Below are 55,615 nucleotides of genomic sequence, written 5' to 3'. Positions count from 1 at the left end.
GACGCCCGACCTGACGATGTGGTCGATTTCATCCTGGCTTGGCGCCTTGGTGCGATAGGCGAATATGCACTGACGGAAAAGACCTGCCAGGCACAGTTCGGTGAACTGATAGGCGGCAAGATCGACATCGTCGATCCGCAGCAGGCCGCGTTCGATGGCGGCATTGAGAAAAGCAACGACCTTGTCGTGGCCGCGTTTCGGGCCGCGCTCGTAAAAACGCGCGCCAAGTTCGGGAATCCTGTCGGACGCGCCGATTACCGTGCGCTGCGCCTGGATGACCTTGGCCGACGTGATCTTGAGGGACAGCACCTTGCCGAACTTCACCAGCGTCTCGCGAAGGTCGTCGGCGCGGTCGAGCATATCGTACATGTTCTTGAAGATCGTGCCGCGCTCTTCCTCGATCAGCGCCTCGAACAGCTCTTCCTTGTTGGCGAAGTAGACATAGATCGTGCCCTTGGAAACGCCGGCCTCGCGAGTGATGTCGTTCATCGACGCCGCTTCGAAGCCCTTGTCGATGAAGACACGACGCGCGCCGTCGATGATCTGGCTGCGCTTGACCGGATCCTGTCCCGCTGCCGGGCGGCCGCGACGCAGGCTGTCCAGCAAATCGCACGGGTCCTTGCCAGCGTCAGGCAGGGGGCCAGTGTCGGGTGATGGTTCGGTCATAAGGTCACACCTCGAAAAGTATTCGAACCGATCGGTTCGATCACTCTTGATATGGGCCTCTCTTCGCGCTAAGTCAATATTCGCATCGAACCGAACGGTTCAGTCTGACTGATTTTCCCAGAGAGATGCCAGAGAGATCCCCAATGTCCTCGAACGCGCCCGTCACTGCCGAAGTCCGTCCATTCCCCAACGCCAAGGTCGCGCCAGCGACCGAGGCGCCGAACGGACCGACCGTGCCCGCAATCAGCCCCCCGGCCGAGGCGCCGGCGAAAAAGAAACGTTCGGCGCGCTCCTTACTACTACCCATCATCGCGCTCGGATTGCTGGGCGCAGGCGCCTGGTATGGCTACCACTACTGGACCGATGGGCGCTTCATGATCTCAACCGACGACGCCTATGTCCAGGCCGACATGGCGTTCATTTCGCCGAAAATCTCCGGCTATGTCGATCAGGTCAAGGTGACCGAGAACCAGCAAGTGAAAGCCGGCGATCCGCTCCTGATCGTCGACAATGGCGACTACAAGATCGCCGTCGCCCAGGCCGAGGCGCAGATCGCCACCTTGAGCAAGACGCTCGACCGCATCGACGCCCAGACCGAGGCGGCGCGCGCAACGCTCGAGCAGGCGCAGGCGCAGAAGACCGCCGATCAGGCCGCCGCCGACAATGCGGCGCGTGTTCAAGCGCGCGCCGCCCAATTGCTGAAGACGCATGTCGGCACCCAGGCCCAGCTGGATGATGCCCAGACCGCGGTCGAGCAGGCCAATGCCGCCCTTGTCGGTGCCGATGCCCAGATCGCGGCGGCGCAGGCCAACATCGGCGTGCTTCAGGCGCAGCGCGCGGAGACGGCAAGCACGCTGGCGTCGCTGCAGCTTGCCCAGGACAAGGCCGCGCGGGACCTGTCCTTCACCGTGCTGCGCGCGCCCTATGACGGTGTGGTCGGCAACCGCTCCGTCGAGCAGGGCGACCTGATCAGCCCCGGACAGAAGCTCGCCGTCATCGTGCCGATGGACAAGCTCTACATCGTCGCCAATTTCAAGGAAACCCAGCTTGCCCAGCTGGTGCCAGGTGAAAAGGTCAGGATCTCGGTCGACGCGATCGACGGCGAGGATTTCGAAGGCACCGTCTCGTCGCTGGCGCCGGCTTCCGGCGCGGTGTTCTCGCTGCTGCCGCCTGAAAACGCCACAGGTAATTTCACCAAGGTCGTGCAGCGCGTCCCGGTTCGCATCGACGTGCCGGCGGACGTGCTGAAGACAGGCAGACTGCGCGCGGGCTTGAGCGTCGTCGTCGCCGTCGACAGCCGCACCGCACCCTCGGCGTCGAAGTAGGCGGCCCCGGAGCAGCGTCATGGCGACCGCAACCCTGACCGCAGGATCGGCGCCGGCCAAGCCGGTCGACCACATCGAGCCACGTCGCATCATCGCGTTCCTGGCTATGGTGTTCGGCATGTTCATGGCGATCCTGGACATCCAGATCGTTTCGGCCTCGCTGTCCGAGATCCAGGCGGGTTTGAGCGCCAGTTCCGACGAAATCCCCTGGGTGCAGACTGCTTATCTGATCGCCGAAGTCATCATGATCCCGCTGTCCGGTTTTCTTAGCCGGATGCTGTCGACGCGTGTGCTGTTCACCGTCTCCGCGGCTGGCTTCACCGCCGCGAGCGCGCTGGCGGCGACTGCCACCAATATCGACCAGATGATCGTCTACCGCGCCATCCAGGGCTTCATCGGCGGCGGCATGATTCCGAGCGTGTTCGCTGCCGCGTTCACCATCTTTCCGCCGTCGCGCCGCGCCATGGTGTCGCCGATGATCGGTCTGGTGGCGACGCTGGCGCCGACCATCGGCCCGACCGTCGGCGGCTATATCAGCCATGCCATGTCCTGGCACTGGCTGTTCCTGATCAATGTGGTGCCCGGCATCCTGGTCACCGCCGCGGCGTGGTCGCTGATCGATTTCGACAAACCCGATCTCAGCCTGTTCCGCAAGTTCGACTGGTGGGGCCTTGCCGGCATGGCGGCCTTCCTCGGTTCGCTGGAGTATGTGCTCGAGGAAGGTCCGAACAACGACTGGCTTCAGGACCATGCGGTTTTCATCTGCGCCATCCTTATGACGGCCGGAGCGGTGCTATTCTTCTGGCGCGCCTTCACCGCCGAGGAGCCGATCGTCGATCTCAAGGCTTTCACCAACGTCAACTTCGCCTTCGGCTCGCTGTTTTCTTTCGTCATCGGCGTCGGTCTCTACGGCCTGACCTATCTCTATCCGGTATATCTCGGGCGTATCCGCGGCTACGATTCCCTGATGATCGGCGAGGCACTGTTCGTCAGCGGCCTGGCCATGTTCGCCACCGCACCCATTTCAGGCATCCTGTCGCGCAAGATGGATCCGCGGCTGATGATGATGATCGGCTTTTTCGGCTTCGCTGCCGGCACCTGGCGCATGACCTATCTGACCGCCGACTGGGATTTCTGGGAGCTTTTTGTGCCGCAGATCCTGCGTGGCGCCTCGATGATGCTGTGCATGGTGCCGATCAACAACATCGCGCTGGGAACGCTGCCGCCCGAGCGGCTGAAGAACGCATCAGGCCTGTTCAACCTCACCCGCAATCTCGGTGGCGCCGTCGGCCTTGCCGTCATCAACACTGTGCTGATCGATCGCAACGCCTTCCACTACGCAAGGCTGGCCGAGCATGTGCAATGGGGTAGTGCCGAGGCGCAGGCCAAGCTGCAGAACATGACGCTCGACTTCCAGCAGAATGCCGGCCTGGACGCCTCCAAGGCGGCGATCTCCAAACTCTCGGGCATGGTCCGGCAGCAGGCGTCGCTGCTGTCCTTCATGGACGTGTTCTACCTCTTGACGGCGCTGTTCGCCACGCTGGCGATCTTCGTCCTGTTCATCCGCAAGCCGGCCGAACCGGGCGGCGGCGGCGGACACTGATTGGTGGATTGAATCATCGCTCGGTGCCTACGTCCGCTACATGACGTTGCCGGAAGCCGATAGGAACCATTCTACCTGGTTTCGGCTAAAGTTCCGGCATGAACATTCTGATTCTCGGCGCGACCGGCTTCATCGGTTCCGCCGTTACGAGAAAACTCGTGGACGAAGGCCATCAGGTCACGGGGCTTGGGCGTGATCCCGCGCGTGCCGCGCTGAAGATGCCGCATGTTCGCTGGCTGGCTGCTGATCTTGCCGGCATGACGCAGAGCAACAATTGGGAGCAAGTGTTGGATGGCCAGCACGTAGTCGTCAATTGCGCCGGCGCACTGCAGGATGGGCTTTCCGACGACCTGAATGCCACCCAGGAAAGGGCGATGCTGGCGCTCTACGAGTCAGCGCGGGATCGGGAACTGCTGATCGTCCAGATATCGGCGGAAACAGAAACCCTTGGCCGCGACATTGCCTTTCTTAGCACCAAACGGCGGGCAGACGCGGCTCTCGCCGCAAGCGGCATACCTTATGTCATCCTTCGTCCGGCGCTTGTCCTCGGCCGCAATGCGCATGGTGGCTCCGCGTTGCTGAGGGCTCTCGCAGCCTTTCCATTGGCAATCCCGCTGGCTTACGCCAACAGCCCCGTCACGACAGTTGCTCTTGACGATGTTGCGAGCGCCGTCAGCGCGTCCATCCAGGGCACCCTGCCAACCGGATCCGATGTTGCCCTCGGCAGCGATGAAAGGCTCACGCTGAAGGAACTTGTTTTATTGCACCGTAGCTGGCTCGGCCTCCCCTCAGTTCCAGTAATTGCCGTGCCGTCCGTAGCCGCGCGACCGGTGACATGGCTCGCCGATATGGCCGGCAGGCTCGGTTGGCGTTCGCCGCTCCGCTCGACCGCGATGGCGGTTATGTCAGGTGGTGTCGAAATCCGACGGCCGCGAAACAGCGGTCCGCGCCTGTCGTCGGCGGCCGAGACGCTCGCCGCCGCCCCTGCAGGGGTCCAGGACCTCTGGTTCGCCCGGCTCTATCTGCTAAAGTCGCCAACCATCATCGTCCTGTCGCTGTTCTGGCTGATCTCCGGCCTGGTGCCTTTCTTTGCGTTCGAGGCGGCGCGAAGCCATTTCGCTGCCTTGCTGCCTGACCGTCTTGCAAGCATCATGGTGGTCGCGACATGCCTCGCTGACATCGTGCTCGGGCTTACCGTCCTATACCGACCCTGGGCAAGGCGCGCGCTTATCGGCATGCTTTTGCTGGCGCCCGCCTATCTTGTTGCCGCAACGCTCACCGAACCCGCAATTTGGCTCGATCCGCTAGGGGCTCTCGTCAAGGTAGTGCCGTCGATTCTGCTGACACTCACGGCCCTTGCCATTCTGGATGAACGCTGATGGCGATCGAGGACTTTCTTCGGCTTGTCCACGTACTCGGCGCCACAGTGCTGTTCGGCACCGGCGTCGGCATAGCCTTCTTCATGATGATGGCCGTGCGAACCCGAGACCCTCGCATCATCGCCCATGTCGCCGGCATCGTTGTCATCGCCGACATCGTCTTCACGACGACGGCTGTCGTGCTGCAGCCGCTGACGGGATACGGGTTGGCGCGTGTCATCGGCTGGCCGCTCAAGGAAGGCTGGATCATCCTGTCGCTGGTGCTTTACGTCTTCATTGGCCTTTTCTGGTTACCGGTGGTCTGGATCCAGATCCGCTTGCGCGACTTGGCAAGGTATGCAACCGCCGAGGCGGCCACCCTGCCGCCCGGCTTCTATAGGCTCTATCGCATCTGGTTTGCTTTCGGCTTTCCAGCCTTTTTCGCCGTGATCGCGATCTTTTGGCTGATGTTGACCAAACCCACCATCACCCTGTTCGACCTCAACTAGGACCGGGGTCACGAGGCAGCTTGCTAGCCGTCAGGCCGTGGCCGGCTTGAAGGTCAAGGCGACGCCGTTGATGCAATGGCGCAGGCCGGTCGGCGGCGGCCCGTCGTCGAAGACGTGGCCAAGATGGCCGCCGCAACGGCGGCAGTGGACCTCGGTTCGGGTCATCCCGAGAGACCTGTCTATAGTCTCGCCGACAGCATTGGGAATCTCCTGCCAGAAGCTCGGCCAGCCGGTGCCGGAATCGAACTTGGTCTCGGAGGAGTAGAGCGGCAGGTCGCAGCCGGCGCAAGCGAAGATGCCCTTGCGGTGTTCGTTGAGCAGCGGGCTGGTGCCCGGATATTCCGTGCCTTCCTTGCGCAGCACATTGAAAGCCGCGTCGGACAGGATGGCGCGCCACTCGGCCTCGGTCTTGGTGACCTCGAAGGTTTCGGCCGCGCGTGCATCCCGCAGTCCGCCCATGCGCCATAGCGCGGTGGCGCCTGCAACAGCGCCAATGGCGGCCGCGCCGCATAAAAGAAGATCGCGACGGTTCATGACCATTCCTCCTGTTATTTCTTTGCCAGTTTCGACCGCCATACGGAAATCAAAAGCCGGTGACGATCCGGATCGCCGAAACACTCCGCGCCGGTCCACATTTGGGGGGAACGGCGCGAAGTGCGCGGAGAGCCTCAGCCATATCTTCGCTGGCGGCGGGCCTTTCGTTACATCTTCGGCAGGAGAACCTTGTCGATGACGTGGATGACGCCGTTCGACTGCTCGACATCGGCGACCGTCACATTGGCGACATTGCCGTTCTCGTCGGTCGCGGTGACTTTGCCCCCATCGGCCTTGAGCGTCAGCTCGCAGCCGCCAACCGTCTTGACCTTGTGTGCACCACCATCGTCCATGGCCATCTTGGCGACATCGGCGGCCATCGCCTTGGCACCGATGACGTGGCAGGTCAGGATCTTGACCAGCTTGTCCTTGTTTTCGGGCTTGAGCAGCGTGTCCACCGTGCCGGCCGGAAGCGCGGCAAAGGCGTCGTTGGTCGGCGCGAATACGGTAAAGGGACCGGCACTCTGCAGCGTCTCGACCAGACTGCCGGCCTTGACGGCTGCAACCAGCGTCGTGTGATCCTTCGAGTTGACGGCGTTCTCGACGATGGTCTTGGTGGCATACATGGCGGCGCCGCCGACCATCGGATTTTCGGCATAGGCCGCGGTGGCGAGCGCGGAGACGGCGACCGTGCCGGCAAGCAAAAGGGTGGCGAATTTACGCATTATCTCAATCTCCTCAGTTTATCTTTCCCCTCTTTGGGGGCGCAGGAGATACGCGAGATAAATGCGTGAGTTTCGTCGTTCAGCAAAAAATATTTTTTTCGCAGCGTCGAACAGTGCTCTCCATAGCATTCAGGCACGTAACCTGAACGCCTCCTGGGTTCGCACCACTGCGGGAGATCGATTATAAATCTTCTTGAAAATGATGGGGATCAGCGGTCAGATACCCTTCAGATCGCCCGCAGCGACCACAGGGCCGGTCGGCTGGCCGGTCGGCGAACCACCGGCCGGCTCGAGGCTGATCGCAAGCACGGCGCCCCGCGCAAGTTTCTCCTGCACGGCCGGCGCAATCGTCATGTGCGCGGTCTGACCGACCGGGATGACGCCCATCGAGACCGGCGCATTCTTGCCTTCGATCATCCACAGTTCGAAATCCTTGCCGGCGGCACGTTCGCCGGAAACATGCGACAAGCCGACCTCGCGATCGGCGGCGTCGTAGACGACAAGGTATCTGACGTCGCTGCCGTCGGCAGCCAGCGAGGCGACGAGCCGCGGCTGCTCGACCGGCGGGTTGAGGTAAGGCACGGCGATATAGATCGCCAGCGCCGCAACAGAAGCAGCGGCAACACCGCGCCAGAAGGCAAGGCTCGACCAGATGCCGGCGCGAGGCTCTGCCACGAACAGCCGGCTATCTATTGCCTCCTTGACCCTGATCGGAGGCTCTGTCTCCGGATAGGCGGCGATCATCGGCGAAAGACGCACCTCCCATGCATCGACAAGGCGCGCGAAAGCGGCGTCCGCGTCGATGCGGTGTGACGCGATCTGGCGTTCATCCTCGGCCAGCACGCCGAGAACGTATTCGGCGGCGAACAGATCGTCGCCCCCAGGTTCCAGTCCGTTATCGTCTGCCAGCGTCATCTTTCCAGACATTCTCTGAGCTTCAACAGGCTGCGCCGCAGCCAGGTCCGCATCGTGTTCAGCGGCACGCCATGGCGTGCGGCCAGGTCGGCATAGCTTTCGCCGTCCAGATAGGCGCCCCGGACGGCCGCCGCCCGGTCCTTTTCCAATTCGTCGAGACAACGGTAGACGCGTTCGGATTCGCCGCCCGCCGCCACCGTAGCCTCGGGTCCCGGCGCCGGATCGGCCACGTCGAGCGCAGCATCGATATAGGCAGCAGGCTCTCGCCGCGCCCTTATCCGATCGATCGCATGATTGCGCGCAATGGCCACGAGCCAGGAAATCGGGCTTAGCTCCGAGACGGCGAAACGGTCCGCCTTCGTCCATATCTTGACGAAGACCTCTTGAAGAGCCTCTTCCGCATCCCCCCGATCCTTCAATACACGAAGGCAGACGCCGAAAAGTTTCGCGCTGGTCTGCCGGTAGAGCAGATCGAACGCTGCCCGGTCCTTCATCGAAGTCCGAACGATCAGGTTGCTGATGTCCTGCGGCGTCATCGGCCGTCAAATTAGGCAATCGCGATATATTTGCAACGGCGGGGATCGTTGTCCCCCCAAACATTCCGCTTTTTCAGCAGACGAACAAGCATGCGTTTGGCAGCCTGGTATTGCGACGGTTCTGAACGATTTCGTCGAGCACGTAGCCATCCCTGGGCGGAAACCGGAAATACAACCAAACCAGTATGGGCGATAAGTGCCGGTGGAAAGCGGTGGCGTTTATAGCTGACGGGTCATCGGGTAACCTGAAAATCACCGAAGTCGCAGTCGACGTGCCGGAATGCTTCCCGAACCTCCGAAATCCGCCATTCCGCTTGATTTTCCACCGATCATTACACATTATCGCGCTGCTCAGTCACGACTTACGACTGGAAATAGTGGCCGGCACGGACACCGTGCTCGCGAAAAATGTCCGGCTTCAGCCGGTTGAGAATTGATCGCGTTTTGACGTCGGATCGACCAGGTCCGATGTTACGATTCAGCAAGGATCGCATATGTTTCGCGACATGTCCGTCTACAAGAAATTCTTGATGCTCGGCATTGTCGGGCTGGTATTCGTAGGCGTCTTCGATGCCGTCAGCAACCTGCCCGTCATTTCGGGCTGCGCGTTCTACGGCAATTGTGCGATCGATGGCCCGGCCGACCCGCCGACCGAGCTCGGTCTGGACCCGGTAGAGCAATGAAGCCATCCGGGAAAACGGCGCTCATCGTCTATGATGGCGATTGCATCTTCTGCCAGAGTTATGTCCGCTTTGCCCGGCTGCGCGCCGCCGTCGGTCCCGTCGAGTTGCTCGACGCGCGCTCGGACGACCCGCGCGTCGCCGGGTTCCAGCGCCAGGGCTTTGACTTGAACGAGGGCATGCTCTTCGTCTTCGAGGATCGCGTCTACCATGGCGAGGAAGCTATCAATCTCCTGGCGATCCTCAGCTCTTCTTCTTCGCTCTTTGGCTGGCTCAACCGCAAGATCCTCTCAAACAGGACGGCCGCGCGGCTGATCTATCCGGCGCTCAAGCTCGGGCGTCGGGCCACCCTGCGGCTTCGCGGCCGCTCCCTCATCCCTGCCGACCTTGACCGCTAGCATTTTGCGTCCAGGGAATACCGGTTCGCAGTCCGGAAATGCTCGAGGACAAAGGCATGGACTGACCCGGTGGGTGAAGCATTTGAGCGAGTAAACAAAAGCGAAAAGAGGCTTAGCCAGCACGTACGCCGGCCTTCCTCCAAAAATATCGAGCTGGATTGACCGGCGGCCTGGAATCGGCTGTCGGGCGACGTGGATCAATCCGTCGAACATTCGGGGCGGCCCGCGGGGCAGTTCTCAGTGCGTGCAGACCTTCGGCCGCGAGAAATCCACAAGCTTGAAAACCAGAAACTTGCGTTCGAGGACGTTGGGCATGTCGTCCGCAAAGGTCGCCGCCTTCGCGCGGGTGACCGTCTCGCCGTCCTTCACGTAGGTTACCCAGGCCTCGGGATTCCAGCGGAGATGTTTCTTCAGATCGAGCAAGACGTGGTAATTGCCCGCCCGCGACTGACGGACGAGATAGGGCTCCGAGGAATCGACGATCTTCACCACCTCGTTCTGATAGTTGAACAGGTATGGCGGTTTGGTAAAGAGCAGATGGTTGGTCTGGCCGCCTTCCGTGTGCAGATTGCTGAACATGTTGATCGAGCTCTCTGTCTTTAGCCCGACATAGGGCGATAGACAGGAGAGAAAGAACAAGCCCGGCACCAAATAGACCCACAGTGGCTGGCGCGGAGCGGAAACGTTCTGGCAAGGCAGGTTCTGCAGAGCCACATAGGCCAGCACGATCATCGCCACGCCGCCCATTACCGACCAAATGAGAATCCAGACGGAGTGGACCATCATGTCGAAAGAGCCCCTGGGATAAGCGTAATGGAGGAGCATGACGACAATGACCGTGAACAGCATAACCGCTCCGCCCGGCACCAAAATCCCGATCCGCCCGAACGTTACGCGTAGCGGATTGGCCGCTGCCAGCGAGATGCGATAGAGCGCCTGGCGGGCGGGCGCGGGAATGCTCAGTACATACAGCGCGAACACCAGGCTGGAGAAGTCCATGTACCAGGAATAGGCCGAGATCGGGATCACGTAGTGGAAGACGAGCGCGAGGATGAATCCCACGGCGAAATAGCGCTTCCAGTACAGCGAGACGATGGCAATTGCCTCGATGACGAAGGTGGCGTAGATCGCCAGATACCGGCCAAAGAGATTGTCCTCGAGGGCGAACGGACGCGCGAGTGGAATGTAGAGGCCAACGGCGCAGCTCACGGAAGGGTCGAGGAAGTCCGTGTTGATCTTGTGGAAGATGCCGTAGAAATACATGATGGCGAGCAGCGATCGGGCGACGACGCGGATCTGTTCATAAAGCGCCATGCGGTCTATGGAGCCGCCGCGGCCCGCCCGCAGATAGAGAACCGCTACGCTGAGCAGGATAGCCCCGTCCATTACCGCAGCGATCGTCTTGTTGTTGGAGGCGACCGGCATTCGCAGGGCATACAGCGCAAGCGAAACCAACACGAGCCCGATCAGAAGGTCGGTCCGTCGCGGATAGAGCAGGAGAAGCAGGCTGAACAGAACCACGCCCCAGCTCAGAACGGCATAGAGAAGTCCTTTGTAGCCTATCAGGCCATAGGTATCGCCGGCGATGCTGAAGATGGCCGCCCCTGCCCAGAAGGGAGTGAAGGCAGTCAGGCCGTCATATGCGTATGCGTAGTCGAGATCTTTGACTTTCGCGATCTTTCCGCGACCAAAATTCCATAAGGATATCGCGCTTGTCGTCATCCCGAATTCCCCCGCCATGCCAGAAATGTTGGTCCATGCCCCACGGCAAACATTTCTGAGTTCTAAATAACAGTCAACTCGAAGCTAATTGCTGTCAGTCTCAGCAGTTCGGGTAACCGAAATGGCGCGACATAACCGCCTTTTAGCGACGCGACTAGGATGTATACCTCATCCCAATACTCGAATGGGCGATGTCAGGTTCAATCTGTGAGGACAAAGCTTGGTGGATGCTGGACTTCAGGCAGCAACACCGGTGACGGATTTCTGATGTGCAAGTGCACCTATGCTATGGATGTGGATTGCAAGGGCGGCGCCTCTTGTCCGAGGCGGCACGAAGAGATTGCGGACCGCGCAAATGGAAAGGATTTTGGGCTGGTTGGCGCGGCGGGCGCCGCTACGGATGCCGGCATAAAATCCGACCGATTTCACCTGATGTGACGGCAATCTCGTTTGCGGCCCGCCGCAATTCCCGCTAAGACGCCGCCGTTCATGCCTAGCTGGGAACCATGCCGATGACGGACCTCGCCGCCACCGCCGAAATGCAGGCCGCGCTGCTTTCGAGGGCGCTGCCCTATATGCAGCGTTACGAGAACAAGACGGTCGTGGTGAAATATGGCGGCCACGCCATGGGCGACATTGCGCTTGGCAAGGCTTTCGCCCGTGACATCGCGCTGCTGAAACAATCCGGCGTCAATCCGATCGTTGTGCATGGCGGTGGGCCGCAGATCGGCGCCATGCTGACCAAGATGGGCATCGAATCGAAGTTCGAGGGCGGCCTGCGCGTCACCGACCAGAAGACGGTGGAGATCGTCGAGATGGTCCTGGCCGGCTCGATCAACAAGGAGATCGTCGCGCTGATCAATGCCGAGGGCGAATGGGCGATCGGCCTGTGCGGCAAGGACGGCAACATGGTTTTCGCCGAAAAGGCGCGCAAGACCATGATCGACCCGGACTCCAACATCGAGCGCGTGCTCGATCTCGGTTTCGTCGGCGAGCCGATCGAGGTCGACCGCACGCTGCTCGACCTTCTGGCTCGCTCCGAAATGATCCCGGTGCTGGCGCCGGTGGCGCCGGGCCGCGACGGCCACACCTACAACATCAATGCCGACACCTTCGCTGGCGCCATTGCCGGCGCCTGCCAGGCGACACGCCTGTTGTTCCTGACCGACGTGCCCGGCGTGCTCGACAAGGACAAGAAGCTGATCGACGAGCTGACCGTGGCCGAGGCAAAGGCCTTGATCAAGGACGGCACAGTGTCGGGCGGCATGATCCCCAAGGTCGAGACCTGCATCGAGGCGATCGAGCGTGGCGTCGAAGGCGTTGTCATCCTCAACGGCAAGACGCCGCATTCGGTGCTGCTCGAACTGTTTACCGAACACGGCGCCGGTACGCTGATCGTACCGTGAGCGCAGCCTGACGGGTTCGTTCGTCAGCCAGAATCCAAGGTGCAGGGGTCCGGCAGGTTTATCGCCTGAGATGCCCGAGCGGGACGTGGCCCGGCCCCTTTATGTTCTGCAGCACAAGCTGCGTGTGGACGTCGCGCACGCCGTCGAGCCGCATCAGCCGGTGCATGACGAAAGCATTGAGATCGTCGACCGACGGCACCATCACATGCAGCAAGAAATCGTGGTCGCCGGTCATCGTCCAGCATGACGAGACCTCGTCCATGCGCTGCACGGCGGCGATAAAGGTTTCGGGCGAGCCGTCGCTGTGGCTCACCAGTCGCACCTGGATGAACACCTCGACCATCAGGCCGACCGCGCGGCGACTGAGCACGGCGGCAAAACCCTTGATGATGCCGGCGCCCTGAAGGGCCTCGAAGCGGCGCGCGCACGGCGTCGTCGACAGGCCGATCTCCTGCGCCAGTTCGGACACCGGCTTGCGTCCGTCGCGCTGCAGGATATCGAGCATCTTGATCTCGAAATCGTCGAACTGAGGCATTTTCACCTCTCCAATAGCGTTACTGTGATGACTTTTACCTCCAATCCTGCATTCGGACCATCATCAAAGCTGATTTGCCTCGCCGGATTCGGCTATCTCTTAGAGAAATTCGCTGGTCACGATTTGCGAGGAGAAAAGCCATGACGGTGAGCGTTGCCGACTACGCAAGGGAATGCGCGGCGCAAGGCCTTCGCGGCGACTATTCGGTCTGCCGCGCCGACTTCACCGTGGCGCAGAGTTACAACTATAGCGCAGACGAGCAGGCCGTGTGGCGCACGCTATGCGACCGCCAGACAAAGCTGACGCAGAAGCTGGCGCATCAGTCCTATCTCGACGGCGTCGCCGCACTTGGTCTTCTCGACAGGATCCCGGATTTCGGCGAGGTCAGTGAAAAGCTGCGCAAACTCACCGGCTGGGAAATTGTCGCCGTGCCGGGCCTCATCCCCGCCGCGCCGTTCTTCGTCCATCTCGCCAGTCGCCGCTTCCCGGTCACCAACTGGCTGCGGACGCGGCAGGAACTCGACTACATCGTCGAGCCGGACATGTTCCACGACTTCTTCGGCCATGTGCCGGCGCTGACCCAGCCGGTCTTTGCCGATTTCATGCAGATGTATGGCGAGAAGGCCGAGCATCTGATCGCGCTCGGCGGCGACGAGATGATCAGCCGCCTCTACTGGTACACTGTCGAATACGGGCTGATCCAGGAAGCAGGCCAGCCGTTGAAGGCTTTCGGCGCCGGACTGATGTCATCGTTTGCGGAACTTCAGTTCGCAACCGAAGGCAGGGACGCGCACCATGTCCCCTTCGATCTGGAAACGGTGATGCGCACCAGCTACGAGATCGACAAGTTCCAGCGCGCCTATTTTGTACTGCCGTCCTTCGACGTCTTGCGCGATGCCTTCCAGAACGTCGCCGGCCTGGCAGCGATCGTCGGACGCCACAAGGGCAAGCCGGCGCTCGACCCTGCGAAACTTTAGAACGACCGACGCTCTATTTTTTGCTTGAGCATCGGATTGCTCGTTGCCGCCGGCGGCTATGCGCCGATGACCTTACCGAGGTGGTCGCCCAGCCGGCAGGCCAATGCGGTAATCGTCGTTGTCGGATTGCATTCGCCGGACGTGCAAAACACCGAGGAACCTCCGACATAGAGATTGTCCATGCCGTGTACCTTTGAGTTGGCGTCCACCACGCTCTTGGTCACGTCCGTGCCCATGCGCGTGCCGCCCATGTGGTGGTGGCCGGCCAATTCCTCGTTCGTCGGATAGTCCCCGCCATTGGTGAGCCAGTCGGCGATGCGCACCCGGCCGAGATCCTTCTGGACAAGCGTCGTGCCGAACAGCCTCAGGCCCTCGAGGAGCGTGCGGCGCTCCAGTTCCGACTTTTTCCAGTGCAGCTCGATGCGCGGCACGCCAGCGTGGTCGACATCGGTTTTCGACAATAGGATCTGGTTCGAGGCCAGCGGCGCCTGTTCCCAGGTGACATAGAGCTGGGCGGCGCAGCGCAGGTTCTGGCTGAGCTGATAGGACATCCATTCGGCCATCTCAGGCGCCGTGCAGGCGAGGTCGGCGATGATGCTTTTGATGCCGGGATACGGCGTTTCGATCAGCCTGATGCCAAAATTCATGATCTCAAGGCGCTCCATGGCCGCCAGCGTCGGCGAGAAGAAGGCCTCGTTGGTGGCGTCGACCTCAAACTCGCTATAATCGGCGAGGATGGCATTGCCGCCCTCGAAGGTCGGATGTTCCATCCAGTAGCGGCCGAGTGCCGTTGAATTCGGCACCACACCGCCGTTAGAGCGCCGGTTCGACCACAGAAGCAACCGTGAGTTTTCCAAGCCACCGGTGCAGACGACGAAATAATCGGCGGTGAAGGAACCGGCATCGTTGCCGTTCGACCACAGTCTGGCGCCAGTCACTCTCTTGCCGTCACCAGCGAGTTCGGTGGCATAAGTGTTGAGCACCACGGCGACGTTCCTGCTCTTGTCGAGTTCGTCGGCAAATTTTTCACTGAAGCGCACGGCCGGGCTCTTGATCAGTTGCACCCAGCGAATGTCGTCCGAGATCGGCACATCTGGCCGGAAATCGGGAAGTTCGAGGATTTCGTGGACTTCAGGCAGATAGGGCTCGATGTCGGCGCGGCCGATTGGCCAGCCGGTATCCGGTGCCCAGGCCTTCGGTTCGAAATCTTGGCTGTCGAGCACGCGGCACCAGCCGGCCCAGTGATTGGAACTACCGCCCATGAAGCGCAGCCGGGTGATATCGAGATCGAAATAGGGGTCGCCGACCGTAACGCCTCGGTAGAAATCCTGTGAGTCATCGCTGAACTCGCGGGAGCCGGCCTCCAGCACCACAACCGGAATGCCGGCCGCGCCAAGCTTCCTGGCGATCGTGGTGCCGGCCGGCCCGGAGCCGAGGACGCAGACCTTGGCGGTGAAATTCACCGCCCGAAATGCCTCGTAGCTGTCGAAGATCACGTGAGGTCGCTCCGCTTGAGGATCCAACCGTTGACCTCGACGATCGCGTCCGGATCGGCAGCCGGCGGCTTGCGGAACAGCGACAGGGCCGGCAACGCGATCAGCGCCTGCATGATCGTGCGGCGTGATATCTTCCTGGTGAAGAAACTCATGACACGTCTCTCGATGAGGGCTTCGATCCACGCATAGCGTTCCCTGAACGGCACATGCTCGCCAAGACAAGCCAATTCCGTGCCAAGCCTAGCGGCACACCTGCTTAAGCAGTGTAAACGGCCCGGATGGGTGCAAACAACGTTAGGATTTTCCTAGCGAGCGAGACCGCTCAGGCCGCTTCGGAAACGTCCCTGTCGAGGATGGTCCGATTGCGGCCGCTGTGCTTGGCCTGGTAAAGGCGTCGGTCGGCGGTACGCATCAGCTCCGATACGGCGGCATCTTCGCCGCAGGTGACGCCGCCGATGCTGACGGTGAGCGGGATGGTCCGCTCATCGACGGGGCGGAAGCGGATCAGCTCGACTTCACGGCGGATGCGCTCAGCGACGCGTTTGGCTTCCTGTTCGGTGGCGCCGACCAGAAACGCGCCGAATTCCTCGCCGCCGATGCGGCCGATCACGTCGCCGCTGCGCACGCCGCGCTCGATCGCGTTTGCAATGAGAAGCAGCGCGTCGTCGCCGGTCAGATGGCCGTAGCTGTCGTTGATGATCTTGAAATGGTCGGCATCGATGATCAGCAACGCACCGCGATCGGATTTACGCCGGGAGGCATCGAGCGCCGCAAAGAAGCTCTCGCGGTTGAGCATGCCGGTCATGTCGTCGCGGCTCGCCTTTTCCGACAGGCGCCGATGCGCGGCGGCGAGTTGCGCATGAGCGCGGGCGAGGTCGCGATGGGCGCTTTTCAGCCTTTCGCCCTGCCAGAACGTATGGCCGCTAGCGATCCAGGCAAGCGCGAGCGGGCAGACTGTGGATGTCAGCCACATCGTGCGGTTGAACGGAAAGCCCATCGCCGGGACGACGATCAGCGTCAACAGAAGCGAGACCGCGAGGGAGGCGAAAGCGACGGCGGCGGACTTCAGAAATATGCGGCTCATCGCTTGCTCCCCACTGGACTGCCTCTGTGCCAGCAAGCCCTGAATGCCACCTTTCGGCGATGCCTAAAATTTGAATCGTAGCGCTATTTTGGCCCGTCGCAACGCGCATAAGTTGTGGATAAAGCCTCTGCCAAAAGCACCGTTTCGTGCCATAAGGGCTGCATGACCACGTTCCCGGACCCCGCCCGCTTTGCCCATGTCACCGACTGGGTGTTCGACCTCGACAACACGCTCTATCCGCATCATTCGAACCTGTTCTCGCAGATCGACGTGAAGATGACCGCCTATATCGGAGAACTGCTGACGCTGCCGCGCGACGATGCCCGCAAGCTGCAGAAGGAACTTTACCGGGAATACGGCACGACGCTGAACGGTTTGATGACGCGCCACGGCATCGATCCCGACGACTTTCTCGAGAAGGTCCATGACATCGACTATTCCTGGCTGGTGCCCGATCCCGTTCTCGGCACCGCCATCCGCCAGCTTCCCGGCCGCAAGTTCATCTTCACCAATGGCGACCGCAGGCATGCCGAACGCACCGCGCGCCAACTCGGCATCCTCGAGCATTTCGACGACATCTTCGACATCGTCGCCGCCGGATTGAACCCCAAGCCGGCGCGCCAGACCTACGAGAAGTTTGCGGAACTCCACGCCGTCACCGGCCACAATGCGGTGATGTTCGAGGATCTGGCCCGCAACCTGTCCGTGCCGAAATCGCTGGGCATGACCACGGTGCTGGTCGTGCCGCGCAACTTCGAGCCTACCTTCTCGGAAATCTGGGAACGTGACCCGGCCAACGAGGACGACGTGGATTTCGTCACCGACGATCTTGCCGAATTCCTCACCGCGATCGTCGAGGTTCCAGCCTGAAGCCGCCTCCCGCCTGATCGGCGCTTTGTTTCATTCAGGCTTGACCACGCCAGGGCAATCGGAAAAAGATAGCCCGGTCGGCCACGCGACCGGCAGCCCTTATAGCTCGTAGAAGCGGCTGATAATCCCCCAGGCTTCGTCGGCGGTATCGACCAAATCGATGATGTCCTGGTCCCCGGGGGTGATCGTGCCTTGCTCGGCGAGGAAGTCGAGGTCGATCGCCTTTTTCCAGAAAGCCTTGCCGAACAGGATTACCGGCACGCGTTCCATGCGGCCGGTCTGTATCAGGGTCAGCGTCTCGAAGAATTCGTCCATCGTGCCGAAGCCGCCCGGAAACACCGCGACAGCCTTGGCGCGCATGACGAAATGCATCTTTCGGACCGCGAAATAGTGGAAATTGAAACAGAGCTCCGGCGTCACATAGGCATTCGGCGCCTGCTCGTGCGGCAACACGATGTTGAGGCCGATCGACGGTGCGCCGACGTCGTCGGCGCCGCGGTTGCCTGCCTCCATGACGCCGGGTCCGCCGCCTGTCACCACGACGAATTCGCGATAATAGGAGACGGCCGACTGCTGCGAGCAGAGGCGGGCGAACCTGCGCGCCTCCTCGTAATATTTGCTGTTTTCCTCGAGGTTCTTCTTCTGCGTCTCGTTCTTGGCCGCCCAGGCTTCACCGCCCGGCTCGGGGATACGCGCCCCGCCGAACAGGATGACGGTCGAATGGATGCCGCGTTCGGCCAGGATCATCTCCGGCTTCAGGAGTTCGAGCTGCAGCCGCACCGCACGCAACTCGCGCCGTGTCATGAAATCGGGATCGTTCCAGGCCAACCGATAGGTCTCGGCGCGCGTCTGCGGCGTGTCCGGCACGCTTTTCGACCGCTCCAGATCCTCGTCCGAATGCGGCAGCGGCGTCCACCCCGCCTTTTCCATAGGGTTCATATTACCTACCCGTCCAAATCATTCACTTGCGCCGTCCCGTGACGCAGCCGCGATTGACCCCTACTCGACCTTCACATAGGGTCCGCGCGACTTTCAAACAGGTTAAGGTGCGGCCCCTTAACAGCTTGGTAATGGAGCGAATTCATGTCGAAGCCCGATCTGGCGAACCTCGAAAACACCATCGAAAAAGCCTTCGAGGAACGCGACGCGATTTCGACGGCAACCCGCGGCGCGACGCACGACGCCATCCAGTCGGCGCTCGACCTGCTCGACCGCGGCATCGTCCGCGTCGCCGAGCGCGAGGCCGACGGCACATGGCATGTCAACCAGTGGCTGAAGAAAGCGGTGCTGTTGTCCTTCCGGCTCAATCCGATGGAGATCATCAAGGGCGGTCCCGGCCAGGCCGTGTGGTGGGACAAGGTGCCGTCGAAATTCGACGGCTGGAGTGCCGTCGATTTCGAGAAGGCAGGTTTCCGCGCCGTGCCGTCATCGATCGTACGGCGTTCGGCCTATGTCGCGCCGGGTGCCGTGCTGATGCCATCCTTCGTCAATGTCGGCGCCTATGTCGACAGCGGCACCATGGTCGACACCTGGGCCTCGGTCGGCTCTTGCGCGCAGATCGGCAAGAACGTGCATCTGTCGGGCGGCGTCGGCATCGGCGGCGTGCTGGAGCCGATGCAGGCCGGCCCCACCATCATCGAGGACAATTGCTTCATCGGCGCGCGTTCCGAAGTGGTCGAAGGCTGCATCGTGCGCGAGGGCTCGGTGCTCGGCATGGGCGTCTTCATCGGCCAGTCGACCAAGATCGTCGACCGTGCCACCGGCGAGGTCTTCTACGGCGAAGTGCCGGCCAATTCCGTCGTCGTCGCCGGCTCGCTGCCCGGCAAGCCATTGCCCAGTGGCGAGCCCGGTCCGAGCCTCTACTGCGCCGTCATCGTCAAGCGGGTCGATGCCAGGACCCGTTCCAAAACCTCGATCAATGAACTGCTTCGCGATTGATCCTTGAAAAAACGGACGCACCCGATTGCCCGACAGACCTCGATTTCTATGGCTTTTCTTCAGCCTCTCCGGGCGAGTGAATCCCAGTGCCTACGTTTTGGCTGGTCTTTTGCCCCTCCTCGTTCAACTTTTCCTGCTCTATCAGTTCTCGCGAACGCCACTCGGCACGGCCGCAAGCCAGTACTGGGCGCTCGCCTGGTGGATCGCCGTGGTTGTCTCGACGTGGTCGACCTTTGCGCTGACGGCGAAGCGGTTCCATGATTTCGGCAAGCCTACCTACTACGCATTGATCTCTCTCGTCGTCGGCGCCATTCTCCTTGTCATCCTGGCCTTTTTCAAAAGTGATCCCGGACCCAACCGCTATGGCAAACGCACCAATGCTCCGGCCGAACCCTGAGCGTCGGTCGGGTATCTAGCCATGCGCTACCGCACGCTTGATTCGTAACTGATCATCGAAACCGCCGAGCGGCCGGAAAAACGCGTCACCGATCGTCACACTGATCGACGGTCCCCCGCGGTCGGCATGTCCAGATATCTAAGCGAATCTTAATCACCTTGATCCAGCATGCCCGTGGAGACTGTGTCGACCGACACGGAGCACCCGACTGGCACACGAGAAACCCCTGGCCAACCCAAGAGCGCGCGGAAAGCGAAGCGTCGGCGCGCGGCTGTTCGCCTGGTTTTCTTCGCCGATGAGAGCGGAACCGGAAGCTGTCCACGCGCGGCTTCTCGACACCACCTTCGACCGCAAATTCGCTGTCCTGTTCGGCACCATCAGCGTGCTGGTGCTGGCAGTCAGCGCCGCGGTCATCACCGGGGACCGGTGGCCTTACGCCTGGATCGCGGCCGACCTGATCCTATTTGCCGTCCGCTTCCTGCTGATGCGGGAGTGCGAGCAGGCCCGCAAACGCAGGGGAAAGGGGCCTCTGGCAGCCCTCATGGCCGCCGGTGCCGTGTGGTCGGTGATTTTCGGCCTCGGCTGCTATGGCTGCGTCGCCAGCGGGCATATGGCGCTCGCCGTGCTGGCTGGCTTGAATGTCGCAGGCGTCGTCGGCGTGGTGTCGTCACGCAACGCAGCGACCCCGCGCTACGCCATATTCGTCATGCTGGCCGTAAGCCTGCCCTATCTGGTCGGCGCGCTGTTTTCTCCGGCGCCTGGAATGTCGATCGTCGGAATTCAAATGCCGTTCTATGTGGCCGGCGTCATCGTCGTGCTGCTTCAGAATCATGCGATCAACGCCCGCATGATCCGCGCCGAACTGGACAATCGCGATCTGGCGATCAAGGACGCGCTGACCGGCCTGCCAAACCGCATCTTCCTTCAGGAGAAACTGCGCGACCTGTGCGGCGAGCTTGCGGCGCCGGCCGCGAACGGCGGCAGGCCGTTTGCCGTTCTCAGCATGGATCTCGACGGCTTCAAGCGCGTCAATGACCGCTTCGGCCACGCGGTCGGCGATATTCTGCTGCGCAAGGTGGCCGAACGATTGAAACGCGCTTTCCGAGCGGAGGATATGGTCTTTCGCATCGGAGGTGACGAATTCGTCATCCTGCTGCACGGCACATCCGAGATCGAAGCCACCTACCTGGCAAAACGGGCCATCGAGAGGATTTCGTTGCCTTTCGACCTTGGTGTGGGCAGCGCCATACACATCGGGTTGAGTATCGGAAGCGCTTTCGCCCCTGCCGACGGCAGCGAGCCGGAAGTTCTCCTCACCTGTTCCGATCACGCGCTCTACGAAGCCAAGCGCACCGGCAAGGGCCGTTACCGCGCGCATGTGCGGGCCGCGAACTGACGATCCCACCGATCATTGGGGGCCGCCCGCCGCCATGATGGCCTCCGGTGTCAGGCCCGGTGATCCACGCCTTTCCTGCTCTGCCGTGCGCACCAGCGCCGTGATCCGCCATATCAGTGGCGCCGGCGTGCCCGCTCTGTCCGCCAGACGCAAGATCGCGCCTTGCAGTTCATCGATCTCGGTCGGCCGGCCGCGCTGCAGATCGTCCCACATCGACGAGCGCGCTTCGGGGTCGATCGCGAGCAACCGCCGTGCCAGGATCTTGAACAGCCAGTCGGGCAGACGGAGCACTTTTGGCAGCAGCGCCGGGCGCAGGCCGGCGATGCGTGCCGGCTCGATGCTCGAAGCCCGCATTGCAGCCAACGCCTCGTCGATCTGACCGGCCAGGATCAGCCGCCAGCGGCGGTCGGCCAGTTGCGTTGCCAGCGGCAGGCCGCAAAGCGCCACCAGCGCGTTGTTCAGATTGAGCAGCAGCTTGCCCCACAGCACCGCTGTCATGTCGCCGTGCGCGGTGACGGCAAACCCGTCGACATCGAGGAGATCGACGAGGCCAGATCCCCCGTCTTCGATCATCACTTTGCCTTCGCTGGCGCGATGCACGCGAAGCGGCAATTCGCCGTCCGGTGACTGGACCACGTTGAACGGCACCATGCCGGCGAGCACGCGTCGCCCGGCGAGCCCGGCCCGCAGCCTGTCGGCATTGCCGACGCCATTCTGCAGGCTGACCACCACCGCATCCGGGCTGGCATGGGCGGCAATGAGAGCCGCCATCTCTTGCGTCGCGCCGCTCTTGACCGTTACCAGGATCATTTCGGCACCGGGCAAGGCAACCGCCGGATCGGTGGTGACCGAAAGTGCATCAGCCCTGATGAGGCGGTCGCGGCCATCAAGGTCGGTGACTCGCAACCCATGCTTTCGCAAGGCCTCGCCGATGCGCGGCCGTGCCAGCAGAATCACCTGCCGTCCGGCAAGCGCCAGGCAACCGCCAGCATAGCAGCCAATGCTGCCGGCGCCGGCAATGACGATCCTTTTGTCGCCTCCGTCCATCCAATATCCCGCTCTGGCCTGCGACTATACGACCTGAAAACCATAATGTCGGCGGCATGTCTGGCCCTTATGTCTGACCGTGACAGGCCTTGCTCTTTCGACTATCGCTTTTGCCCATGACCTTGCCGACCGACCCCGCCGCAAATCTCGCCGCCCTGATCCGCTGCGCCTCTGTGACGCCTGCCGAAGGTGGAGCCTTGGATGCGCTGGCAACAATGCTGAAGCCCCTCGGCTTTTCCGTCGAGCGCCCGGTGTTTTCCGAGGACGGCACGCCCGATATCGAAAATCTCTATGCGCGCCGCTCCGGCAACGGGCCGCATCTGATGTTCGCCGGGCACACCGACGTGGTGCCGGTCGGCGACGAGGCCTCGTGGACGCACCCGCCTTTCGCCGCCGAGGTCGCCAAGGGCGAGATGTTCGGTCGCGGCGCCGTCGACATGAAGGGCGGCATCGCCTGTTTCATCGCCGCGGTGGCGCGCCATGTCGAGTCGAAAGGCGGCCCGAAAGGCTCGGTCTCGCTGCTGATCACCGGCGACGAAGAAGGACCGGCCATCAACGGCACGACAAAGCTGCTCGAATGGGCGGCCGCCAGGGGCGAGAAATGGGATGCGTCTATCGTCGGCGAGCCAACCAACCCCGACGCGCTCGGCGACATGATCAAGATCGGCCGGCGCGGCTCTTTGTCCGGCAGCATCGTCGTCAACGGCCGCCAGGGCCACGCCGCCTATCCGCAGCTTGCCGACAATCCGGTGCGCGGGCTGATGACGCTGGCCGACGCCTTGCTGCATCCCGTCTTCGACAAGGGCACAAAGGATTTCCAGGCGACCAACCTGGAGGTGACCTCGATCGATGTCGGCAATCCGGCCACCAACGTCATTCCGGCGAAGGCGACCGCCACCTTCAACATCCGCTTCAACGACACATGGACCGCCGAGACCATCCAGGCGGAAATCCACAACCGTCTGGACAAGGCGGCGAAGCGCAAGAAATATCGGGCCGGCAAGGCGACGCCTGTCGATTACGAGCTCGTCTGGCGCGACCGGCCGAGCCACGTCTTCCTCACCCGCGACGACCGGCTGATCGAAGCGCTCAGCGGTTCGGTCAAGGCGGTGATCGGCAGGAAACCGGCGCTTTCCACCTCCGGCGGCACCTCCGACGCGCGCTTCATCAAGGACTATTGTCCGGTGGTCGAGTTCGGGCTGGTCGGCAAGACCATGCACATGGTCGATGAACGCGTCGCGCTTGCCGACCTGGAGACGCTGACGCAGATCTATCAGCGCTTCATCGAAGACTGGTTCGAGCGAGGCGTATCGTAATCATGCTTTCGTCGGATGAAACCTATGCTTCGCTGACCGGCGCCTGGCGACTGATGCTCGGCAAGCCCGACGGACTGCGCCTGCTCGACCTTTCGGCCGACGGTTTCTGGAATTCCTTCTTCGCCATCGTCGTCGCGACACCGGCGCTGATTGTCGGTTGGGTCGGCCTTGCCAACGAGATCGGCGATCCCAATGCATTCGCGGGGCGCTTCAGCATGCTGATCCGTCTGGCGACGGTCGACATCAGCACCTGGGTGTTGCCGCTTGTCGGCCTTGCCCTTGTCGCACCGCGTGCCGGCATCGGCGGGCGCTTCGTCCACTATGTCGTCGCCAGCAACTGGGCGTCGGCGATCATCGCCTGGATGATGCTGCCGGCGGCGTTGATCAGGCTTTTCCTGCCGTCCACCAACGAGTTCGCCGTGCTGGTAGCGCTGCTTTTGTTTGCGCTGTCGATGGTCCTGACCTGGCGGATGACGAATGTCGCCATCGGCAGGGGTGCCGCCGTCGGCACCACTGTCTTCGTTGGCATGTTCGCGGCGTCGCTGGCGGTTTGGTTCGGCATGGAGGCGCTGCTCGGAATCACCGTACCGAGCGGAACCGGGGCCTGAAGCAAGTCTGAACGTTGGCTGCGCGAGGAAATCGCGCCGACCGTGAGGCGTCGAGCTGTCATTTATGCGCGCGCTGATTGCATATCTGGCCGCGTCATCCGGACGCCTGCGGATAGTCCACACCGACGAGAAAAAGTCCGTCTGGCGGCGCTACCTGGCCACAGGCCGCGCGGTCGCGCGCATCGAGCGCCGCCTTCAAGTCGGCAATTGTCCAGCCGCCTTCGCCGACGCGCTTCAGCGAACCGACCATGGAGCGCACCTGATTGTGCAGGAAAGAGCGCGCCGAGGCCCTCACTTCGATCAGATCGCCCACCCGGCTGACATCCAGCCGGTCGAGCGTCCGGATCGGACTGTCGGCCTGGCATTGGGTCGAGCGGAACGTGGTGAAATCATGCCGCCCCAACAGCACTTTTGCAGCCTCGTGCATGGCTTCGGCGTCGAGACGCTTCGGTACCCACCAGATCTTGCCCTTGTCGAGCGCCGCCGGCGCGCGCCGATTGACGATGCGGTAGAGATAGTGGCGGCCAGTCGCCGAGAAACGCGCGTCGAAGCCATCCGGCACGACAGCCGCCTTGAGAATGGCAATGCGCGCCTTGGCCGTTTGCAGATGGGCGTTGACGGCATCGCGCACCTTGTCATCAGGCCACGCCTTGACGAGATCGACATGCGCCACCTGACCGGTCGCGTGGACGCCGGCATCGGTGCGGCCGGCGCCGCGCAGCGAGACCTGTTCGCCGCAGAATTTCTCGATCGCCTGCTCGATCGCCTGCTGCACCGAAGGCTGGTCGGCCTGACGCTGCCAGCCGGCGTAGAGGCTGCCGTCATATTCGATATCGAGGCGAAAACGCGGCATTCCTGAAGCAGGATGAGGTTAGGCGGCGAGCGCGGAGCCAAAGGCCGAAGCGTAGACCAGCCTGCCGGTCTCAGGCGCTTCGCCCCAGGCCAGCGCCTGCAGCGCGTCGCCCTGGTATTCGCTTTCGAATCTTTCGGCGCGTGCGTGGCTGTAGCCGAAACGGCCGTAATAGGCGGGATCGCCAAGCACCACAGCCAGCACCTCGCCAGCGTCCTTCAGGCGGATATGCGCCTCGCGCACCAGCGCGCCGCCGATGCCGGTGCCGTGGAACGACGGCTCGACCGCCAGCGGCGCGAGCGCCACCGCCGGGAAGCTCTTGCCGCCGTTCTGCACGAAAAGCCGCGAAAACAGGATGTGACCCACCACCTGCCCGTCTTCGTCCGCCACCAGTTCGACGACGGCATCGCCGCCGGTGACCAGCGCGTCGACCAGTCCGGCCTCCGCCTGCTGGCCGAATGCATGTTCCTCGACGAGGCGGATCGCCTCGCGATCCCGCGGCGTCGCCGCGCGTATAGACATCATGCTCATGAGAACTTCATTCCTTTTTCGAGCTTGGCCCCACGCAGGAACTCCTGCACGGCAATGGGCCTTCCGCCCGCACGTTGAACTTCGACCAGCCTGATCGCGCCTGACCCGCAGGCGACCGTCAGCCGGTCGTCGAGAATTCCTCCCGGCTCGCCGGCGCCATCCGAAAGCGTCGAGCGAAGCAGTTTCAGCCGTTCCAGGCGGCCGCCAATTTCGGTTTCGCACCATGCGCCGGGAAAGGGCGACAGGCCGCGAATATGATTGTGGACTTCGCCAGCAGGCCGCGTCCAGTCCACGCGCGTCTCCGCTTTATCGATCTTTTTGGCGTAGGTCACCCCCGCCGTCGCCTGTGTGGTGAATGTCAGGGCGTCTCTTTCCAGCCGGGCCAGTGCTTCCACCATCAGCGCGGCCCCAATGATCATCAACCGGTCGTGCAGGTCGCCGGCCGTCATATCGGGGCTGATGGCGCATTTTTCAACCATCGCCACCGGGCCGGTGTCCAGGCCCTCCCCCATCCGCATCACCATCATGCCGGTTTCGGCATCGCCGGCCATGATGGCGCGCTGGATGGGTGCGGCGCCGCGCCAGCGCGGCAACAGCGACGCGTGGCCATTGAGGCAGCCGAGCCGCGGCGCCTCGAGAATGGCTTTGGGCAACAGCAATCCATAGGCGACGACTACGGCGACATCGGCCCGCAAGGCGCGGAACGCCTGCTGCTCGGCCTCGCTCTTCAGCGACACCGGCGTTCGCACCGCGATGTCCAGCCGCTCTGCCTCGCGCTGCACCGGCGACGGCGTCAGTTCCAGCCCGCGGCGACCGGCGGCGCGCGGCGGCTGGGTGTAGACGGCCTTTATCTCATGCCCGGCTTCGGCGATCGCCCGCAGCGTCGGCACCGAGAATTCGGGCGTACCCATGAAGACGACGCGCAGGGGCATTCTTAAGCCCTATCCCACCAACTTGCCGGGCGCCTTGCTGCCCGGTGCCTTCTCCCGGGCGAGTTTCTTGAACTTCTTCACCACCATGTCGCGCTTCAGCTTCGATATGTGGTCTATGAACAGAACGCCGTTGAGATGGTCGATCTCATGCTGCAGGCAAGTCGCCATCAGCCCTTCGGCCTCGACCTCCTGCAGCTTGCCGTCGCGATCGAGATACTTCACCCGCACGGCGGCGGGGCGTTCGACCTCGGCATAGTAGTCCGGGATCGACAGGCAACCCTCCTCGTAGACCGAACGCTGATCGGCGCTCTCGAGGATCTCGGGATTGATGAAGACATGCGGCGCCGGCGTCTCGTCTTCCTTGGCGAGGTCGATCACCAGCATGCGCAACGGTTCGCCGACCTGGATGGCCGCCAGACCGATGCCCGGCGCATCATACATGGTCTCCAGCATGTCGTCGGCCAGTTTGCGCAAGGCGCCGTCGACGCGCTCGACCGGTTTCGAAACCTGGCGCAGGACGGGATCGGGAAGAATGATGAGCGGCTTGATCGACATGGCGTCTCACGTAAGACCTCGCGCGAAAAGCGTCAACCGGGGTGTTTGAAGCGCCGTTCACGTTTTGATCTGTGCCATCAGGCCGAATCATCTATGCTGCCCATATGAACGACCTGACATCAATCCTGTCCGAACCTGTCGCCCGGCTCGGCGCCACCACGTTCACGCTCGGCCACGCACTGGCATTTGGCGCGATCCTGTTCCTGGGCCTGTTCATGGCGCTCGTCATCGCGCTCTGGCGGTCGGCCAAGGCGCGTGCGGTGGCGGCCGCGGAAGCCGCCGACCATGCCCGTGACGCCGAGGCGCGGATGGCCGGCATCCTGGCAAGCCAGGCCGAAATGCAGGGCCGCATGGGTGCCATCGCCGAAGTGTTCGGGGCGCGGCAGGCCGAACTCACGCAGTCGATCGGCCAGCGCCTCGACGCGATGACCGGCCGTCTCGGCCAGACCATGACCGAGCAGACGAAATCGACGCATGAGAGCCTCGCCAAGCTGCAGGAACGGCTGGCGGTCATCGATACGGCGCAGGGCAACATCCAGTCGCTCGCCGGCCAGGTCGTTCAGCTTCAGGCGATCCTCTCCAACAAGCAGACGCGCGGCGCCTTCGGCCAATCGCGCATGGAGGCGATCGTCGCCGACGGCCTGCCGCACGGCGCCTATGAATTCCAGGCGACCTTGTCGAACGGCAGCCGGCCCGACTGCCTGGTGAAGATGCCGAACGGCGCGCCGGCACTTGCCATCGACGCAAAGTTTCCGCTGGAAGCCTGGAACGCCATCCGTGCCGCCGAAGGCGCCGATTTGCAGAAGGTCGCGGCACAAGCGTTTCGGCGCGACATCGAGGTGCATGTCCGCGATATTTCCGAAAAATACCTGATCCAGGGGGAGACGCAGGACACCGCCTTCATGTTCGTGCCGTCGGAATCGGTTTTCGCCGAAATCCACGAAAATTTCGAGGCGATTGTCCATAAGGCCCACCGCGCCCGAATCGTCATCGTCTCGCCGTCGCTGCTGATGCTGTCGATCCAGGTCATCCAGGCGATCCTCAAGGATGCTCGCATGCGCGAGCAGGCGCATCTGATCCAGGGCGAGGTCATCCGGCTGATGGAGGACGTCTCACGCCTCGACGAGCGGGTGCGCAAGCTGCAGACCCATTTCGGCCAGTCCGCCAAGGACATCGACGATATCCTGGTCTCGACATCGAAAGTGACCAAGCGCGGCCAGAAGATCGAGGCGCTGGAGTTCGGTGTTCAGCCGGCGGAAGGTGCGGGAACTGGCGAGACCATGGATGGGGGCGCGAAGGCCGAAGCGGGTGCGCGCATCGCCGACTCCAAGACCGGTCAGCTGCGACTAAGGGTCGTCGACGACGACTGAGACATTGAGCCGAAACGTGGGGCGTGGAAGCTTGGAGGCCGGATCTTCGGGGCCGGATCTGGCGTCATTGCTCCTCGATGATCGTTGTGCCTTCGAATTCCGGCAGCCAGTGCAGCGCCGAGCGGTGCCATAGCTGCCGTCTCGGCACCAGCTCATCGCGCTGCCGCGCCGTGCCAACCCTGATGCCGTAGACTTTCGGCCCTTCGCCAACCGACGTGGCGTAGAGATGCGAACCGCACTCGCCGCAAAAGGCCTGAGCGCGCCTGGCGCCGCTCGATCCGGTCTTGATGTAGATCTTCGGCGTGCCCTTGGTGATCCGGTAGTGGTCCTCCGGCGCCGGCACGGTCACGCGAAAGGCCGTGCCCGTCAGTTGCTGGCAATCGGTGCAGTGACAAATATTGGTCTTTTCCGGATCGACCTCCGCCTCGTAAGTGATGGCACCGCAATGGCACCCGCCGTCGATTTTCATCTTCATTCCTCCCTTCAGCCGCGCCTCGATGCGTTCGAGCTTAACGGCGCACCCGTCGAAGCTCCACAGGCATTCACAACGCGCGAACCATCCGGTGGTTCACGACTGCTGCGCCGACGCCTGTTCGACGACCTCGTCGGTCCAGACCTTGAAACCGGCCAGCGTACCCGGCCCGAAAATATGGGTCAGCGGCACGTCGGCTGCGTCGCGGCCGGAGGCGATCAGGATGCGGCCGATGCGCGGCGCATTGTTGCGTGGGTCGAAAGCATGCCAGCGGCCACCGAGATAGACCTCCATCCAGGCGGCGAAATCCATGTCCGACCACGGTTTCGGCAGGCCGATGTCGCTGATGTAGCCGGTGCAATAGCGCGTCGGGATGTTCAAGGCGCGGCAGAAGGCGACGGCGAGATGAGCAAAGTCGCGGCAGACGCCGCTTCGCTCGCGATAGGCTTCGGCCGCCGTGCGTGTTGGCCGCGCATTGCCATAGTTGAAGATGATGTGATTGTGGACGAAATCGCAGACCGCCTGCACGCGTGGAATGCCTGATGGTGTGTGGCCGAACAGCCGCCATGCCTCGTTCGCCAGCACGTCGCTCTCGCAATAGCGGCTCGGCAGCAGGAACAGCAGCGTATCGGACGGCAGGTCGCGCACTTCGTGCTGCCAGGCCACCAGGTCGCCTATCTCGAAGGTTCCGGGGTCGCGGATCACGGCGTCCGTGCCGAAGGCGAAGCGACCCGGCGGGGCGACAAGACGGTTGCACCAATTGCCGAAACTGTCGCGGTAGCTTTCGATCGGCACCGTTGGGTTCGAAGTCAGGAAATCCGGCCGCTCAAGATCGGACGCGCGGGAATAGTGGACGTTGAGCATCGCGATCAGCGGCGTTTCCTGCGGAAAGTCGAAGCTCATCTCGCAACCGATATGGATTCGCATTGTCGTCCTGACGGCCTGCTGACCATCACCCGGCGAGGGCACGGGCTGTTGCTGCAGTGCAAAATGACCATGGCACGGACCAACGCGGTTTACGAGCGAATTAGCAACCGGTCGACGGTGGCCGGCTGGCGCCTGCGCCAGATTATGCCTCTTGCGGTCGGGCGTTTCTCTTGGTTCATTTCGCTTGCCACAATCGGAGGAAACGAATCATGGCTAAAGGTGCGATGAAGGCGGGCAAAGAGCCCCGCAAGCCGAAGAAGGACGCGAAGAAACCAGCCGCTGCCCCGGCCCTGAAGGCACCGCCCGTCAAGGCGATCAAGCTCAAGGACAGGTAAGCCTCGGCGTTTCGGCGCAAGGTCATGGCGGTGGCATTTCAGGACCAATCGATAGTCAGCGATTGGTCCTGAAGTGCCGCCGGTGTTGCTGTTGATTGGGCGCGCGAAATTTCTACATCAATGCAGCGAAGACGGCTTCGCGCTTTCCCCGAAATCGGCCGGGACGACCCGCAATCCAATGGAGCGTTCCGATGTCGTGGATTCTTCTCTTCTTCGCCGGCCTGTTCGAGATCGGCTGGGCGATCGGCCTTAAATACACCGACGGCTTTTCGAAGCCGATGCCCACCGTCCTGACCGTTGTCTCGATGGTCGTCAGCCTCGCCTTGCTCGGACTGGCGCTGAAGACGCTGCCGGTCGGCACGGCCTATGCGGTGTGGACCGGCATCGGCACCGTCGGCACGGCGCTGCTTGGTATCTGGCTGCTCGGCGAGCCTGCGACCGCAATCAGGCTGGCCTGCATCGCACTCATCGTCTGCGGCATCATTGGATTGAAGCTCGCGGCTTAGTGCTGCACGGCCACAACACAAACGCCCTCAGGGCCGCTGAAAGGCGGCCCTGAGTTTGATTCGTGGATCGCGCTGAGGAAGCGCTAGCGAGCGGAAAAGCCCGGGGGCGTCCTGCCGGTCCGCTGCTTGCGCGCCGCATAACGCGCGTCGCGCTTGGCCTTGCGTTCGGCCTCGTCGGCAAGAAGACGGGCGATGCGCTCGTTCTCTTCGGCTTCCCGGATCTTCGCTTCCGCTTGTGCCGCTTCTTCCGCAGCGATGCGCGCTGCTTCGGCAGCAGCTTCGCGCTCGGCCTTTTCGGCCGCCTCGCGCGCCAGCTTTTCCTGCTTCAGCCTGGCCTTTTCGGCCTCGCGTATCGCACGGGCTTCGAGGATTGCCTTACGTTCGGCCTGTCGTGCCAGCACCGCTGGATCGTCTGCTGCCGGTTTCGACTTGAAGCGCTCCAGAAGCGCCTTCTTTGCCTCGTTCGCGGCATTGCGCCGCTCAAAAATGTCTTTTTCCCTGTAGATAGCCAAGTCCACTTCCCTGAAGTCAATTCGCGAGGCTTACATACGCGTGAAAACCGAGAGTTCAAGCGCCAAAACGGTATGCCAGCCATGAAATTCTAGGCTGTTGCAGCCGGGAGACGCCGTTTCGACTGAATTCGGCGGAAAATCGACCTGCACTGTTCACCATCCGCCCCTCTGGCGACGCGACAGACAGATCGCTACCTGTAGCGCGAAAAACGAAACGCCAAGGATGACACATGATGGAACTCGGTCTCTACACCTTCGCCGACGTCAGCCCGGAACCAGGCCCCGGTGCCATCGGTGCGCATGAGCGGCTGCGCAACCTGATCGAGGAGATCGAGCTGGCCGATCAGGTCGGCCTCGACGTGTTTGGGCTGGGCGAGCATCACCGCCCCGATTATGCCGCTTCAGCGCCTGTCGTGGCCCTGGCCGCGGCGGCCGAACGGACCAGGCGCATAAAGCTGACCAGCGCGGTCACCGTGCTGTCCTCCGACGATCCGGTTCGCGTCTTCCAGCAGTTTGCGACGCTTGACCTTCTGTCCGGCGGCCGGGCCGAGATCATGGCCGGGCGCGGCTCGTTCATCGAATCCTTTCCGCTGTTCGGCTACGATCTCGAAGACTATGACGAGCTCTTTGCCGAAAAACTCGACCTGTTGCTTGCCATCCGCGACAGCGTCAAGGTGACCTGGTCAGGCAGGCTGCGCGCTCCAATCAACGATCGCGGCGTCTATCCCCGGCCCTTCCAGGACAAATTGCCGATCTGGATCGCGATTGGCGGCACGCCGCAATCGGCCGCGCGGGCTGGCGCACTCGGCCTGCCGCTGGCGCTGGCCATCATCGGCGGCGAGCCGGCGCGGTTCGCGCCGCTGTTCGATATCTACAGGGAGGCAGCCAAACGAGCCGGCAACGATCCGGCGAGCCTGGCCACCAGCCTCAACGTCCACGGCTTCATCGCCGAGACCACCGACCAGGCGGCCGACGATTTTTATGGGCCGCAGGCCGAGGTGATGAACCGCATCGGCCGCGAGCGCGGTTGGGGTCCGACGTCGAGGGCACATTTCGACCAGTCGCGCGGCCCGAACGGCGCGCTGTTCGTCGGCAATCCGGAACAGGTGGCCGAGAAGATCGTTGCCCAGCACAGGATATTCGGCAACGATCGCTTCCTGCTGCAAATGGCGATTGGCATCATGCCGCACACCAAGATCATGAAGGCGATCGAACTCTACGGCACCAAGGTGGCGCCGATCGTGCGCAGGGAAACAGCAAAGACCATCCCTGCCGTGGCCGCGCCGGCCGCCTGAACCCCAGTCGCCTGATTCCTGGTCACCTGATTTATCGGCAAGGTCGTAACGGCCCTGCCGCCAATACATCAACGCCGGCTAACGGAACTTTGAAGCCGCAAAGGCGTTTTCGCCAGCAGCGCACACCAATCGCGGTGTGCCGCCGAGGGCCAGAATGAAAGCCGAACCCGCCGCTTTGGCCGCAGGTGCTGCCGAGAGCACAGATTCGCGCGTCGAGGCGCGTAGGGACACGCATCTGATGCGTTCGCTGCTCGTCGGCATCTTCCTCCTGATGGCAATCTACGCGCTCTACTTCGCCAAGGCCTTCTTCATGCCGGTCATTCTGGCTTTCCTGCTGGCGCTGACGCTGACGCCGATCGTCCGCTTCCTGCGCAAGCACGGCATGCCGGACGTGATATCGGCGACACTGCTGGTGATGCTGTCGGTCAGCGTCCTTGCGGTGGCCGGCTATCTGCTCAGTGGCCCGGTCATCGACCTCATCAACAACACCTCCTCGATTGGTCAGCAGCTTACCGAGCGTCTGGCGCAACTGCGCCGTCCTTTCGAAAGGATCGTGGAGATTTCGCGTCAGATAGAGGGACTGACGGAGCCATCCCAGGAACCGGGCGTTCAAAGGGTAGCCATAGCGCAATCCATGGCGCAATCCGGCATTCTCTCGCAAGCCGCCGGCAATCTGCTGTCGGCGGGCACCAGCGTCCTCATTGTCTTCGTCCTGTCGCTGTTCCTGCTCGCCTCCGGCACGATGTTCTATGAGAAGATCGTCCAGTCCTTCCCAAGTCTTAGCGAAAAAAAGCGGGCACTGCGCGTCGTCTATGATGTCGAACGCGAGATCTCGCACTACCTGCTTACCGTCGCCATCATCAATACGTGCCTGGGCGTGGTCATCGGACTCGGCCTCTGGGCGCTCGGCGTGCCCAACCCGCAGGTCTGGGGCGCCGCGGCGGCTCTGCTCAATTTCCTGCCCTATATCGGGGCGGCGATTACGATCACGCTTGTGGCGATCATGGCGCTGATCAGCTTCGACAGCATCTCCTACGCGCTGCTGGCGCCGGCCTTCGTGATTTTGTGCGATACCGTCGAAGGACAGTTCGTGACGCCGACGGTGGTCGGCCGGCGGCTCGAGATCAACGCCGTGGCGATCCTCATCGCCATCGCCTTCTGGTCCTGGCTGTGGGGTTTCGTCGGCGCGCTGCTGGCAGTGCCGCTGCTGGTCGTCATCAAGGTGTTCTGCGATCATTTCGACGGCCTCAGCCATGTCGGCAATTTCCTGGCGGCGCATCATACGGCGGTTGGGGACGAAGAGATTTCCAACACCGAGAAAGCGGCGGACGCATGATGCGGTAACCGCGGGATAGGTTCAGGGTCTTCGAACTCAAACGCCAGAGCGTCCGTTGCGCCTCCTTGGACGCGTGGCGTCTGTTCAATTTTTTGAATTTGCGGCCGTGGCGGTCGCTTCCTACATCCCTCCCATCCACAGGATCCCCGCCATGACCGCTCTTTCCGTTCTCGACCTGTCGCCGATCGTCGAAGGCAGCAACGCTTCGCAATCACTCGCCAATTCACTCGATCTCGCCCGCCATGCCGAGCGGCTGGGATACAAGCGATACTGGCTGGCCGAGCATCACAACATGCCGGGCATCGCCAGTGCCGCCACCTCCGTCGTCATCGCCCATGTCGCCGGCGGCACCAGGACGATACGCGTCGGCGCCGGCGGCATCATGCTGCCCAACCATTCGCCGCTGGTCATCGCCGAGCAGTTCGGCACGCTTAATGCCCTGCATCCCGGCCGCATCGACCTCGGCCTCGGCCGGGCGCCGGGCACCGACATGGGCACGGCGCGCGCGCTGCGCCGCAACCTCGAGGCCGGCGCCGACAGTTTCCCGCAGGATGTCGTCGAGCTGATGGGTTATTTCCAGCCGGCCGAAGACGGCCAGCGCATCCGCGCCGTGCCCGGCGAGGGCGAAAAGGTGCCGATCTGGATCCTGGGCTCGAGCCTCTATGGCGCGCAGCTCGCCGCCATGCTCGGCCTACTACGCCTTCGCCTCGCATTTCGCACCGGCCGAGCTCGCCCACGCGCTGGATATCTACCGCTCGCGCTTCCAGCCGTCGGAACAACTCGACAGGCCCTATGTGATGCTCGGCCTCAATGTGTTCGCCGCACCCACCGACGCCGAGGCGCGGCTGCTGTTCACCTCGCTGCAGCAGGCCTTCGTCAATCTGCGCACCGGCCGGCCCGGCCGATTGCCGCCGCCGGTCGAGGGATATGAGCGCGACCTCGACCCGATGGCCAAAACCATGCTTGGCCAGGCGCTGTCCTGCGCTGTCGTCGGCGCTCCGGAAACGGTCCGGCAAGGCATCGAGGCGTTCGTGCAGCGCACCGGCGCCGACGAATTGATGGTCACCGCGCAGATTTTCGACCACGCAGCGCGGGTGCGGTCCTTCGAGATCCTGGCCGACGTCCACAAATCGCTGTCGCAAGCGGCCTGATGTTCTTTCCGAAACTGCGAAGGCGCGTTACGCGCTGACGCTTTGTGCGACCGCCCCCAAGGGCGCCCCAATTGGCCGGCAAGAATTGCGGATCATCAGGCGCCCCTTGAGCGCCAGCTTGCGCGGCGGCGCGTCCCTGTTTCCGGAGAGCCGGTCGAGCAGGAGATTGGCTGCCTGCTCGCCGATCGCCTTGACCGGTTGTGCAACAGTGGTCAGTTGCGGCTGGAACACGTCCGACCACGGAAAATCGTCGAAGCAGGCGACCGAAATATCCTCCGGGCAGGACAGCCCGATATCGCGGATTGCCTTCATGGTGCCGATCACCATCGGGTTGTTGGCCGAGAAGATGGCACTTGGGCGGTCATGCAGCGAAAGCAACTGCATCGTTGCGTTGTAACCGTCGACTTCGTGGAAATTGCCGAAGCGGACAAGCTCGCTCTCGATCGGCAGGCCGGCAGCCTGGAGCGCCTCGCGATATCCCGCCATGCGGTCATGCATGGGCGAAATGTCGAACGATCCGGAGATATAACCGATCCGCCGGTGGCCGAGATCGATCAGATAGGTGACGGCGTCGAACACCGCGCGCTGGTTGTCGAGAACGACGGTGTCGGTATCGACGCCTTCGCAAACGCGGTCGAGCAGCACCACCGGCACGTTGGCGTCTTCGACAATCCCTTTCAGTATCGCGCCGTCGCCGACGCGCGCGACGATCAATCCGTCGACCATCCGGTCGAGCAGCAGCCTGATCTGGTCGTCCTGCGTGTTCAGGTCCTCGTCCGTGCAGCACAGCATGACCGCATATCCGGCGCGGTCGAATGCCTGCTGGATGACCGAAACGACATCCGTGAAGAACGGATTGGTGATGTGGGGAACGGTAAGCCCGATGGTGCGGGTCGTGCCCATCTTCAGGCTGCGGGCGATCGCGTTGCGCTTGTACCCGATGTCGCGGATCGCCTGTTCGATGCGCTGGCTGAGCTCGGGACTGACGGTCGCGGTGCCGTTGATCAGCGCCGAGACGGTAGCGACCGAAACACGCGCCGCTTCAGCCACGTGCAGCATGGTCGGGGCCGTGGACTTTCGCTGCTTTTTTCGCCCTGGCGCCATCATTTTCGAAACGTTTCACCGCCCTCTGGCTGCAATACCTACGGAATCTCGCAGTTTTGCGCAAGAATTGAAATGCATCAATCCCGCCTCATCAGATAGCGGCTTGACACGTTCGAAACGTTTAGATTAGCGTTTAGGACGTTCGACGACGACGGAGGGAGGCTGTCCTTGTCATGGAGCATGGCAATTCCAACACATCCGGGTATGTTGCGGCTGCGACCGACCGCTCGGCTGTCGTCCTGAGCGCCGAACACATCTCCAAGACATTCGGCGGCATCGCCGCACTTGTCGACGTCGGCTTCGACCTCAGGCGCGGCGAGGTCCATGCGCTGATGGGGGAAAACGGCGCCGGCAAGTCGACGCTGATGAAAATTCTCTCCGGCATCTACACGGATTACGAAGGTACGGTCAGCATCGATGCCCATCCGGTCCGTTTCGCCGGCGTCCGCGACGCCGAGCACGCCGGCATCGCCATCATTCACCAGGAACTCAACCTCGTCCCCGAACTCAGCGTTGCCGATAACATCTTCCTGGGGCGCGAGAAGCTGATCGCCGGACTTGTCGTTGACCGCAAGGCGAGCAGCCGTGCCGCCGGTGCGCTGCTGCAGAGGCTCGGCATCGAGCTCAACCCGGAGGCGCGGGTCGGCGGCTTGCGCGTCGGCGAGCAGCAACTGGTCGAGATCGCCAAGGCACTGTCGATGTCGGCGCGCATCCTGATCATGGATGAGCCGACGTCCGCGCTTTCGCCGGCCGAATGCCAAAGACTGTTCCGGATCATCCGCCAGCTCGCCGACAGCGGCGTGGCGATCGTCTACATCTCGCACCGCATCGACGAGGTCATGCATCTGGCCAGCCGGGTCACCGTGTTTCGCGATGGACGCCACGTGCTGACCGAGGCGATGGCGAGGCTCGACGAAAACACCATCATTTCGGCGATGGTCGGGCGAAACCTGCTTGCCGCTTCCCAGGAAGAGCGTGGTCCCAGCGGCAAGGTCGTCCTGTCCGTAAGCGGCTTGTCGCTGTCGAAACCCGACCGCCACGGCTGGCGCACCGCGCTCGACGGCGTCGGCTTCGACCTTGCCTCCGGGGAAATTCTGGGGATCGGCGGGTTGCTCGGCTCGGGACGCACGGAAATCCTGGAGACCATCTTCGGCTCCAGCGGCGGACGTGCCGGCGGCGAAATCCGGCTCGACGGCGAGCCCGTGGAAATCCGGTCGCCGCGCGACGCCCGCCGGCTCGGCATCGCCCTGGTGACAGAGGATCGCAAGACGCAAGGCCTGCATCTTCAGGCGTCGATCACCGACAATGTCGCGCTGCCGCTGGTCGGAGCGCTGGCGCGGTTCGGCCTTCGCTCGCTGGCCGGCGAGCAGGGCCTGGCGCGGCACGCCGTCAAGGCGCTCGGCATTCGCTGTGGGACCATCGAGCAGCCGGCCGGCACGCTGTCCGGCGGCAACCAGCAGAAGGTCGTCATCGGCAAGTGGCTGGCGACGCGGCCTCGGGTGCTGTTGCTGGACGAGCCGACGCGCGGCATCGATGTCGGCGCCAAGCGCGAGATCTACGACCTCATCTTCAAGCTGGCGCGAGACGGGCTCGCCATCGCCGTCATCAGTTCGGAATTGCCGGAGCTGCTGCATCTTTCCGACCGCATCCTTGTCATGGCCGATGGTCGCCAGACAGGAATCCTCTCGCGCGCGCAAGCCAGCGAGGAGGCCATCATGCGCCTTGCGGCGCCGCGCCGGACCACGACGAGACCCGCAGCATGAACATCTTGAACATCCTGTCCCGGACGAAGCTCTATTGGGGCCTGATCGCCATCTTCCTGATCGGCGTGCTGGGTTCGCCAATCAGTTCCAAAGGCAACAACATCTTCCTGTCCTATGGCAATCTGCTCGATGTGCTGCGCCAGGTGTCGACCACCGGCCTGATCGCCACCGGCATGACGGCGGTGATCATCACCGGCGGCATCGACCTTTCCGTCGGCTCGCTGATGGCGATCTGCACCGTGGTCTGCGCCATGCTGCTGACGGTCCCGGGCGTCACGCCGGCGGTGGTGCTGGGGGTGCCAACGGTTGCCGTAGCAGCCCTTTGCCTCGGCATCCTCGTCACCCGTTTCATTTTCCTGAACATCGAAAAGTCCCGCGCCGGCTCGCAGGCCACGCACGACATCAGGCTCGATAGCGTTCGTGGGCTGGTCACGCCCGCCGTTGTCGGAGTGATCCTCTGTTCTCTCGTGCTGTGGTTCCTGCTGCCGCAGATAGGCTCAAAGTTCGGCGTGCTCGGCGTGCTGCTGGTGGCGCCTTGCGTCGGCCTGCTGTTCGGCGCGCTCAACGGCTTCATCATCGTTGCCGGGCGGCTGCAACCCTTCATCGTCACGCTGGCGATGATGGTGACGGCGCTCGGCATCGCCCGGCTGACCGCCGGCCAGAACAATGCGGTGCTGCCGGTATACACCGGGTCGAATGCCACAGCCGATTTCGAGATGCTGCGCTCGCTGGTATTCGGCGTGATCCCGATGCCGGGCCTGTTTTTCCTCGGCGCGATCCTCATCTACGGTGCCGTGCTGCGCTTCACCCCGTTCGGCCGCTATGTCTATGCCATCGGCGGTAATGAAGAGGCGGCGCGGCTGTCCGGCATCGCCGCCGGCCGCGTCAAGATCGCCACCTACGCCGTATCCGGATTGCTGGCCGGCGTGGCGGCGGTGCTCTATGTCGCACAGTACAGGCAAGGCAAGCCGGATGCCGGCGCCGGGCTGGAGCTCGACGCCATCGCCGCCGTGGTCATCGGCGGCACCAGCCTGATGGGCGGACGCGGCAGCCTCATCGGCACGTTCTGCGGCGTGCTGATCTTCGGACTGCTCTCGAACATCCTGCAATTGCACAACATCAATTCGAACCTTCAGCTCGTGCTGAAGGGGATGATCATCATCGGCACGGTGCTCGTGCAGGAGCGCAACGCCGTTGATCTTCTCTTCTATCTGCGTCTGCCTGGTGGAAAGGCGGCGCACAAGGAAACGACCGCGGCAAAGCGGCCGTCAAAGGAGACCCCGTCTCTAAATCTTGGAGGAAACGAAAAATGAAACGACGTGACATGTTGAAGCTTGCCGCTGTCAGCGCGGCACTGCTGACCACGACCGCCCTTTTGACTAGCGGCAATGCCTATGCGCAGGACAAGAAGTGGAAGATCGGCTTCTCGCAGGTGACGACCATCGAGCCGTGGCGCGCCCAGTTCAACAAGGACATCCTGGCGGAGGCCGCCAAGCATCCGGAAGTCGAGCTGATCGTCACCGACGGCGAGGACAAGACCGAAAAGCAGGTCGCCGATGTCGAGAACCTGATCCGCCAGGAGGTCGACGCGCTGCTGGTGTCACCGAAGGAATCAGCCGGCTTGACGGGCGTCGTGCAGCAGGCGATCGATGCCAAGATCCCGGTCTTCGTGCTCGACCGCAATATCGAAACCAAGGACTATACGCAGTTCGTCGGCGGTGACAACAAGCTGATCGGCCGAGCTGCCGGTGAATATGCCGTCGAGCTGCTCGGCGGCAAGGGCAAGGCCGCCGGCAATGTCGTCGAGATCTGGGGCGGCATGGGCACCCAGCCGGCACATGACCGCCATGACGGCTTCCATGAATTCACCGACAAGGAGCCGGGCATCAAATACCTGCTCGACCAGCAGTCGGGCGACTGGAAACAGGACCAGGCCTACAACATCATGGCCACGGCCCTGCGCAACAACGAGAAGATCGATCTCGTCTATGGTCACAACGACCCGATGGCCTACGGCGCCTATCTTGCCGCCAAGGATGTCGGACGCGAGAAGGACATCAAGTTCATCGGCATCGACGGTCTGCCCAACGAAGGCGTGACGCTGGTCAACAATGGCGAGCTGACGGCAACCTTCACCTATGTGACGCCGGGCGCCGAAGGGCTGCGGCAGGCAATCAAGTTCCTGAACGGCGAGCAGGTCGAAAAGACCATCACTTTGCCGACGGAGAGGATCACCAAGGAAAATTCCGCTCAGATCCTGAAGGACAACGGGCTCTGAGTTGAAACTTCCCTGCCGGGCGGACATCGCCCGGCAGGGAGAAAAATTCAAGCTTCGACAAGCAAGCGGCAGCACTCACGTCAGCTTGGCCAAAAGCCTCATGAAGGTGGCGACCTCCTTGGCGGACAGCGGCGCGAGCGTTTCCTCCGTGATGTCGCGGGCGATCGGGATCAGTCGCGCGATGGCATCGCGGCCCTTGGCGGTCAGATTGACCAGCAGGCGCCTTTTGTCGACCTCATGCTTGGAAAGCTCGACCAGGCCGCGTGCCTTCAGGCGGTCTATGACACCTTTCACCGTGGCCGCGTCCATGGCGATCAGGCTGCCAAGCTGGTTCTGCGAGGTCTCGCCGACGTCGTGCAATTTAGCCAGGGCGGCGAATTGCGGCGGCGTCAGATCGGCGATGTGCGCGGCGAAGATAGAGACATGGCGCTGATGCGCCTTGCGCAGGATGAAGCCGACTTGCTCCTGCAAGCGGTAATCGTTTTCGTCAGCCTCCTCAGCCTCGACGAGCTTGAGCAGATTGTCCTCGCCGCTCACCGCAGCCCGTCCCAAGCCTTGATGTCTTTCGCCGCGAGGCCACCCATGCGGTCGTGGACGCGCGGGCCGCAAGTCATGGCGAGGCAGAACAGGATCTCGTCGGGACGAGGCCCATCGCTGATGCCGATCTCCATCGCATCGAAATGACTGCGTACATAGGCAGCGTTGATATGGCCGAGCGGCACGTCGAGCCGCGAGCCGAAGGCGCCGACCTTCTTTGCTGACGGCACGATCGCCTTGGCGTCGCCGAGCCGCTCGCGCATGGCGTAGCCGCCAGGCACATGCCACAGCGCGCCATGCTCCAGCTCGCCGGCGATACCGACGATGGCACCCTTGCCGTAGCCGTCGATCTGTTTCACGTCGCCGCCCAACGCCGCGATGAGTTTGTCGGAGAGCAGTAGGCCGAGCGGCTTCAGGTCATCCATGGCGCCCTGCAGCTCTTCCACGTAACGGCCGGCAAACGGGTTGTTCACCACTGCCATGGCGGCAGCGCGGCGGCGCGGCACCTTTGCGACCGGCCCGCCATCGTGAAAGATCTCTTCGCTCAGCACCGCAATCTTGCGGATCGCAAACTCAGGCATGGGCAACTTCCTTCCTTGATTTCTCATTGGGCGCAGCGAGCGCCATGGGACCGACGATCCGTGCCTGACCGGCAAGGAAAAGCGCTGAGGCGGCAATCAGGCCCTGTCGGCGAAAATCTTCGGCGACGGCGAGCCCGCTGTCCAGCGCGGCAGCTATTTCGCCTGATGAAAGCGGGCCGACGCCTTGGATGACCAGGCGATCGCCAAGGTCGCTGTCGGGCGCCAGATCACGCGCCGGCACGCGCTCGATGGCAGGGTGACCGGGCAGGTCGACGGCGTTGGCGATCAGGGTCGCGGCAGCATCGGCCTCCGCTCCTGTCCGCGCCAGCACGGTGACGGCGTCGGCGATGCCTAGCGAAAAGGAACGGCCGCGCCAGCCGCTTGTCGCGACCCCGCCAATCCCATCCCTAGCGCGGATCACGATACGATCCGCCAATCCATGGCCCGTCCCGGCAATGGCGAGGGTGAGGGACTGGCCGTCGCCGAGATGGATCGCACTGTCGCCGCCATTGTTGACATAGGCGCGATCGAGCCGGCGCCCGGCCAGCAGCGCGCCAAGCATTTCGTCGGCCACTGAACCGGCAACGGCAGCCATCGGTGTGATAAATTGTTTCGCTAGCGGAACAACCGCTGCTTCCATGCGGCGCGCCGTCGGCCCAGCGAAAACGCGCGGCTGTGACGAAGCCGGACGGCGCAGCTCGACGAGTTCGTCGACGAGTTCGGGCAGGATTGTCTGAAACCGCGCCACCGCCTGGCCATAGGCGGCGCGACATTCGCTCGCATCGCCGAATGCCACGATGATCAGGTCGATCGGGCCATGATTGAGATGCAGCCGCCGGCCGTCCTCAAGCCAATGCGCCTGCGGGCCATTCATCACCCGACCCCATTGCCCGCTGCGCGCCGCAACTGCGCCAGCGGCGGCCACGGATTGCTGGCTGGCGCGCCCGTGCCATGACGCGGATTGAGGTACTCTCCACCTCTGGCAAGGATATCCTCGACGCTGCGGATCTCGGCCTCGTAGCCACCGAGCCTGACATAGTCGTCGCAGCGCAGCGTGAACTCGATCGGCGCCACCAGCGCCGGCGTCGGCACATAACCGAAGGCGTTTTCCGGCACGCGGGTGACGTCGACCATCAGCGTGATGCCGCCGCCCGGCCAGACATAGACCGGCGCGCCGCCGACCGTGACATAAGTCGTCAGGCCCTGCACCGAGCGGGTCAGATTGACCGGGTTCTCGGTGACGCCGGCGCGAAGCGAGCCGCCGGCACCGCCGACAAACAGCACGGTGCACAGCGCCGGCTCGCAATTGTCCTCGATCAGACCGACGGATTTCTGCAGCCGCTCCGGGAACGGCTTCTGCACCGGCTTCAACTCGTCGTCGAGCTCGTAATAGGCGAACTGCTCGCCGGTGGTCGAGACCATCAGCAGCGACAAGCCCGGCCGCGCGCCCTTCTTCGCGTTCCATTCGCCAAGGATCGACAGCGGGTCGGAAATGCTGGTGCCGCCCCAGCCGAGGCCGGGCTCGGACACCTTGAAATACCGGCCCGGCGTCGAGCGGCGGCCGATGATCTTGATCCCGGTGTCCTGCCAGCCCAGCACCTTGCCTGCCTGATGCTCGGAGACGACGCCGGTGATGTGGTCGTCGACCACCACCACCTCGTCGACCAGGCCGCGCCACTGGGTGGCGAACATGCCGATGGTGGCCGAGCCGCAGCCGACGCGCATGCGGTGTTCGAGCTTGCCGTCGATAACCGGCGGCTTGCCGGCTTCGACGATCACCACAGCACCGCCGTCGATGGTGAGTTCGACCGGCTTGCGGTTGCACAGATTAAGCAGCGCATCGCAGGTGGCGCGGCCTTCCGACTTCGAGCCGCCGGTCAGATGATGCACGCCGCCGAGCGACAGCATCTGCGAGCCGTATTCGCCTGTCGTGACATGGCCGATCGCCTCGCCCGCTGCGCGGACTATGGCAGTCTCGGGACCAAGGTGGCGATCGGTGTCGATCTTCACCTTGACGCCGCAATAGGAGAAGATGCCCTCGGTGACCACGGTGACGAGATCGACGCCTTCGACCTTCTGGCTGACGATGAAAGGTGCCGGCTTGTAGTCGGGATAGGTGGTGCCGGCGCCGATCGCGGTGACGAAGCGGCGGCCGGTATTGACCAGTTCGCCGTCCCAGGCCTCGCCTTCGGCGACAAAGGGAACGACCGCAGCGCCGGTTTCGGCCGCGTGGTCGAGGATGGTCAGCGGATCCATCCGCACGATCCTGCCGCCGACATTGCCATAGCGATCACAGGCGCCGGTGCGGCCATCGGCGATGTAACACATGACCGGGCAGGCATCGCAGCGGATCTTTTCCGCCACCTGCTTCTCGCCGGGATCATGCGTCTCGAAACGTTCGGCAAGCTCACTCATCGGCGTGCCTCCTTGTCGCGTATCGCAGCGCGAATGCGCGCCGGGGTCGCCGGAATTTTGGTGACCAGGACGCCGGTGGCATGACGGATGGCATTGAGGATCGCAGGCGCCGTCGGAATCAGCACGTGCTCGCCCAGACCCTTGGCGCCAAAAGGTCCTTCCGGATCCGAAACTTCGATCAGGATGGTCTCGATCGGCGGCACGTCGCCGATGGTCGGGATCAGGTAATCGTGCAGATTCTCGGTGCGGCCGGGGATGTACTCCTCCATCAGCGCCATGCCGATGCCTTGCGCGATGCCGCCCTCGATCTGGCCTTCGGCGAGCAGAGGATTGATCGCCCTGCCGACATCGTGTGCTGCGGTGATCTTGATCAGCTTCACTGTGCCGAGCTTGAGGTCGACCTCCAGTTCGGCGATCTGCGCGCCGTAGCCATAGACCGCATAGGGCTTGCCCTGGCCCTTGGCGTCGAGCGGCTGCGTCGGCGGATCGTAGCTTTCCTCGGCGCGAAAGACGAAGCCGTCGGCATCGGCCTTCAGCGTGGACAAATCGATATGCCGTGTCGCTTCGCCCTCGCGGATGACCAGGCCTGTGCCATCCAGAGCGATCGCTGCCTTCCCGGAGACATTGGCGAAGCGCAGCATGGTTTCGCGCAAGGCGCGGCCGGCCTTTTCGGCGGCCTTGCCGGTCACGAAGGTCTGGCGCGAAGCGGACGTCTTGCCGGCGTCCGGCGTGATCGCGGTATCGGCGCTCTTCAGCCGGAAGCTTTCGAGCGGCAGGCCGAGCGCGTCGGCGCAGATTTGGGCGATGACCGTGTTCGAGCCTTGCCCGATATCGACGGCACCCTGATGCAGGACGACATCGCCGGAGGTAGAAATACCCACCTTGATGGTTGACGGATTGGGCAGCGAAGTGTTGCCGCAACCATACCAGCAGGAGGCGACGCCGACGCCGCGTTTCCGGGTTTCATTGGCAGTATTGAATGCCTCCGCATCGACAAGCGCACGCGCCCAATGCGGCCGCAACGCTTCGAGGCACTCAGCGATGCCGACGCCCGATTCCAGCTTCTGGCCGGTAACCGTTTCGGAGCCGTTCCGAAGGCAGTTCTTCAAGCGAAAATCGAGCCGATCCAGCCCAAGCCTTTCGGCCAGCTCGTCATAGAGCGTTTCCTGCATGATCGTCGCCTGCGGCACGCCGAAACCGCGGAAGGCGCCGGAGATCGGCCCATTGGTGTGGATGGCGCGACCCTCGGCGCGATAGTTCGGCGTCGCATAGGGACCGGAGGCGTGTACCGGCACACGGTTGGCGACGGTCGGGCCCCAGCTTGCATAGGCGCCGGTGTTGAAATCGCCGGCAAAGACCATGCCGGTGACAAGACCATCGGCATCGGCGCCGATGGTCGCCCTCATCTCGGCGGGATGACGCTTGGTGGTCGATATCATCGATTCATTGCGGGTATAGACGAGTGCCGCCGGCCGGCCGGTCTTTATCGCGACCAGACCGATCAGCGGCTGCAACGAGACGTCGAGCTTGGAGCCGAAGCCGCCGCCTGTGGCGGTCGGCACGATCCGCACCTTGTCGACTGCAAGGCCAAGCACCTTTGCCACGTCGTCGCGGTCCATGTAGGGCGCCTGCGTGCAGGCGACGACGACGAGCGTGTCGCCATCCATATAGGCATAGCCGGCTTCCGGTTCGATATAGGCGTGCTCGACATAGGATGTGTCGATGGCGCCGGAAACGGTGAAGGCAGCCCCGGCAAGAGCGGCCTCCGGGTCACCGCGCTCGACAAAGCCAGTGGTGAGCAGGTTTGCCGGCCGGTTGTCGTGGATCAGTTGCGCGCCGTCGGCCTGCGCCTCGCAAGGTTGCAGGACATGCGGCAACTCGGTCCAACGAACGGGAAAATCCGAAAGGTCGAGGTCGAGGATGGCCTCGCGCTCGCCGGCAACCAGCGCCACCGCCTCGCCGCGAAAGCGCGAAAAACCTTCGGCCAGCGCCGGCTGGTCGGCAAAAGGTGCGATGACCCCGAAGCAGTTCTTTCCGGGAATGTCGGCGGCGGTGAAGACGCCGACGATGCCGGGATGGGCTTTCACCCAGGCGTCGAGATCGCCAAAGGCGAAACGGGCGTGATAGTGCGGCGAGCGGACCACCAGCACCCCCAGTGCATCGACTGGGAAGGAATCGCCGCCGAATTTTTCGCCGCCGGTGACCTTCGGTAGGCCGTCGAGCCTGAGCGGGGACGAACCGACGGCGCGGCCGGATCGAGGCAAACGGAAATCGAGGCCATCGACATGGCGCGACGCATCCATGACCGCCGCGACGATCTTCCGGTAGCCAGTGCAGCGGCAGAGGACGCCGCCCAGCGCATCCTGGGTTTCGGCCTCGGTTGGGTTGGGTCTGGCGTCCAGAAGTGCTGTTGCCGCGACCAGCAGGCCGGGCGTGCAGATGCCGCATTGCGCCGCGCCGTGGTCGAGGAACGAGGCCTGCAGCGCCGATAATCTGCCGTTGGCGAGCCCTTCGACCGTGGTCACCATGGTGCCGGCGGCAGAAGCCGCTGACATGAGGCAGGCGCAGACGGGTTCGCCGTCGACAAGCACCGTGCAGGCGCCGCAGTCGCCGGCATCGCAGCCGATCTTGGTGCCGGTCAGGTGCAATTCGTCGCGCAGCACCGAAGAGAGACGGCGAACCGGCGGCACGCAGACGGAAACGGCGGCGCCGTTGACCTCGAAGGCGATGTCGGCGCGTTCCATGCTCATGTCAGGCTGAGCTCCAATGATGCCGGGCTGAGCTTTGCTCATGCCGGGCTGAGCTTTGCTCATGCCGCCGCCACCTTTTCTGCAGGCACGTGACCCGCCGCACCGAGCACGGCGCGGGCAACGATCTCTCGCGCGGCGTCCAGCCGGTATTCGGCGCTGCCGCGCACATCATTGATCGGCGAAAGCTCGTCCATCGGCGCGGACTGGATCGCAGTGGCGAGAGCATGGCTGACCGAGAGGCCGCGCAAGGCTGCTTCGACACCTGAAAGGCGCTTGGCGACAACCGAACAGGAGCCGACGGCGACGGCAGCGTTGCCGACGATGCCATCCTCAACGGTCAAGCGGGCCGCCGCCATGGCTATGGAAATGACGAGATAGCGACGCGCGCCGAGCTTCACGAAAGCCGACGTGCCGGTGGTTGCATTTTTCGGCACGCGGATGGCGGTGACCATTTCGCCCGGCTGAAGTTCCGTGTGGCGGTTTCCCAGGATGAATTTTTCCAGCGGCAGATGGCGCGCCATCGCCGCCGAGCGCAGCTCCACCTCGGCGTCGAGAACGAGCAGCGCCGGCACGCCGTCGGCGGCCGGAGAGGCATTGCAGAGATTGCCGGCGATGGAGGCGACGTTCTGGATTTGCACGGAGCCCACCTCCCGCGCCGCCTGCTTCAGCGCATCGAAAGCCGCCGGCAGCGGACGACGGACAAGATCGGTCCAGGTCGTGCGCGCGCCGATGACCCAATGGTCCTCGGTTTCGGCGATACCGCGCAACGCTGCGAGGCCGTTGATGTCGAGCACATTTTCGCGGAAAGGCTTGGCTCCTTGCGCCGGATAGAAATCGGTGCCGCCGGCAAGGATGCGCCACGAGCCCTCGCCCAGCAAAGCGAGCGCCTCGTCGACCGTGGTGGGTTTCGCGTAACGGATCACGCTTTGCCTTCCCAAAAGGGGTCTTCCGGTGGGATCCAGCCGGCGTCCGAACCGTTCAAATTCATTCGTATGCAAATGATATCAAGCCGGCTGGAATTGTCAAAGCCAGAGTTTGCGCCGGCGGTCCGTATCGGCGCGGCGGCACGCATTTGTATGCCGTTGGAGGTTGACGCAGCCGGCCATCTGGTCAAGTTTCTGCATCCGTTGCGTCAGCGACATTTTCGGTGGGGTTCGAACACCGGATTCCACGTTTCGGCAGTCCTCCCGTGCGGGTCATGCTTCCGGGACAAACAAGAGGGAGGTTCCATGGCCGACGAAGCGCTTGTTATCATCGACCTGCAGAACGATTTCTGCCCGGGCGGCGCGCTGGCGGTGGCCGGCGGCGACGAGATCGTGCCACTGGTCAACGACCTGATCCGGCGGACCGAACATGTCGTGCTGACGCAGGACTGGCATCCCGCCGGCCATTCGAGCTTTGCCTCCAGTCATCCCGGCAAGCAGCCTTTTGAGTCGATCGAGCTGCCTTATGGCCAGCAGACGCTGTGGCCGGACCACTGCATCCAGGGCAGCCTGGGTTCGGATTTCCATTCCGGCCTTGCCTGGACCAAGGCCGAACTGGTGATCCGCAAGGGCTTCCGCCCGGAGATCGACAGCTATTCGGCTTTCTTCGAGAACGACCGGACGACGCCGACCGGCCTTGCCGGCTATCTCCACGAGCGCGGCATCGACACGCTGACCCTGGTCGGCCTGGCGACCGACTTCTGCGTCGCCTTTTCGGCGCTCGATGCGGTCAAGCACGGCTTCCAGACACATGTGCGGCTCGATGCCTGCCGCGGCATCAATCTCAATGGCTCCGTCGAGACGATGCTGAACCGAATGCGCGATGCCGGCGTGACACTGGCTTGAACACCACCAATCGCATCCGACACAATTCCAGAGGGGGCTTTATGCTGTTTGCGGCGGCTTTGACGGCGGGCGCTGTGGTGGCAGTCGCAACCCTGTTTCCGGGAACAGCCCTCGCAGCCGAGGCCCACGAGCTGCCGGGCGAAACAATGTCGCTGTGGTGGGGGCTGCCCTTTGCCGGCCTGCTTCTGTCGATCGCCACCGGGCCATTGCTCTTCCACCGTGTCTGGGAACATCACTACGGCAAGATCACCCTCTTCTGGGCGGCCCTTGTGGTCGTGCCGCTGGCGGTTGCGTTCGGCATGCCTTCGGCCACCGAGGCGGTGCTGCATGCGCTGCTCACCGAATACATGTCGTTCATCATTCTTCTGTTTGCGCTGTTCACCATTTCGGGCGGCATCCTCGTCGCCGGCAACATCCATGGCACGCCGCTGGTGAATGCCGGACTGCTGCTGATCGGGGCGATACTCGCCTCCGTCATCGGGACGACCGGCGCCTCGATGATCCTGATCCGGCCGATCCTGCGCGCCAACGACAACCGGCCGTTCAACGCCCATGTCGTCATCTTCTTCATTTTCCTGGTGTCCAACATCGGCGGCTCGCTGACGCCGCTCGGCGACCCGCCGCTGTTCGTCGGCTTCCTGCGCGGCGTCGATTTCTTCTGGACCGCCACGAACCTCTATCAGGAGACACTGTTCGTCGGCGGCTTGGTGCTGGCTGTCTTCCTGGCCATGGACATGATCCTGCATCGTCGCGAGGCTGGCGCGCCGAAGATCAAGGATCCGACACCGGACACGAAGGTGCGCATCCGCGGCCTGCCCAACGTCCCGCTGCTGGCCGGGGTGATCTGCGCAATCCTGCTTTCCGCGACCTGGAAGCCGGGCGTGACTTTCTCCGTCCAGGGCGTGGGCCTCGAATTGCAGGACCTCGTGCGCGACGCCATCATCCTGGCGCTTGCCTTCCTTTCGCTTAAGGTCTCGCGCAAGAGCCACAGGCAGGCGAACAACTTCCACTGGGAGCCGATCGCCGAGGTGGCGAAACTGTTCGCCGGCATCTTCATCTGTATCGTGCCGGTCGTCGCCATTCTCAGAGCCGGCCTCGACGGCGCACTGGCGCCGCTGGTCTCGCTTGTCAGCTCGCCCACGGGCGAACCCAACGACCTTGCCTATTTCTGGCTGACCGGGGCGCTGTCGTCCTTCCTCGACAATGCGCCGACCTATCTGGTGTTCTTCGAGCTCGCCGGCGGCGACCCGCAGCATCTGATGACCACCTTCGCCTCGACGCTGGCGGCGATCTCGGCCGGGGCGGTGTTCATGGGCGCCAACACCTATATCGGTAATGCGCCGAACTTCATGGTCTACGCCATCGCCAGACACCGCGGCGTGAAGATGCCGGGCTTCTTCGGCTACATGGCGTGGTCGGGCGCGGTGCTGGTTCCGACCTTCCTGATCGCGGGGTTCCTGTTCCTTGGCTGATCAACCCACGCCGACATAGCGGCGGACCGCCGACGGATCGGCGCGGAGTTCCTCGACATCGACGGTCTCGCGGTTGCGGCCGTTCTCGATGAACGAGACCCGGTCGGCGACGGACAGCACGGCATCGACCCGCTGCTCGACCAGGATCGTCGAGACGCTGAGGTCGCGCAGCTTCGACACCGTCTCGCGGATCCTGGCGATCATCGACGGCATCAACCCTTCGGTCGGCTCGTCGAGCAGAAGCACCTGCGGTTCGAGGCACAGCGCCCGTGCCATGGCCAGCATCTGCTGCTCGCCGCCGGACAGCGTGCCGGAGCGCTGCCTGAGCCGCTGGCGCAGCAGCGGGAAGAGATCGAGCACGTTTTCGCGCGTCGCCTTGCCCTTGCCGCGGGCCATCAGGCCGATCTCGATGTTTTCCGCCACCGTCATCTCAGCAAACAGCCGCCGGCCCTGCGGCACATAGGCGACGCCGGCTTTCGGCACGTCATGCGCCGGCAGGCCGGTCAGCTCCTTGCCGTCGAGTCTGATCGAGCCGGCGCGTGAAGGAACGAGGCCCATGATCGCCTTCAGCGTCGTCGTCTTGCCGGCGCCGTTGCGGCCGAACAGGCACAGCACTTCGCCCTTGTTCAGCACGAGGTCGAGGCCGTAGAGCACCTGAACCTCGCCGTAGAAGCAGTCGAGCCCGGAGATGGTTAGCGCCTCAGCCCGTGTTTCAGTCATGGGTCGCTCCGAGATAAGCGTCCTGCACCTCGGCGTTGGCGCGGACCTGCTCGGGCGTGCCTTCGGCCAAGATCTTGCCGGCGTTGAACACGGTGATGCGATCGGCCAGATGCATGACCACCGGCATGTTGTGCTCGATCAGAAGCACGGTGGCGCTTGTGGCGATCTCGCGCACCAGTCCGATGAAATTGTCGATCTCGCTGTCGGCCAGCCCCTGCGTCGGCTCGTCGAGGATCAGCAGGCGCGGCTTCAGCGCCAGCCCCATAGCCACTTCGAGCAGGCGCTGATGGCCATAGGACAATTGCCCGGCCGGCATGTGGGCGCGGTCGGCAAGGCCGGTGCGTTCCAGCGCCGCCATGACGCCGGCATGCACGGCGCCTTTCGAGCGGCCATCGGTCAGCGTGCGCTGCACCGGCAGCGCGACATTGTCGTAGGCGGTGAGATTGGCAAAGACGCTGGTGATCTGGAAAGTGTAGGCGACGCCGAGGCGGACCCTGGCGTAGGCCGGCAGGTCGGTGATGTCGGCGCCGTCGAAGACGATCATGCCCGATGAGGGCTGGATACGGCCGCTGACCATGCTGACGAAGGTGGTCTTGCCGGCGCCGTTGGGACCGATGACGGCGCGGATCTCGCCCGGCATGAGCGCGAAGTCGACGCCGTCGACGGCGCGCAGACCACCGAAATTGCGGGACAGGCCTTTGGTCGTCAGCAGTGGCGTCATGGCAGCCACCCGAGCCAGCGCTGGCGGATGGTGCCGAGAATGCCCCGGGGGAAGAACAGCACCAGCAGGATGAGCGCGATGCCGACGATCAGCAGATAGGCGGAGGTGTAGCCGCTGGTAACGTCGACGACATAGTACATGAACAGCGTGCCGATCAGCGGACCGAGCGTGGTAGCGGCGCCGCCGAGCAGCACCCAGAGCAGAGGCAGGATGGAATATTGCACCGAGGCGAAAGTCGAGCCGACATAACCGAACAGCAGCGCGTAGGCGGCGCCCGAAGCCGCGCAGACGGTGCCGGAGACGACGACCGCGGCGAGCTTGTTGGAAAACGTGTCGTAGCCGAGCATTTTTGTCCGCTCCTCGTTTTCGCGGATGGCGACCAGCACACGGCCATATCTGGAGCGGACGATGGCGAGCGTCACCAGCAGCACGATCGAGAACAGGGCGAGCGCGCTCATGTAGCGCACGGTCGGATCGGTGAGACCGAGCGACGTGCCGCCGACGACGAGGACACGCGCCGACTGCGGCACCACCAGGCCCTGGTCGCCGCCGGTCCGGGACGCGAAATAGAGGATTATGAGATAGAACACCTGCGCGAACATCATGGTGACGATCATGAAGGCAACGCCAGACGTGCGTAACGCCAGCATGCCGATTGCCAGCGCCAGAAGCGTGCCGCAGGCAAGCCCGGCGGCAAAAGCGGCCGGCACGCTCCAGCCGAGATGGATGACGGCAAGGCCTGCGCCATAGAGCCCGGCCGAAAAGAACATGGCGTGGCCGAGGCTGAGCAGCCCGACATAGCCGAACAGCATATTGTAGCCCATGGCGAAGACCGCCAGCACCATGATGCGGGCGAGCAGGCCGTGGTGATACTCCGGCAGGACGAAGCTCAGGCCGAAAAGCAGGGCGATGACGCCCAGATGCAGCGCATAGGCCTTTGCCGGCGAAGCCTCCTTCATCGCGATGCCGTCCCGAACAGGCCTTGCGGCCGGAACACCAGCACCATGGCGACCAACAGCGTGGCGATGATCTTGGCCAGCGTCGGCGAGAAGAACACCGAGATGATGCCGTCCGACAGGCCGATCAGCACGGCGGCAACGACGGTGCCGCGCAGCGAGCCAAGCCCGCCGATGATGACGACGATGAAGGACAGGAGCAGCGGGTCCTGCCCCATCAGATAATGCGCCTGGCTGATCGGCACGATCAACACCGCGGCCACCGCCGCCAGCATGGCGCCGAGCGCGAAGACACCGGCATAGACGCGGTCGACCGGAATACCGAAGGCCTGCGCCGTTTCGCTGTCATATTGCGTGGCGCGCATGACGAGGCCGATTTTGGTACGCGTCAGCACGAACCACGTCGCGACAAGCAGAAGCGCGGAGGCCGCGATGATCGACAGCTTGTAGCCGGAGTAGCCGAACCACGGCAGAAGGATGCGATAGCTGAAGGGCGGCTCCACCGGCCGTGCCTCCGGACCATAAAAGGTCAGCGCCAGTTGCTGGATGATGTAGAGCATGCCGATGGTGGCGACGATGGTGGCTTCCGGATTGTAATTCAGCCGGCGCAGCACCAGCCGCTCGGCGACGAGCGCGATCAGGCCGACGATCAGCGGCGCCAGCACCAGGGCAGCCAGAAAGCCGAGCGCCGCATGGCCCGATATCGCCGTGGAGATCGCCCAGGCAAGCACCGCGCCCAGCATGAAGAACTCGCCATGGGCGACATTGACGACGCGCATGACGCCGAACACCAGCGACAGGCCAAGCGCCGTCAGCGCCAGCACGGCGGCGGTGACGAGGCCTTCAAGGGCAGCAAGGAGAAGATGAGGTCCGAAGGCCATCGGTTATACGCCCAAGGCAGGTGCGAGACGCACCCTCCTCTGTCTTGCCGGACTGTCAGGCAGGACAGAGGGGGGTCGCTCGAACCGCACGATCGCTAAAACAGCTAAGCTCACAGCGCCTGGGTCGTGTAATCCCCTTCCGGCTCGTAGAGGCCGTCCTCGATCTTGGTCTTGTGGACGACGTTCAGCCGGCCGCCTTCGACCTTGGAAATATTCTGGATGCCGAAACACTGGTGGATCTTGCCGTTGAAGGTCTTCGGCCCCTGCGGATGCTCGGGACCCTCGGCGAATTCGGTCAAGGCCTCGGTCGCCTCGACCAGCTTGGCGCGGTCTTCCGGGCCCTTGTAGCCGGCATCCTCCATCGCCTTCTTGACGACATAGAGCGTTTCCCAGCAGCCGAACATGTGCGCGGCGGTGGAGACGTCCTTCGGATCGCCGACGGCAGCGCCGTTGTCGTCGATGCCGACAGCGGCGCGATAAGCCTTCTGCGCGGCGGAATCATCCGGCTGCGCATAGCGCGGCGAGCCTTCCCAGAAATGGCTGCCGTCGAGGAATTCGAGGCCGGGGCTGTTGATGTCGGTGGCTTCGAGCGAATCGATGAAGCCGAACAGCTGCGGCCGGTTGGAGCCGTAGAATTCGCCGAGTTCCTTGACGAAGGTAAGCACCGCCGGGCCGACCATGACGTGGTAGATCACCTCGGTCTCGGCCGGGATCTGCGGAAAATATTTGGTGAAGGACGATTCCGTCGGCGGGATGGCGATCTGGGCGATGACCTCGGCGCCTTGCGCCTTCAACGCCGGCGGCAGGTAATCGCGGTGGTCGTAGCCGAAGGCGAAATCGGGGAATATCTGCGTCACCTTCTTGCCGGCATTCGCCGCGATCCACGGCGCCATCGCCTGGATCTGGCTCTTTACGTCGGTGATGCCGGGCTGGAAGACGTAGCGGTTGAGCTTGGTCGAGGCGACGTGATGGCCTTCGCTGACGACAAAATAGGGCATCTTGGCCTCGCCGGCGGCGGGCGCCGAGCCGATGACGACATGCGAAAACAGCGTGCCGTAGACGATGTCGGTCTTGTGCTGGGTGGCGAACTTGCCGACCACTTCGGCGCCGCGGCCGGGATCGGTGCCGTCATCCTCGATGATCACCTCGACCGGCCGGCCGTTGATGCCACCGGCGTCGTTGATCGCCTTGACCGCGGCTGCAGTGGTCCTCTCGTACCAGCGGCCATAGGCGGCACCGATGCCGGTGCGGTGGGACTGGAAGCCGATCTTTATCGGCGCCGAGCTTTGCGCCTGGCTGTAACGCACGAACCCAGGCGCGACGGCAAGGCCGGCGCCCGCGGCCAAGCCCTTGAGCGCCGTGCGGCGGGTGAGACCGGTTCTGGAGAGATCGAAAAACCCATTCTTGTCAGTCACGGCAGTTCCCCTTGTTTTTTAGTTTTGACCAATGGCCGTATCGAGGCTGGCCACTCTTGGGAAGAGGGCCAAAATTGCATGTGTACAAACTAAATCACCAAAGCCCTGATGTGGCAAGCGAGCTTTCCCAAGGATCAATCGACGGCATCGAGGCGGGCTTTTGTCTCATCCGGCCGCCGGCGTGGCAAGCAACCACAGGCCGAAGATCGTATAGGCGATCATCAGCACGGTGAGCGGAAACTGGCTGAGCGCGGCGCGAGCGGGAACCGGGTGCAACCGCCAGGCCAGGCCATGGGCGACGAGGACGGCGAGCATGTGGCCGGCGATGATGACGCCGGCCTGGACATTCCACAGCCACCATGCCGAGCCGGCGCCGGCAACGACGCCGGCTTCGATCTGCATGTCGGCGGTGCCGAACAGGTTCCAGCCGAGCGCGAACGGGTCGGAAAGCGCCGCCACCGCATATTGGCCGTCAACGAGCAGCGCCGTCAGATAGTGCGAGACATGATAGGCGAGCGCGATCGGCACGATCGACCACACCAGCAGTCCGGCGGCCTGACCGAGGGAATGCTGGCTGCCGGCAACATGCTGGCCAAGGACGATTGCAAGGATGAACGCGGCTGCGAGCAGGACGAACATCAGCACCAGACCGAGACTGCCAATGCCCACCATCGCCGTGCGTCCAGGAAACTCCAGGGGATTGATGCCGAACAGGCCGAACCAGAAGAAGGTCTTCGACAGCCCGTCGAAGGACACCGACGACAGCGCAAGCAACAGGAAAGCGGTGCCGCTGAGCGACAGCGGCGCGGCATTGATCAGCTTGGCGCCTGGCCAGCAGAAATTGAGCCGGCCGTCGTCATTGCGCTCGATGACGGCGAACCGCGTCACCATGGAAAGGAAGACCGTCAGGAATTCACCGCTGCGGCTCCAGTCGCGGTAGCCGAACATCAGCATGGCGGCAAAACTCAGCAGCCAATAGAGGCCGGCGGCCCAGGCGAGCCGCGCCGGATCGTCGGGCGCCGGGTCGATCAGTTCGAACCAGGCGAAGGCGAGGAACAGCACGAAAGCCGGCCAATAACCGAACCATGCGAGCAGGCGCCTTATTTCCCGCTCTCCGAACAGCCGCGAAACGAGACGCCAAGGTCCGTACCAGGGATTCAGCCATGACCAGAGATTGCCGACCAGCCCCTGCAGCAAAACCAGTCCAACCCAGAGCAGCGTCCAGATCGTCAGCGGCAGCGGGTTGGAGAGCGGGTCGCGGCTGCCGAACAGGCCGGCCGCAATGAGAATTGCAAAGCCGGCAAAGGATATCAGACTGACGATCGCCCGTGCGCCGTCGCCGAATGCGAAAAGCGGCAGGCGCCGCCGCCAGCTTCCTTG

At 63.2% G+C, this 55,615-nt stretch carries 56 protein-coding genes and 1 pseudogene (1 of these 57 cut by a window edge); 25 read left to right on the top strand and 32 right to left on the bottom strand.

The window, feature by feature from the left end; all coding sequences use genetic code 11:
- On the bottom strand, positions 1 to 666 hold the 5' portion of the coding sequence (locus E5X88_RS10630) for a TetR/AcrR family transcriptional regulator (protein WP_292161178.1). Its footprint begins 84 nt before the window's first position; only the first 666 of its 750 coding nucleotides appear in the window; the start codon lies at positions 664 to 666; its stop codon lies off the left edge, out of view.
- 143 nt (positions 667 to 809) lie between these two features.
- Here E5X88_RS10630 and E5X88_RS10625 point away from each other — a divergent pair, with 143 nt between their 5' ends.
- From E5X88_RS10625 to E5X88_RS10610, 4 genes are all read left to right on the top strand, one after another.
- Positions 810 to 1,991: an HlyD family secretion protein gene (locus E5X88_RS10625; protein WP_292161177.1), complete on the top strand. Its 1,182-nt coding sequence runs from the start codon at positions 810 to 812 to the stop codon at positions 1,989 to 1,991.
- A 19-nt stretch (positions 1,992 to 2,010) separates the two neighbouring features.
- Positions 2,011 to 3,594, top strand: coding sequence for a DHA2 family efflux MFS transporter permease subunit (locus tag E5X88_RS10620; RefSeq protein WP_292161174.1), 1,584 nt, complete (start codon positions 2,011 to 2,013; stop codon positions 3,592 to 3,594).
- 98 nt (positions 3,595 to 3,692) lie between these two features.
- Positions 3,693 to 4,973: an SDR family oxidoreductase gene (locus E5X88_RS10615; protein WP_292161173.1), complete on the top strand. Its 1,281-nt coding sequence runs from the start codon at positions 3,693 to 3,695 to the stop codon at positions 4,971 to 4,973.
- Entirely contained in the window at positions 4,973 to 5,461 is a 489-nt protein-coding gene (locus E5X88_RS10610; protein ID WP_292161170.1) for a DUF2269 domain-containing protein, read from the top strand. The genes E5X88_RS10615 and E5X88_RS10610 overlap by 1 nt, the downstream gene beginning before the upstream one ends.
- Positions 5,462 to 5,491: 30 nt before the next feature.
- Here E5X88_RS10610 and msrB read toward each other — a convergent pair whose 3' ends face one another.
- The 4 genes from msrB to E5X88_RS10590 all read right to left on the bottom strand — a co-directional run bounded on the left by msrB (position 5,492) and on the right by E5X88_RS10590 (position 8,171).
- A complete protein-coding gene (msrB, locus tag E5X88_RS10605; protein WP_292161167.1) occupies positions 5,492 to 5,995 on the bottom strand; it encodes a peptide-methionine (R)-S-oxide reductase MsrB in 504 nt (167 codons plus the stop codon).
- 167 nt (positions 5,996 to 6,162) lie between these two features.
- On the bottom strand, positions 6,163 to 6,720 hold the full coding sequence (locus tag E5X88_RS10600; RefSeq protein WP_292161165.1) for a fasciclin domain-containing protein: 558 nt from the start codon (positions 6,718 to 6,720) through the stop codon (positions 6,163 to 6,165).
- A gap of 216 nt (positions 6,721 to 6,936) precedes the next feature.
- Positions 6,937 to 7,635, bottom strand: a complete 699-nt coding sequence (locus tag E5X88_RS10595) for an anti-sigma factor (protein ID WP_292161339.1) — start codon at positions 7,633 to 7,635, stop codon at positions 6,937 to 6,939.
- Complete coding sequence (locus tag E5X88_RS10590) at positions 7,632 to 8,171, bottom strand: sigma-70 family RNA polymerase sigma factor (protein WP_292161163.1); 540 nt, start codon at positions 8,169 to 8,171, stop codon at positions 7,632 to 7,634. Before E5X88_RS10590 ends, E5X88_RS10595 begins: the two co-directional genes overlap by 4 nt.
- 494 nt (positions 8,172 to 8,665) lie before the next feature.
- Here E5X88_RS10590 and E5X88_RS10585 point away from each other — a divergent pair, with 494 nt between their 5' ends.
- Positions 8,666 to 8,854, top strand: a complete 189-nt coding sequence (locus tag E5X88_RS10585; protein ID WP_292161160.1) for a hypothetical protein — start codon at positions 8,666 to 8,668, stop codon at positions 8,852 to 8,854.
- Positions 8,851 to 9,249, top strand: a complete 399-nt coding sequence (locus E5X88_RS10580) for a DCC1-like thiol-disulfide oxidoreductase family protein (protein ID WP_292161158.1) — start codon at positions 8,851 to 8,853, stop codon at positions 9,247 to 9,249. Before E5X88_RS10585 ends, E5X88_RS10580 begins: the two co-directional genes overlap by 4 nt.
- Before the next feature lie 237 nt (positions 9,250 to 9,486).
- Here E5X88_RS10580 and E5X88_RS10575 read toward each other — a convergent pair whose 3' ends face one another.
- Positions 9,487 to 10,971 carry a thiol-disulfide oxidoreductase gene (locus E5X88_RS10575; RefSeq protein WP_292161156.1) on the bottom strand — a complete coding sequence of 495 codons (1,485 nt, stop codon included), beginning with the start codon at positions 10,969 to 10,971 and terminating at the stop codon, positions 9,487 to 9,489.
- Positions 10,972 to 11,483: 512 nt separating this feature from the next.
- Between E5X88_RS10575 and argB the strand changes: the two genes are divergently transcribed.
- Positions 11,484 to 12,377 (top strand): acetylglutamate kinase, encoded by an 894-nt coding sequence (gene argB, locus E5X88_RS10570; RefSeq protein WP_292161154.1) that lies wholly within the window; start codon positions 11,484 to 11,486, stop codon positions 12,375 to 12,377.
- Between the two features lie 58 nt (positions 12,378 to 12,435).
- On the opposite strand, the gene E5X88_RS10565 is transcribed toward argB, so the two are convergent.
- On the bottom strand, positions 12,436 to 12,912 hold the full coding sequence (locus E5X88_RS10565; protein ID WP_292161152.1) for an Lrp/AsnC family transcriptional regulator: 477 nt from the start codon (positions 12,910 to 12,912) through the stop codon (positions 12,436 to 12,438).
- Positions 12,913 to 13,052: 140 nt separating this feature from the next.
- Here E5X88_RS10565 and phhA point away from each other — a divergent pair, with 140 nt between their 5' ends.
- Complete coding sequence (phhA, locus tag E5X88_RS10560; RefSeq protein WP_292161150.1) at positions 13,053 to 13,889, top strand: phenylalanine 4-monooxygenase; 837 nt, start codon at positions 13,053 to 13,055, stop codon at positions 13,887 to 13,889.
- A gap of 56 nt (positions 13,890 to 13,945) precedes the next feature.
- Here phhA and E5X88_RS10555 read toward each other — a convergent pair whose 3' ends face one another.
- The 3 genes from E5X88_RS10555 to E5X88_RS10545 form a co-directional block, all read right to left on the bottom strand.
- On the bottom strand, positions 13,946 to 15,385 hold the full coding sequence (locus E5X88_RS10555) for a GMC family oxidoreductase (protein WP_292161147.1): 1,440 nt from the start codon (positions 15,383 to 15,385) through the stop codon (positions 13,946 to 13,948).
- Positions 15,382 to 15,537, bottom strand: a complete 156-nt coding sequence (locus E5X88_RS10550) for a hypothetical protein (RefSeq protein ID WP_292161144.1) — start codon at positions 15,535 to 15,537, stop codon at positions 15,382 to 15,384. The genes E5X88_RS10555 and E5X88_RS10550 overlap by 4 nt, the downstream gene beginning before the upstream one ends.
- Before the next feature lie 170 nt (positions 15,538 to 15,707).
- On the bottom strand, positions 15,708 to 16,469 hold the full coding sequence (locus E5X88_RS10545; RefSeq protein ID WP_292161142.1) for a GGDEF domain-containing protein: 762 nt from the start codon (positions 16,467 to 16,469) through the stop codon (positions 15,708 to 15,710).
- Between the two features lie 162 nt (positions 16,470 to 16,631).
- On the opposite strand from E5X88_RS10545, the gene E5X88_RS10540 reads away from it, so the two are divergent.
- Positions 16,632 to 17,339, top strand: coding sequence for a pyrimidine 5'-nucleotidase (locus E5X88_RS10540; RefSeq protein ID WP_292161140.1), 708 nt, complete (start codon positions 16,632 to 16,634; stop codon positions 17,337 to 17,339).
- Between the two features lie 99 nt (positions 17,340 to 17,438).
- Here E5X88_RS10540 and E5X88_RS10535 read toward each other — a convergent pair whose 3' ends face one another.
- Entirely contained in the window at positions 17,439 to 18,278 is an 840-nt protein-coding gene (locus E5X88_RS10535; protein WP_292161138.1) for an LOG family protein, read from the bottom strand.
- A gap of 144 nt (positions 18,279 to 18,422) precedes the next feature.
- Here E5X88_RS10535 and dapD point away from each other — a divergent pair, with 144 nt between their 5' ends.
- The 3 genes from dapD (at position 18,423) to E5X88_RS10520 (ending at position 21,070) form a co-directional block, all read left to right on the top strand.
- Complete coding sequence (dapD, locus tag E5X88_RS10530) at positions 18,423 to 19,277, top strand: 2,3,4,5-tetrahydropyridine-2,6-dicarboxylate N-succinyltransferase (RefSeq protein WP_292161136.1); 855 nt, start codon at positions 18,423 to 18,425, stop codon at positions 19,275 to 19,277.
- A gap of 25 nt (positions 19,278 to 19,302) precedes the next feature.
- On the top strand, positions 19,303 to 19,674 hold the full coding sequence (locus tag E5X88_RS10525; protein ID WP_292161134.1) for a DUF805 domain-containing protein: 372 nt from the start codon (positions 19,303 to 19,305) through the stop codon (positions 19,672 to 19,674).
- A gap of 295 nt (positions 19,675 to 19,969) precedes the next feature.
- Positions 19,970 to 21,070, top strand: coding sequence for a GGDEF domain-containing protein (locus tag E5X88_RS10520; protein ID WP_292161132.1), 1,101 nt, complete (start codon positions 19,970 to 19,972; stop codon positions 21,068 to 21,070).
- Positions 21,071 to 21,082: 12 nt separating this feature from the next.
- Here the strand turns inward: E5X88_RS10520 and E5X88_RS10515 are convergent, their stop codons facing one another.
- Positions 21,083 to 22,117 (bottom strand): 2-dehydropantoate 2-reductase, encoded by a 1,035-nt coding sequence (locus E5X88_RS10515; protein WP_292161130.1) that lies wholly within the window; start codon positions 22,115 to 22,117, stop codon positions 21,083 to 21,085.
- Positions 22,118 to 22,233: 116 nt separating this feature from the next.
- On the opposite strand from E5X88_RS10515, the gene dapE reads away from it, so the two are divergent.
- Together dapE and E5X88_RS10505 are read left to right on the top strand one after the other, a co-directional pair.
- Complete coding sequence (gene dapE, locus E5X88_RS10510) at positions 22,234 to 23,433, top strand: succinyl-diaminopimelate desuccinylase (protein WP_292161128.1); 1,200 nt, start codon at positions 22,234 to 22,236, stop codon at positions 23,431 to 23,433.
- A gap of 2 nt (positions 23,434 to 23,435) precedes the next feature.
- The gene (locus E5X88_RS10505) at positions 23,436 to 24,041 is read left to right on the top strand and encodes a transporter (RefSeq protein WP_292161126.1); all 606 of its coding nucleotides are present in this window, start codon (positions 23,436 to 23,438) and stop codon (positions 24,039 to 24,041) included.
- A gap of 94 nt (positions 24,042 to 24,135) precedes the next feature.
- On the opposite strand, the gene truA is transcribed toward E5X88_RS10505, so the two are convergent.
- From truA to def, 4 genes are read right to left on the bottom strand one after another with little or no spacing between them, the layout of a single operon-like run.
- Complete coding sequence (gene truA, locus E5X88_RS10500) at positions 24,136 to 24,894, bottom strand: tRNA pseudouridine(38-40) synthase TruA (protein ID WP_292161124.1); 759 nt, start codon at positions 24,892 to 24,894, stop codon at positions 24,136 to 24,138.
- A gap of 18 nt (positions 24,895 to 24,912) precedes the next feature.
- A complete protein-coding gene (locus E5X88_RS10495; protein ID WP_292161121.1) occupies positions 24,913 to 25,422 on the bottom strand; it encodes a GNAT family N-acetyltransferase in 510 nt (169 codons plus the stop codon).
- Positions 25,419 to 26,348: a methionyl-tRNA formyltransferase gene (fmt, locus tag E5X88_RS10490; protein ID WP_292161338.1), complete on the bottom strand. Its 930-nt coding sequence runs from the start codon at positions 26,346 to 26,348 to the stop codon at positions 25,419 to 25,421. The genes E5X88_RS10495 and fmt overlap by 4 nt, the downstream gene beginning before the upstream one ends.
- A 15-nt stretch (positions 26,349 to 26,363) precedes the next feature.
- Positions 26,364 to 26,909: a peptide deformylase gene (gene def / locus E5X88_RS10485; RefSeq protein WP_292161111.1), complete on the bottom strand. Its 546-nt coding sequence runs from the start codon at positions 26,907 to 26,909 to the stop codon at positions 26,364 to 26,366.
- A 104-nt stretch (positions 26,910 to 27,013) separates the two neighbouring features.
- Between def and E5X88_RS10480 the strand changes: the two genes are divergently transcribed.
- Positions 27,014 to 28,279 (top strand): DNA recombination protein RmuC, encoded by a 1,266-nt coding sequence (locus tag E5X88_RS10480; RefSeq protein ID WP_292161109.1) that lies wholly within the window; start codon positions 27,014 to 27,016, stop codon positions 28,277 to 28,279.
- A 64-nt stretch (positions 28,280 to 28,343) separates the two neighbouring features.
- Here E5X88_RS10480 and E5X88_RS10475 read toward each other — a convergent pair whose 3' ends face one another.
- Both E5X88_RS10475 and E5X88_RS10470 read right to left on the bottom strand, forming a co-directional pair.
- On the bottom strand, positions 28,344 to 28,748 hold the full coding sequence (locus E5X88_RS10475) for a GFA family protein (protein ID WP_292161107.1): 405 nt from the start codon (positions 28,746 to 28,748) through the stop codon (positions 28,344 to 28,346).
- Between the two features lie 99 nt (positions 28,749 to 28,847).
- Positions 28,848 to 29,678: a transglutaminase family protein gene (locus E5X88_RS10470; protein WP_292161103.1), complete on the bottom strand. Its 831-nt coding sequence runs from the start codon at positions 29,676 to 29,678 to the stop codon at positions 28,848 to 28,850.
- A gap of 209 nt (positions 29,679 to 29,887) precedes the next feature.
- On the opposite strand from E5X88_RS10470, the gene E5X88_RS10465 reads away from it, so the two are divergent.
- Both E5X88_RS10465 and sugE read left to right on the top strand, forming a co-directional pair.
- The gene (locus tag E5X88_RS10465) at positions 29,888 to 30,013 is read left to right on the top strand and encodes a hypothetical protein (protein ID WP_292161101.1); all 126 of its coding nucleotides are present in this window, start codon (positions 29,888 to 29,890) and stop codon (positions 30,011 to 30,013) included.
- 191 nt (positions 30,014 to 30,204) lie between these two features.
- A complete protein-coding gene (gene sugE, locus E5X88_RS10460) occupies positions 30,205 to 30,519 on the top strand; it encodes a quaternary ammonium compound efflux SMR transporter SugE (protein ID WP_292161099.1) in 315 nt (104 codons plus the stop codon).
- Between the two features lie 83 nt (positions 30,520 to 30,602).
- Here sugE and E5X88_RS10455 read toward each other — a convergent pair whose 3' ends face one another.
- Positions 30,603 to 31,031 carry a DUF6481 family protein gene (locus E5X88_RS10455; protein WP_097571857.1) on the bottom strand — a complete coding sequence of 143 codons (429 nt, stop codon included), beginning with the start codon at positions 31,029 to 31,031 and terminating at the stop codon, positions 30,603 to 30,605.
- 233 nt (positions 31,032 to 31,264) lie between these two features.
- Between E5X88_RS10455 and E5X88_RS10450 the strand changes: the two genes are divergently transcribed.
- The 3 genes and pseudogenes from E5X88_RS10450 to E5X88_RS10440 all read left to right on the top strand — a co-directional run bounded on the left by E5X88_RS10450 (position 31,265) and on the right by E5X88_RS10440 (position 34,813).
- Positions 31,265 to 32,326 carry an LLM class flavin-dependent oxidoreductase gene (locus tag E5X88_RS10450; RefSeq protein WP_292161337.1) on the top strand — a complete coding sequence of 354 codons (1,062 nt, stop codon included), beginning with the start codon at positions 31,265 to 31,267 and terminating at the stop codon, positions 32,324 to 32,326.
- Positions 32,327 to 32,480: 154 nt separating this feature from the next.
- A complete protein-coding gene (locus E5X88_RS10445; RefSeq protein WP_292161093.1) occupies positions 32,481 to 33,662 on the top strand; it encodes an AI-2E family transporter in 1,182 nt (393 codons plus the stop codon).
- 151 nt (positions 33,663 to 33,813) lie between these two features.
- Positions 33,814 to 34,813: pseudogene (locus E5X88_RS10440) on the top strand (LLM class flavin-dependent oxidoreductase).
- 27 nt (positions 34,814 to 34,840) lie between these two features.
- Here E5X88_RS10440 and E5X88_RS10435 read toward each other — a convergent pair.
- Complete coding sequence (locus E5X88_RS10435) at positions 34,841 to 35,872, bottom strand: LacI family DNA-binding transcriptional regulator (protein ID WP_292161092.1); 1,032 nt, start codon at positions 35,870 to 35,872, stop codon at positions 34,841 to 34,843.
- Positions 35,873 to 36,090: 218 nt separating this feature from the next.
- On the opposite strand from E5X88_RS10435, the gene E5X88_RS10430 reads away from it, so the two are divergent.
- The 3 genes from E5X88_RS10430 to E5X88_RS10420 are packed head-to-tail and all read left to right on the top strand — an operon-like array spanning position 36,091 to position 39,958.
- Complete coding sequence (locus tag E5X88_RS10430; RefSeq protein ID WP_292161090.1) at positions 36,091 to 37,680, top strand: sugar ABC transporter ATP-binding protein; 1,590 nt, start codon at positions 36,091 to 36,093, stop codon at positions 37,678 to 37,680.
- Positions 37,677 to 38,993: an ABC transporter permease gene (locus E5X88_RS10425; protein WP_292161088.1), complete on the top strand. Its 1,317-nt coding sequence runs from the start codon at positions 37,677 to 37,679 to the stop codon at positions 38,991 to 38,993. Before E5X88_RS10430 ends, E5X88_RS10425 begins: the two co-directional genes overlap by 4 nt.
- Complete coding sequence (locus E5X88_RS10420) at positions 38,990 to 39,958, top strand: substrate-binding domain-containing protein (protein WP_292161086.1); 969 nt, start codon at positions 38,990 to 38,992, stop codon at positions 39,956 to 39,958. Before E5X88_RS10425 ends, E5X88_RS10420 begins: the two co-directional genes overlap by 4 nt.
- Positions 39,959 to 40,033: 75 nt before the next feature.
- Here the strand turns inward: E5X88_RS10420 and E5X88_RS10415 are convergent, their stop codons facing one another.
- The 6 genes from E5X88_RS10415 to E5X88_RS10390 are packed head-to-tail and all read right to left on the bottom strand — an operon-like array spanning position 40,034 to position 47,164.
- Complete coding sequence (locus E5X88_RS10415) at positions 40,034 to 40,495, bottom strand: MarR family transcriptional regulator (RefSeq protein WP_292161083.1); 462 nt, start codon at positions 40,493 to 40,495, stop codon at positions 40,034 to 40,036.
- The gene (locus tag E5X88_RS10410; RefSeq protein ID WP_292161081.1) at positions 40,492 to 41,076 is read right to left on the bottom strand and encodes an amino acid synthesis family protein; all 585 of its coding nucleotides are present in this window, start codon (positions 41,074 to 41,076) and stop codon (positions 40,492 to 40,494) included. Before E5X88_RS10410 ends, E5X88_RS10415 begins: the two co-directional genes overlap by 4 nt.
- Positions 41,069 to 41,950: a UPF0280 family protein gene (locus E5X88_RS10405; protein ID WP_292161079.1), complete on the bottom strand. Its 882-nt coding sequence runs from the start codon at positions 41,948 to 41,950 to the stop codon at positions 41,069 to 41,071. The genes E5X88_RS10410 and E5X88_RS10405 overlap by 8 nt, the downstream gene beginning before the upstream one ends.
- Positions 41,950 to 43,491, bottom strand: a complete 1,542-nt coding sequence (locus tag E5X88_RS10400) for a 6-hydroxynicotinate reductase (protein WP_292161077.1) — start codon at positions 43,489 to 43,491, stop codon at positions 41,950 to 41,952. The genes E5X88_RS10405 and E5X88_RS10400 overlap by 1 nt, the downstream gene beginning before the upstream one ends.
- Positions 43,488 to 46,304: a molybdopterin-dependent oxidoreductase gene (locus E5X88_RS10395; RefSeq protein WP_292161075.1), complete on the bottom strand. Its 2,817-nt coding sequence runs from the start codon at positions 46,302 to 46,304 to the stop codon at positions 43,488 to 43,490. The genes E5X88_RS10400 and E5X88_RS10395 overlap by 4 nt, the downstream gene beginning before the upstream one ends.
- On the bottom strand, positions 46,301 to 47,164 hold the full coding sequence (locus E5X88_RS10390) for a xanthine dehydrogenase family protein subunit M (protein ID WP_292161073.1): 864 nt from the start codon (positions 47,162 to 47,164) through the stop codon (positions 46,301 to 46,303). The genes E5X88_RS10395 and E5X88_RS10390 overlap by 4 nt, the downstream gene beginning before the upstream one ends.
- A 306-nt stretch (positions 47,165 to 47,470) precedes the next feature.
- Between E5X88_RS10390 and pncA the strand changes: the two genes are divergently transcribed.
- Both pncA and E5X88_RS10380 read left to right on the top strand, forming a co-directional pair.
- Entirely contained in the window at positions 47,471 to 48,070 is a 600-nt protein-coding gene (gene pncA / locus E5X88_RS10385; protein WP_292161071.1) for a bifunctional nicotinamidase/pyrazinamidase, read from the top strand.
- Between the two features lie 41 nt (positions 48,071 to 48,111).
- Positions 48,112 to 49,542, top strand: a complete 1,431-nt coding sequence (locus E5X88_RS10380) for a sodium:proton antiporter (protein WP_292161069.1) — start codon at positions 48,112 to 48,114, stop codon at positions 49,540 to 49,542.
- Here E5X88_RS10380 and E5X88_RS10375 read toward each other — a convergent pair whose 3' ends face one another.
- The 6 genes from E5X88_RS10375 to E5X88_RS10350 all read right to left on the bottom strand — a co-directional run.
- Positions 49,543 to 50,262, bottom strand: a complete 720-nt coding sequence (locus E5X88_RS10375) for an ABC transporter ATP-binding protein (protein ID WP_292161067.1) — start codon at positions 50,260 to 50,262, stop codon at positions 49,543 to 49,545.
- On the bottom strand, positions 50,255 to 50,983 hold the full coding sequence (locus tag E5X88_RS10370; protein ID WP_292161064.1) for an ABC transporter ATP-binding protein: 729 nt from the start codon (positions 50,981 to 50,983) through the stop codon (positions 50,255 to 50,257). Before E5X88_RS10370 ends, E5X88_RS10375 begins: the two co-directional genes overlap by 8 nt.
- Positions 50,980 to 51,942 (bottom strand): branched-chain amino acid ABC transporter permease, encoded by a 963-nt coding sequence (locus E5X88_RS10365; RefSeq protein WP_292161062.1) that lies wholly within the window; start codon positions 51,940 to 51,942, stop codon positions 50,980 to 50,982. Before E5X88_RS10365 ends, E5X88_RS10370 begins: the two co-directional genes overlap by 4 nt.
- Positions 51,939 to 52,820 carry a branched-chain amino acid ABC transporter permease gene (locus E5X88_RS10360; RefSeq protein ID WP_292161061.1) on the bottom strand — a complete coding sequence of 294 codons (882 nt, stop codon included), beginning with the start codon at positions 52,818 to 52,820 and terminating at the stop codon, positions 51,939 to 51,941. The genes E5X88_RS10365 and E5X88_RS10360 overlap by 4 nt, the downstream gene beginning before the upstream one ends.
- Positions 52,821 to 52,930: 110 nt before the next feature.
- Positions 52,931 to 54,235 (bottom strand): ABC transporter substrate-binding protein, encoded by a 1,305-nt coding sequence (locus tag E5X88_RS10355; protein ID WP_292161058.1) that lies wholly within the window; start codon positions 54,233 to 54,235, stop codon positions 52,931 to 52,933.
- A 165-nt stretch (positions 54,236 to 54,400) separates the two neighbouring features.
- Positions 54,401 to 55,615 (bottom strand): hypothetical protein (locus E5X88_RS10350; protein ID WP_292161056.1); only part of this gene is annotated, 1,215 nt, incomplete at its 5' end.

It is taken from the genome of Mesorhizobium sp. (assembly GCF_004962245.1).
Lineage (GTDB): Bacteria > Pseudomonadota > Alphaproteobacteria > Rhizobiales > Rhizobiaceae > Mesorhizobium.
The sequence above is the reverse complement of the archived record's forward strand: the minus strand, read 5'-3'. Positions and strand labels throughout refer to the sequence as shown.

Coding starts and splice junctions, on each gene's coding strand:
- E5X88_RS10625 (WP_292161177.1), top strand. CDS start 810: ATGTCCTCGAACGCGCCCGTCACTGCCGAAGTCCGTCCATTCCCCAAC.
- E5X88_RS10620 (WP_292161174.1), top strand. CDS start 2,011: ATGGCGACCGCAACCCTGACCGCAGGATCGGCGCCGGCCAAGCCGGTC.
- E5X88_RS10615 (WP_292161173.1), top strand. CDS start 3,693: ATGAACATTCTGATTCTCGGCGCGACCGGCTTCATCGGTTCCGCCGTT.
- E5X88_RS10610 (WP_292161170.1), top strand. CDS start 4,973: ATGGCGATCGAGGACTTTCTTCGGCTTGTCCACGTACTCGGCGCCACA.
- msrB (WP_292161167.1), bottom strand. CDS start 5,995: ATGAACCGTCGCGATCTTCTTTTATGCGGCGCGGCCGCCATTGGCGCT.
- E5X88_RS10600 (WP_292161165.1), bottom strand. CDS start 6,720: ATGCGTAAATTCGCCACCCTTTTGCTTGCCGGCACGGTCGCCGTCTCC.
- E5X88_RS10595 (WP_292161339.1), bottom strand. CDS start 7,635: ATGACGCTGGCAGACGATAACGGACTGGAACCTGGGGGCGACGATCTG.
- E5X88_RS10590 (WP_292161163.1), bottom strand. CDS start 8,171: ATGACGCCGCAGGACATCAGCAACCTGATCGTTCGGACTTCGATGAAG.
- E5X88_RS10585 (WP_292161160.1), top strand. CDS start 8,666: ATGTTTCGCGACATGTCCGTCTACAAGAAATTCTTGATGCTCGGCATT.
- E5X88_RS10580 (WP_292161158.1), top strand. CDS start 8,851: ATGAAGCCATCCGGGAAAACGGCGCTCATCGTCTATGATGGCGATTGC.
- E5X88_RS10575 (WP_292161156.1), bottom strand. CDS start 10,971: ATGACGACAAGCGCGATATCCTTATGGAATTTTGGTCGCGGAAAGATC.
- argB (WP_292161154.1), top strand. CDS start 11,484: ATGACGGACCTCGCCGCCACCGCCGAAATGCAGGCCGCGCTGCTTTCG.
- E5X88_RS10565 (WP_292161152.1), bottom strand. CDS start 12,912: ATGCCTCAGTTCGACGATTTCGAGATCAAGATGCTCGATATCCTGCAG.
- phhA (WP_292161150.1), top strand. CDS start 13,053: ATGACGGTGAGCGTTGCCGACTACGCAAGGGAATGCGCGGCGCAAGGC.
- E5X88_RS10550 (WP_292161144.1), bottom strand. CDS start 15,537: ATGAGTTTCTTCACCAGGAAGATATCACGCCGCACGATCATGCAGGCG.
- E5X88_RS10545 (WP_292161142.1), bottom strand. CDS start 16,469: ATGAGCCGCATATTTCTGAAGTCCGCCGCCGTCGCTTTCGCCTCCCTC.
- E5X88_RS10540 (WP_292161140.1), top strand. CDS start 16,632: ATGACCACGTTCCCGGACCCCGCCCGCTTTGCCCATGTCACCGACTGG.
- E5X88_RS10535 (WP_292161138.1), bottom strand. CDS start 18,278: ATGAACCCTATGGAAAAGGCGGGGTGGACGCCGCTGCCGCATTCGGAC.
- dapD (WP_292161136.1), top strand. CDS start 18,423: ATGTCGAAGCCCGATCTGGCGAACCTCGAAAACACCATCGAAAAAGCC.
- E5X88_RS10520 (WP_292161132.1), top strand. CDS start 19,970: ATGAGAGCGGAACCGGAAGCTGTCCACGCGCGGCTTCTCGACACCACC.
- E5X88_RS10515 (WP_292161130.1), bottom strand. CDS start 22,117: ATGGACGGAGGCGACAAAAGGATCGTCATTGCCGGCGCCGGCAGCATT.
- dapE (WP_292161128.1), top strand. CDS start 22,234: ATGACCTTGCCGACCGACCCCGCCGCAAATCTCGCCGCCCTGATCCGC.
- E5X88_RS10505 (WP_292161126.1), top strand. CDS start 23,436: ATGCTTTCGTCGGATGAAACCTATGCTTCGCTGACCGGCGCCTGGCGA.
- truA (WP_292161124.1), bottom strand. CDS start 24,894: ATGCCGCGTTTTCGCCTCGATATCGAATATGACGGCAGCCTCTACGCC.
- E5X88_RS10495 (WP_292161121.1), bottom strand. CDS start 25,422: ATGAGCATGATGTCTATACGCGCGGCGACGCCGCGGGATCGCGAGGCG.
- def (WP_292161111.1), bottom strand. CDS start 26,909: ATGTCGATCAAGCCGCTCATCATTCTTCCCGATCCCGTCCTGCGCCAG.
- E5X88_RS10480 (WP_292161109.1), top strand. CDS start 27,014: ATGAACGACCTGACATCAATCCTGTCCGAACCTGTCGCCCGGCTCGGC.
- E5X88_RS10475 (WP_292161107.1), bottom strand. CDS start 28,748: ATGAAAATCGACGGCGGGTGCCATTGCGGTGCCATCACTTACGAGGCG.
- E5X88_RS10470 (WP_292161103.1), bottom strand. CDS start 29,678: ATGCGAATCCATATCGGTTGCGAGATGAGCTTCGACTTTCCGCAGGAA.
- E5X88_RS10465 (WP_292161101.1), top strand. CDS start 29,888: ATGGCTAAAGGTGCGATGAAGGCGGGCAAAGAGCCCCGCAAGCCGAAG.
- sugE (WP_292161099.1), top strand. CDS start 30,205: ATGTCGTGGATTCTTCTCTTCTTCGCCGGCCTGTTCGAGATCGGCTGG.
- E5X88_RS10450 (WP_292161337.1), top strand. CDS start 31,265: ATGGAACTCGGTCTCTACACCTTCGCCGACGTCAGCCCGGAACCAGGC.
- E5X88_RS10445 (WP_292161093.1), top strand. CDS start 32,481: ATGAAAGCCGAACCCGCCGCTTTGGCCGCAGGTGCTGCCGAGAGCACA.
- E5X88_RS10435 (WP_292161092.1), bottom strand. CDS start 35,872: ATGCTGCACGTGGCTGAAGCGGCGCGTGTTTCGGTCGCTACCGTCTCG.
- E5X88_RS10430 (WP_292161090.1), top strand. CDS start 36,091: ATGGAGCATGGCAATTCCAACACATCCGGGTATGTTGCGGCTGCGACC.
- E5X88_RS10425 (WP_292161088.1), top strand. CDS start 37,677: ATGAACATCTTGAACATCCTGTCCCGGACGAAGCTCTATTGGGGCCTG.
- E5X88_RS10420 (WP_292161086.1), top strand. CDS start 38,990: ATGAAACGACGTGACATGTTGAAGCTTGCCGCTGTCAGCGCGGCACTG.
- E5X88_RS10410 (WP_292161081.1), bottom strand. CDS start 41,076: ATGCCTGAGTTTGCGATCCGCAAGATTGCGGTGCTGAGCGAAGAGATC.
- E5X88_RS10405 (WP_292161079.1), bottom strand. CDS start 41,950: ATGAATGGCCCGCAGGCGCATTGGCTTGAGGACGGCCGGCGGCTGCAT.
- E5X88_RS10400 (WP_292161077.1), bottom strand. CDS start 43,491: ATGAGTGAGCTTGCCGAACGTTTCGAGACGCATGATCCCGGCGAGAAG.
- E5X88_RS10395 (WP_292161075.1), bottom strand. CDS start 46,304: ATGAGCAAAGCTCAGCCCGGCATGAGCAAAGCTCAGCCCGGCATCATT.
- pncA (WP_292161071.1), top strand. CDS start 47,471: ATGGCCGACGAAGCGCTTGTTATCATCGACCTGCAGAACGATTTCTGC.
- E5X88_RS10380 (WP_292161069.1), top strand. CDS start 48,112: ATGCTGTTTGCGGCGGCTTTGACGGCGGGCGCTGTGGTGGCAGTCGCA.
- E5X88_RS10375 (WP_292161067.1), bottom strand. CDS start 50,262: ATGACTGAAACACGGGCTGAGGCGCTAACCATCTCCGGGCTCGACTGC.
- E5X88_RS10370 (WP_292161064.1), bottom strand. CDS start 50,983: ATGACGCCACTGCTGACGACCAAAGGCCTGTCCCGCAATTTCGGTGGT.
- E5X88_RS10365 (WP_292161062.1), bottom strand. CDS start 51,942: ATGAAGGAGGCTTCGCCGGCAAAGGCCTATGCGCTGCATCTGGGCGTC.
- E5X88_RS10360 (WP_292161061.1), bottom strand. CDS start 52,820: ATGGCCTTCGGACCTCATCTTCTCCTTGCTGCCCTTGAAGGCCTCGTC.